At 62.2% G+C, this 55,059-nt stretch carries 60 protein-coding genes and 1 pseudogene (2 of these 61 cut by a window edge); 28 read left to right on the plus strand and 33 right to left on the minus strand.

From position 1 onward, the window contains the following. The 3 genes in view from FJ986_RS05175 to FJ986_RS05185 are tightly spaced (at most 14 nt apart) and all read right to left on the minus strand, a layout consistent with a single transcriptional unit that may run on beyond the window. Positions 1-79: the start of a glycosyltransferase gene (locus tag FJ986_RS05175; protein WP_140497396.1), read on the minus strand. Its footprint begins 1,022 nt before the window's first position; 79 of the gene's 1,101 nt are visible here — the first part of the coding sequence; the start codon lies at positions 77-79; its stop codon lies off the left edge, out of view. A 14-nt stretch (positions 80-93) separates the two neighbouring features. Further along, positions 94-690 carry a histidine phosphatase family protein gene (locus tag FJ986_RS05180; protein WP_140515201.1) on the minus strand — a complete coding sequence of 199 codons (597 nt, stop codon included), beginning with the start codon at positions 688-690 and terminating at the stop codon, positions 94-96. Beyond that, the gene (locus FJ986_RS05185; RefSeq protein WP_140515202.1) at positions 687-1,790 is read right to left on the minus strand and encodes an inositol-3-phosphate synthase; all 1,104 of its coding nucleotides are present in this window, start codon (positions 1,788-1,790) and stop codon (positions 687-689) included. Before FJ986_RS05185 ends, FJ986_RS05180 begins: the two co-directional genes overlap by 4 nt. Positions 1,791-2,257: 467 nt before the next feature. Here FJ986_RS05185 and FJ986_RS05190 point away from each other — a divergent pair, with 467 nt between their 5' ends. Next, positions 2,258-3,697 carry a hypothetical protein gene (locus tag FJ986_RS05190; RefSeq protein ID WP_246681770.1) on the plus strand — a complete coding sequence of 480 codons (1,440 nt, stop codon included), beginning with the start codon at positions 2,258-2,260 and terminating at the stop codon, positions 3,695-3,697. Between the two features lie 3 nt (positions 3,698-3,700). On the opposite strand, the gene FJ986_RS05195 is transcribed toward FJ986_RS05190, so the two are convergent. The 9 genes from FJ986_RS05195 to FJ986_RS05235 all read right to left on the minus strand — a co-directional run bounded on the left by FJ986_RS05195 (position 3,701) and on the right by FJ986_RS05235 (position 12,970). After that, positions 3,701-3,886, minus strand: a complete 186-nt coding sequence (locus FJ986_RS05195) for a hypothetical protein (RefSeq protein ID WP_140497402.1) — start codon at positions 3,884-3,886, stop codon at positions 3,701-3,703. A gap of 139 nt (positions 3,887-4,025) precedes the next feature. Continuing rightward, positions 4,026-5,066 (minus strand): UDP-glucuronic acid decarboxylase family protein, encoded by a 1,041-nt coding sequence (locus FJ986_RS05200; protein WP_140497404.1) that lies wholly within the window; start codon positions 5,064-5,066, stop codon positions 4,026-4,028. A 23-nt stretch (positions 5,067-5,089) separates the two neighbouring features. After that, positions 5,090-6,193: a glycosyltransferase gene (locus FJ986_RS05205; RefSeq protein WP_140497406.1), complete on the minus strand. Its 1,104-nt coding sequence runs from the start codon at positions 6,191-6,193 to the stop codon at positions 5,090-5,092. Next, the gene (locus FJ986_RS05210; RefSeq protein WP_140497408.1) at positions 6,193-7,284 is read right to left on the minus strand and encodes a glycosyltransferase; all 1,092 of its coding nucleotides are present in this window, start codon (positions 7,282-7,284) and stop codon (positions 6,193-6,195) included. The genes FJ986_RS05205 and FJ986_RS05210 overlap by 1 nt, the downstream gene beginning before the upstream one ends. Continuing rightward, on the minus strand, positions 7,281-8,411 hold the full coding sequence (locus FJ986_RS05215; protein WP_140673591.1) for a glycosyltransferase: 1,131 nt from the start codon (positions 8,409-8,411) through the stop codon (positions 7,281-7,283). Before FJ986_RS05215 ends, FJ986_RS05210 begins: the two co-directional genes overlap by 4 nt. Positions 8,412-8,413: 2 nt before the next feature. After that, positions 8,414-9,514 (minus strand): glycosyltransferase family 4 protein, encoded by a 1,101-nt coding sequence (locus FJ986_RS05220; RefSeq protein ID WP_140673593.1) that lies wholly within the window; start codon positions 9,512-9,514, stop codon positions 8,414-8,416. After that, complete coding sequence (locus FJ986_RS05225) at positions 9,499-10,791, minus strand: TIGR04295 family B12-binding domain-containing radical SAM protein (protein ID WP_140497414.1); 1,293 nt, start codon at positions 10,789-10,791, stop codon at positions 9,499-9,501. The genes FJ986_RS05220 and FJ986_RS05225 overlap by 16 nt, the downstream gene beginning before the upstream one ends. After that, entirely contained in the window at positions 10,788-11,867 is a 1,080-nt protein-coding gene (locus FJ986_RS05230) for an NAD-dependent epimerase/dehydratase family protein (RefSeq protein WP_140673595.1), read from the minus strand. Before FJ986_RS05230 ends, FJ986_RS05225 begins: the two co-directional genes overlap by 4 nt. Then, positions 11,864-12,970, minus strand: coding sequence for an SDR family NAD(P)-dependent oxidoreductase (locus FJ986_RS05235; RefSeq protein WP_140663342.1), 1,107 nt, complete (start codon positions 12,968-12,970; stop codon positions 11,864-11,866). Before FJ986_RS05235 ends, FJ986_RS05230 begins: the two co-directional genes overlap by 4 nt. 216 nt (positions 12,971-13,186) lie before the next feature. Here FJ986_RS05235 and FJ986_RS05240 point away from each other — a divergent pair, with 216 nt between their 5' ends. Beyond that, on the plus strand, positions 13,187-13,459 hold the full coding sequence (locus FJ986_RS05240) for a hypothetical protein (RefSeq protein ID WP_140497420.1): 273 nt from the start codon (positions 13,187-13,189) through the stop codon (positions 13,457-13,459). Between the two features lie 40 nt (positions 13,460-13,499). Here the strand turns inward: FJ986_RS05240 and FJ986_RS05245 are convergent, their stop codons facing one another. After that, positions 13,500-14,096, minus strand: coding sequence for a response regulator (locus tag FJ986_RS05245; RefSeq protein WP_140497422.1), 597 nt, complete (start codon positions 14,094-14,096; stop codon positions 13,500-13,502). A 273-nt stretch (positions 14,097-14,369) separates the two neighbouring features. On the opposite strand from FJ986_RS05245, the gene FJ986_RS05250 reads away from it, so the two are divergent. Both FJ986_RS05250 and FJ986_RS05255 read left to right on the plus strand, forming a co-directional pair. Beyond that, the gene (locus FJ986_RS05250; protein ID WP_140561674.1) at positions 14,370-17,477 is read left to right on the plus strand and encodes a CheR family methyltransferase; all 3,108 of its coding nucleotides are present in this window, start codon (positions 14,370-14,372) and stop codon (positions 17,475-17,477) included. After that, positions 17,474-17,845, plus strand: coding sequence for a response regulator (locus FJ986_RS05255; protein WP_140515210.1), 372 nt, complete (start codon positions 17,474-17,476; stop codon positions 17,843-17,845). The genes FJ986_RS05250 and FJ986_RS05255 overlap by 4 nt, the downstream gene beginning before the upstream one ends. A 404-nt stretch (positions 17,846-18,249) precedes the next feature. Here FJ986_RS05255 and FJ986_RS05260 read toward each other — a convergent pair whose 3' ends face one another. From FJ986_RS05260 to FJ986_RS05280, 3 genes are all read right to left on the minus strand, one after another. Then, positions 18,250-19,428 (minus strand): zinc-dependent alcohol dehydrogenase, encoded by a 1,179-nt coding sequence (locus FJ986_RS05260; RefSeq protein WP_140497428.1) that lies wholly within the window; start codon positions 19,426-19,428, stop codon positions 18,250-18,252. An 80-nt stretch (positions 19,429-19,508) separates the two neighbouring features. Further along, a complete protein-coding gene (locus FJ986_RS05265; RefSeq protein ID WP_140497430.1) occupies positions 19,509-20,294 on the minus strand; it encodes an SDR family NAD(P)-dependent oxidoreductase in 786 nt (261 codons plus the stop codon). Between the two features lie 805 nt (positions 20,295-21,099). Beyond that, entirely contained in the window at positions 21,100-23,433 is a 2,334-nt protein-coding gene (locus FJ986_RS05280) for an FdhF/YdeP family oxidoreductase (RefSeq protein WP_140561668.1), read from the minus strand. A gap of 178 nt (positions 23,434-23,611) precedes the next feature. Here FJ986_RS05280 and FJ986_RS05285 point away from each other — a divergent pair, with 178 nt between their 5' ends. The 7 genes from FJ986_RS05285 (at position 23,612) to FJ986_RS05315 (ending at position 27,633) form a co-directional block, all read left to right on the plus strand. Next, positions 23,612-23,830 (plus strand): hypothetical protein, encoded by a 219-nt coding sequence (locus tag FJ986_RS05285; RefSeq protein WP_140497436.1) that lies wholly within the window; start codon positions 23,612-23,614, stop codon positions 23,828-23,830. Positions 23,831-23,864: 34 nt separating this feature from the next. Continuing rightward, the gene (locus FJ986_RS05290; RefSeq protein ID WP_140525123.1) at positions 23,865-24,467 is read left to right on the plus strand and encodes a diguanylate cyclase; all 603 of its coding nucleotides are present in this window, start codon (positions 23,865-23,867) and stop codon (positions 24,465-24,467) included. A gap of 137 nt (positions 24,468-24,604) precedes the next feature. After that, positions 24,605-24,841 (plus strand): hypothetical protein, encoded by a 237-nt coding sequence (locus FJ986_RS05295; RefSeq protein ID WP_140497440.1) that lies wholly within the window; start codon positions 24,605-24,607, stop codon positions 24,839-24,841. Between the two features lie 476 nt (positions 24,842-25,317). After that, positions 25,318-25,704, plus strand: coding sequence for a hypothetical protein (locus tag FJ986_RS05300; RefSeq protein WP_224647132.1), 387 nt, complete (start codon positions 25,318-25,320; stop codon positions 25,702-25,704). Then, positions 25,701-26,921, plus strand: coding sequence for an Nramp family divalent metal transporter (locus FJ986_RS05305; RefSeq protein ID WP_140497442.1), 1,221 nt, complete (start codon positions 25,701-25,703; stop codon positions 26,919-26,921). Before FJ986_RS05300 ends, FJ986_RS05305 begins: the two co-directional genes overlap by 4 nt. Continuing rightward, complete coding sequence (locus FJ986_RS05310; protein WP_140515218.1) at positions 26,921-27,280, plus strand: hypothetical protein; 360 nt, start codon at positions 26,921-26,923, stop codon at positions 27,278-27,280. Before FJ986_RS05305 ends, FJ986_RS05310 begins: the two co-directional genes overlap by 1 nt. Before the next feature lie 2 nt (positions 27,281-27,282). Beyond that, complete coding sequence (locus FJ986_RS05315; RefSeq protein ID WP_140561666.1) at positions 27,283-27,633, plus strand: hypothetical protein; 351 nt, start codon at positions 27,283-27,285, stop codon at positions 27,631-27,633. Between the two features lie 82 nt (positions 27,634-27,715). Here FJ986_RS05315 and FJ986_RS05320 read toward each other — a convergent pair whose 3' ends face one another. Then, positions 27,716-28,045 (minus strand): hypothetical protein, encoded by a 330-nt coding sequence (locus FJ986_RS05320; RefSeq protein ID WP_140515219.1) that lies wholly within the window; start codon positions 28,043-28,045, stop codon positions 27,716-27,718. A 247-nt stretch (positions 28,046-28,292) separates the two neighbouring features. Between FJ986_RS05320 and FJ986_RS05325 the strand changes: the two genes are divergently transcribed. After that, positions 28,293-29,039 carry a DUF4142 domain-containing protein gene (locus tag FJ986_RS05325; RefSeq protein WP_140561664.1) on the plus strand — a complete coding sequence of 249 codons (747 nt, stop codon included), beginning with the start codon at positions 28,293-28,295 and terminating at the stop codon, positions 29,037-29,039. Positions 29,040-29,060: 21 nt separating this feature from the next. Further along, positions 29,061-29,654 carry a general stress protein gene (locus FJ986_RS05330; RefSeq protein ID WP_140497452.1) on the plus strand — a complete coding sequence of 198 codons (594 nt, stop codon included), beginning with the start codon at positions 29,061-29,063 and terminating at the stop codon, positions 29,652-29,654. 137 nt (positions 29,655-29,791) lie between these two features. Here the strand turns inward: FJ986_RS05330 and FJ986_RS05335 are convergent, their stop codons facing one another. Next, complete coding sequence (locus FJ986_RS05335; RefSeq protein WP_140497454.1) at positions 29,792-29,953, minus strand: hypothetical protein; 162 nt, start codon at positions 29,951-29,953, stop codon at positions 29,792-29,794. Positions 29,954-30,037: 84 nt separating this feature from the next. Then, a pseudogene (locus tag FJ986_RS05340) lies at positions 30,038-30,507 on the minus strand (YbhB/YbcL family Raf kinase inhibitor-like protein). A 54-nt stretch (positions 30,508-30,561) separates the two neighbouring features. Here FJ986_RS05340 and FJ986_RS05345 point away from each other — a divergent pair. Next, positions 30,562-30,942: a hypothetical protein gene (locus FJ986_RS05345; protein WP_140673597.1), complete on the plus strand. Its 381-nt coding sequence runs from the start codon at positions 30,562-30,564 to the stop codon at positions 30,940-30,942. Here the strand turns inward: FJ986_RS05345 and FJ986_RS05350 are convergent. The 5 genes from FJ986_RS05350 to FJ986_RS05370 form a co-directional block, all read right to left on the minus strand. Continuing rightward, entirely contained in the window at positions 30,939-31,457 is a 519-nt protein-coding gene (locus FJ986_RS05350) for a ferritin-like domain-containing protein (protein ID WP_140497458.1), read from the minus strand. The two genes, FJ986_RS05345 and FJ986_RS05350, sit on opposite strands and share 4 nt — an antisense overlap. Positions 31,458-31,689: 232 nt before the next feature. Continuing rightward, positions 31,690-32,238, minus strand: a complete 549-nt coding sequence (locus FJ986_RS05355) for a DUF6496 domain-containing protein (RefSeq protein ID WP_140655477.1) — start codon at positions 32,236-32,238, stop codon at positions 31,690-31,692. A 120-nt stretch (positions 32,239-32,358) separates the two neighbouring features. Further along, positions 32,359-32,817, minus strand: coding sequence for a DUF1772 domain-containing protein (locus tag FJ986_RS05360; RefSeq protein WP_140628931.1), 459 nt, complete (start codon positions 32,815-32,817; stop codon positions 32,359-32,361). Between the two features lie 79 nt (positions 32,818-32,896). Then, the gene (locus FJ986_RS05365) at positions 32,897-33,562 is read right to left on the minus strand and encodes a dienelactone hydrolase family protein (RefSeq protein ID WP_140515223.1); all 666 of its coding nucleotides are present in this window, start codon (positions 33,560-33,562) and stop codon (positions 32,897-32,899) included. Between the two features lie 29 nt (positions 33,563-33,591). Next, complete coding sequence (locus FJ986_RS05370; protein WP_224671758.1) at positions 33,592-35,583, minus strand: erythromycin esterase family protein; 1,992 nt, start codon at positions 35,581-35,583, stop codon at positions 33,592-33,594. A 310-nt stretch (positions 35,584-35,893) separates the two neighbouring features. Here FJ986_RS05370 and FJ986_RS05375 point away from each other — a divergent pair, with 310 nt between their 5' ends. Then, positions 35,894-36,085: a DUF2934 domain-containing protein gene (locus FJ986_RS05375; protein WP_140497466.1), complete on the plus strand. Its 192-nt coding sequence runs from the start codon at positions 35,894-35,896 to the stop codon at positions 36,083-36,085. 81 nt (positions 36,086-36,166) lie between these two features. Here FJ986_RS05375 and FJ986_RS05380 read toward each other — a convergent pair whose 3' ends face one another. The 5 genes from FJ986_RS05380 to FJ986_RS05400 form a co-directional block, all read right to left on the minus strand. Further along, complete coding sequence (locus FJ986_RS05380; protein ID WP_140515225.1) at positions 36,167-36,595, minus strand: hypothetical protein; 429 nt, start codon at positions 36,593-36,595, stop codon at positions 36,167-36,169. Between the two features lie 252 nt (positions 36,596-36,847). Beyond that, entirely contained in the window at positions 36,848-37,678 is an 831-nt protein-coding gene (locus tag FJ986_RS05385) for a sensor histidine kinase (RefSeq protein ID WP_140515226.1), read from the minus strand. 3 nt (positions 37,679-37,681) lie between these two features. Beyond that, positions 37,682-37,900 (minus strand): hypothetical protein, encoded by a 219-nt coding sequence (locus tag FJ986_RS05390; RefSeq protein WP_140673599.1) that lies wholly within the window; start codon positions 37,898-37,900, stop codon positions 37,682-37,684. Positions 37,901-38,062: 162 nt separating this feature from the next. Next, positions 38,063-38,836, minus strand: a complete 774-nt coding sequence (locus tag FJ986_RS05395) for a Crp/Fnr family transcriptional regulator (RefSeq protein ID WP_140497473.1) — start codon at positions 38,834-38,836, stop codon at positions 38,063-38,065. Beyond that, positions 38,833-39,222: a response regulator gene (locus FJ986_RS05400; RefSeq protein ID WP_140497475.1), complete on the minus strand. Its 390-nt coding sequence runs from the start codon at positions 39,220-39,222 to the stop codon at positions 38,833-38,835. The genes FJ986_RS05395 and FJ986_RS05400 overlap by 4 nt, the downstream gene beginning before the upstream one ends. A 229-nt stretch (positions 39,223-39,451) precedes the next feature. Between FJ986_RS05400 and FJ986_RS05405 the strand changes: the two genes are divergently transcribed. Then, the gene (locus tag FJ986_RS05405) at positions 39,452-39,673 is read left to right on the plus strand and encodes a hypothetical protein (protein WP_140497477.1); all 222 of its coding nucleotides are present in this window, start codon (positions 39,452-39,454) and stop codon (positions 39,671-39,673) included. 121 nt (positions 39,674-39,794) lie between these two features. On the opposite strand, the gene FJ986_RS05410 is transcribed toward FJ986_RS05405, so the two are convergent. Next, positions 39,795-40,094: a DUF1236 domain-containing protein gene (locus tag FJ986_RS05410; RefSeq protein ID WP_224519082.1), complete on the minus strand. Its 300-nt coding sequence runs from the start codon at positions 40,092-40,094 to the stop codon at positions 39,795-39,797. 377 nt (positions 40,095-40,471) lie between these two features. Here FJ986_RS05410 and FJ986_RS05415 point away from each other — a divergent pair, with 377 nt between their 5' ends. After that, entirely contained in the window at positions 40,472-41,122 is a 651-nt protein-coding gene (locus tag FJ986_RS05415; protein WP_246681771.1) for a DUF1236 domain-containing protein, read from the plus strand. 93 nt (positions 41,123-41,215) lie between these two features. Here FJ986_RS05415 and FJ986_RS05420 read toward each other — a convergent pair whose 3' ends face one another. From FJ986_RS05420 to FJ986_RS05430, 3 genes are read right to left on the minus strand one after another with little or no spacing between them, the layout of a single operon-like run. Next, positions 41,216-42,325 (minus strand): mannonate dehydratase, encoded by a 1,110-nt coding sequence (locus FJ986_RS05420; protein WP_140673601.1) that lies wholly within the window; start codon positions 42,323-42,325, stop codon positions 41,216-41,218. 6 nt (positions 42,326-42,331) lie between these two features. Further along, a complete protein-coding gene (locus tag FJ986_RS05425) occupies positions 42,332-43,117 on the minus strand; it encodes an SDR family oxidoreductase (RefSeq protein WP_140673603.1) in 786 nt (261 codons plus the stop codon). After that, positions 43,110-43,901, minus strand: coding sequence for an FCD domain-containing protein (locus FJ986_RS05430; RefSeq protein WP_246681772.1), 792 nt, complete (start codon positions 43,899-43,901; stop codon positions 43,110-43,112). Before FJ986_RS05430 ends, FJ986_RS05425 begins: the two co-directional genes overlap by 8 nt. Positions 43,902-44,035: 134 nt before the next feature. On the opposite strand from FJ986_RS05430, the gene uxuA reads away from it, so the two are divergent. The 11 genes from uxuA to FJ986_RS05485 form a co-directional block, all read left to right on the plus strand. Continuing rightward, a complete protein-coding gene (gene uxuA, locus FJ986_RS05435; protein ID WP_140673605.1) occupies positions 44,036-45,220 on the plus strand; it encodes a mannonate dehydratase in 1,185 nt (394 codons plus the stop codon). 129 nt (positions 45,221-45,349) lie between these two features. Further along, entirely contained in the window at positions 45,350-46,498 is a 1,149-nt protein-coding gene (locus tag FJ986_RS05440) for an extracellular solute-binding protein (protein WP_140673607.1), read from the plus strand. Next, entirely contained in the window at positions 46,498-47,349 is an 852-nt protein-coding gene (locus FJ986_RS05445; RefSeq protein WP_140515233.1) for an IclR family transcriptional regulator, read from the plus strand. The genes FJ986_RS05440 and FJ986_RS05445 overlap by 1 nt, the downstream gene beginning before the upstream one ends. 27 nt (positions 47,350-47,376) lie before the next feature. Next, entirely contained in the window at positions 47,377-48,408 is a 1,032-nt protein-coding gene (locus tag FJ986_RS05450; RefSeq protein WP_027027652.1) for a sugar ABC transporter substrate-binding protein, read from the plus strand. Positions 48,409-48,540: 132 nt separating this feature from the next. Beyond that, complete coding sequence (locus tag FJ986_RS05455; RefSeq protein WP_140673609.1) at positions 48,541-49,524, plus strand: ABC transporter permease; 984 nt, start codon at positions 48,541-48,543, stop codon at positions 49,522-49,524. Next, positions 49,514-51,046, plus strand: coding sequence for a sugar ABC transporter ATP-binding protein (locus tag FJ986_RS05460; protein ID WP_140515235.1), 1,533 nt, complete (start codon positions 49,514-49,516; stop codon positions 51,044-51,046). The genes FJ986_RS05455 and FJ986_RS05460 overlap by 11 nt, the downstream gene beginning before the upstream one ends. A gap of 3 nt (positions 51,047-51,049) precedes the next feature. Then, positions 51,050-52,045, plus strand: coding sequence for an ABC transporter permease (locus FJ986_RS05465; RefSeq protein WP_140515236.1), 996 nt, complete (start codon positions 51,050-51,052; stop codon positions 52,043-52,045). Between the two features lie 2 nt (positions 52,046-52,047). After that, entirely contained in the window at positions 52,048-52,833 is a 786-nt protein-coding gene (locus FJ986_RS05470; protein WP_140515237.1) for an SDR family oxidoreductase, read from the plus strand. Between the two features lie 22 nt (positions 52,834-52,855). Continuing rightward, a complete protein-coding gene (locus FJ986_RS05475) occupies positions 52,856-54,061 on the plus strand; it encodes a CaiB/BaiF CoA-transferase family protein (protein WP_140515238.1) in 1,206 nt (401 codons plus the stop codon). A gap of 2 nt (positions 54,062-54,063) precedes the next feature. Beyond that, complete coding sequence (locus FJ986_RS05480; protein WP_140497502.1) at positions 54,064-54,852, plus strand: enoyl-CoA hydratase/isomerase family protein; 789 nt, start codon at positions 54,064-54,066, stop codon at positions 54,850-54,852. Next, on the plus strand, positions 54,849-55,059 hold the beginning of the coding sequence (locus tag FJ986_RS05485; protein WP_140515239.1) for a hypothetical protein. Its footprint extends 806 nt past the window's final position; 211 of the gene's 1,017 nt are visible here — the first part of the coding sequence; the start codon lies at positions 54,849-54,851; its stop codon lies beyond the right edge, outside the window. Before FJ986_RS05480 ends, FJ986_RS05485 begins: the two co-directional genes overlap by 4 nt.

The following is a 55,059-nucleotide window of genomic DNA, read 5'->3' on the forward strand; positions in this document are numbered from 1 at the left end:
GGATCAGGCCACGCCACAGGGTGGCGTGGCCGTTTCCCCATGAAGACGTGACGGTGAGACCGAAAATGACCATCTGCATCCGGCAAGTCCTCGTCAGGCAAGTTCGTTCAGACGGATGAGCTTTGCTCCCCAGTCTCCGGACACGATCGTCGTGATTGAGGCGGGGTCGATATCGAAGCGAAAACTGTCGCCGACGGGCAGACCAAGCACATGGCAGATGGCTGCCTTGATCACGTCGGCATGGCTGATCAGCGCGACGCATTGATTCTGATGCCGCTCGCGAGCCTGATCCATCAGCGAGACGATACGCTGTTGGACATCCAGCATGGTTTCGCCGCTTGGGGTGCTTGCTTCCTGCCGCCGGCTGTTCCACGCCTGCCAGCCGGCATCGCCGTTCAGCTCCTCGAACGTCTTTCCCGACCAGATGCCGAAGTCGATCTCGTCGAGTTCGGCGCAGATCGCGATTTCGCCGACATTACAGGCAGTCGCGATCGGCTTGGCGGTTTCCTGCGTGCGCTCGCGTGGGCTGCACCAGATAGCGGCAATCGGCTCGCGGGCCATGCGGCGGCCAAGATGCGCCGCCTGAGCCCTGCCGGATTCGCCAAGGCGAACTCCGCCCATCCGTCCGGCCAGATAGGAGCCGACATTGTCGTGTGCCGCGTGCCGGATCAGGAAGAAGGTCGTCGTCATTCCGCGGCATCGAGCATAGGCTCGTCCCTGCCTGTGATGAATGCGAGCGTGCGCTGCCGAGCTTCGGCATCGGTGAACTGCTCAGGCGGAGACTTCATGAAATAGCTGCACGGACCGGTCAGCGCGCCGGCGATGCCGCGGTCAAGCGCCAGCTTGGCGCAGCGCACGGCGTCGATGACCACGCCGGCCGAATTGGGCGAATCCCAGACTTCCAGCTTGAGTTCGGCGTTGAGCGGCACTCCACCGAAGGTCGTGCCTTCAACCCGGATGTAGGCCCATTTGCGATCGGTGAGCCATGGCACATGGTCACTGGGGCCGACATGAATGTTGCCCGGCTCCAGGGGAACATCGAACTGGCTGGTCACGGACTGCGTCTTCGAGATCTTCTTCGATTCCAGCCGCTCGCGTTCCAGCATGTTGAGGAAATCGGTGTTGCCGCCGAAGTTCAACTGATAAGTGCGGTCGATGCGGACGCCGCGCTCGCGGAAGAGATTGGCCAGCAACCGATGCACGATTGTCGCGCCGACCTGGCTCTTGATATCGTCGCCGACCAGCGGCAGCCCGCGTTCCTCGAAACGCAGGCGCCATTCGGGCCGTGACGCGATGAAAACCGGTATGCAGTTGACGAAGGCGCAGCCGGCCTCGAGGGCGCATTCGGCATAAAAGCGCGTCGCTTCCTCCGACCCCACCGGCAGGTACGAGACGAGCACATCGGCACCGCTGTTCCGCAGGATTTCGCTGACATTGGCAACCGGCTCCGGCGCTTCCTCGATTTCCGTGCGCAGATATTTGCCGATGCCGTCCAACGTGGGGCCACGCTCCACGCGAACCCCGGTTGCAACCGCATCGGCAAAACGGAACGTGTTGTTCGGGGCGCTGTAGATCGCTTCGGCCACGTCGCACCCGACCTTGCCCTTGGCGACGTCGAACGCACAGACGACCTCGATGTCATCGACGTGGTACCCGCCGAGATCGGCGTGCATCAGCCCGGGGATCGGCTCGTTGCCTTTTGCGTCTCGGTAATAGGAAAGGCCTTGCACCAGGGAGGATGCGCAATTGCCTACACCGACGATACCGACACGAACTTTCTTCGATCCCACGAAACTGCCGTCCTGTGCTGTCCAAGGTAAGTTCCTGGGCCCGAACCGTCAGCTTGCCGGAATGTTCCTTGGCATGTGGAAAAATTGCGCGCGGCAGGATGGATCAAAGCCGCGCATGCCGCGTTGGCGCACGGCGAGCTTGGAATCGGTGGATGATCGTCTACGGCGACCACAAACGAACGGAAGACGCGCGACAGCTTCGCGAGGCTGCAAGCGAAATGGCTGAAAGCCTCGATTGCAGGCCCTGCGGCATTCAACGCCACGCTGCGCTGGTAGGGTTGTTCGTCAAGGTCTCGGAACTGGTCCAGGCACTGGCCGACGTCGAGTTCGAGGCCCGCGGCGGGGACACCCCTTCGCCGAGGCAGCGGCAAGGTGCCAAGCTGCTGGTCGGCCTTGCGGCGGAAGTGGCGAGGTCCTGGCGAAGCGGCTTCACAGTGACCGGCGCCGTCGATCCCATGCTGAGGCATATGCTGGCCGCGCTCGACTGCCGGGGAAAGGTTCTTACCGGCACGGCCGAGGGATACGCGCATTATGCGCTCTATCCTGAAAGCTATCTCGGCGCGGCGCGGGCATCAGGCCTCGACGCGAATACATGCGTCATCGGCATCCGCAGCATTGGCCTCGGGCTTGCCGCCCTGGTCGCCGCGGCGATCGACGCGCCGGTACCCATCAGCGTGCGCCCGATCGGCCATCCTTTCCGCAGGTATGTCAACGCCGACCCGGAATTGATCAGCGCCTGGAGGGACAAGCCCTCGGCTTGCTTCGCTGTCGTCGACGAGGGCCCCGGCCTGTCGGGCAGTTCGATGCATGCCGTCGTCGCATGGCTGCGGCGGCTGGGCATCGATAGGGATCGCATTCACCTGTTCCCCAGCCATTCCGGCGGCCCAGGTGCCGAAGCCTCTAAGGAGGTTCGTGAGACATGGTCGGGTTGCCGCAAACATGTGGCGCGGGCCTTCGAACGCACCTTCCCGGGCGGCGCGCAAATGCCGACGCTACGCGATTGGGTGGCGGAGGCTGCCGGCAGCCCGCAATTGGCCCTGACCGAAATATCCGCTGGAGAGTGGCGAAACCTCCACTACGCCGAGGAGAGGCTCTGGCCGCCGAGTCAACGCGGCATCGAGCGGCGAAAATTCCTGGCGTCCGCGGGACGCGATCGGTGGCTCGTCAAATTTGCCGGCCTCGGTCAAACCGGGCAGCGCAAGATGCAAACCGCGGAGATGCTGCACGAAGCCGGCTTCGGACCGCAGATCGTCGGGCTTTGTCACGGTTTTCTGGTTGAACGGTGGGTCGAGGGAAAGACAATGGATCAGGTAAACCTGTCCAGAGACAGGCTTGTCGCGGAGCTCGCACACTATCTCGCTTGGCGTGCGGCCAATCTCAGAACTCCGGAACTGGGTGCTGGATTGCCGGAACTCGCTGAGATGGCCGTCCACAATGGCGCCGAAGCCCTGGGTGAGCGGCGCGCGGCGGAGCTGCGGAACTGGTTCTCGAAGCGTGCCCCTGCGCAAGCGCTGCCACGGGTCGAGATCGACGGAAGGCTTCACCCGTGGGAGTTTCTCGTTTGTGCCGACGGGACGTTGATCAAGACGGATGCCGTCGATCACTGCCGGGGACATGATTTGATCGGCTGCCAGCCCATAGAGTGGGATATTGCCGGCGCTCGCGTCGAATATGGATTTTCCGACAGCGAGCTAGCGACGTTGGTCCACCGCATGGAAGCCGGGGAGCGGCTCAATATCGATACCGGCCTCATTGACTGTCTCGAACCTTGCTACCTGGCGTTTCAACTGGGACTCTGGGACGTTGCTGCCCGATCCGAGCATGGCCCGGAGAAGCCAAGGCTGGTAGCTGCGGCAACGCGGTACAAGAAAGGGCTGCTACGCTTCCTGGAGAGGTCCGGGCCGTGACGATCAGTCCAGTCTCCGCAGCATGTCCGCTTCGCGTTCGAGAATGGTGGCCACTTCCTCGCGCTGCAGATGCGTCATCATTAGGCTGACGCAGCACTCGAGATAGGTGATGGAGGCCCGTCGCAGAAAGGCAGCCGTCTCTCTTTCCGCAATCTGCTCGATATCCTTTGCGGATCGTTTGGGTTGCACAGGTCCGTTCTCCATAGCGGGATCTCATCGTCAAACCCCGAGCTTGCCAGGATGTTCCGCGCAATCCGCAAAAGTGCGGCAGGAGGCATGACCGTGCTTGAGCGGTCATACCGGAACACGTGGCTGCGGCGGCCTGGCCTCAGGCCGGAAGGTTCTGCAACCTGCCCGATCTTGCGTTTGTCGCAATAGCTGTCATCCGGCCGTCGATCCCGCTGGTTTCGAGATTGGAGAAGTATCCGATCGTCTGCATCAGCCCTTGCCTGAGCGGCACTTTCGGCGTCCAGCCGAGCAGCGCCTTCGCACGCGAGATGTCGGGCTGCCTCCGGCGGGGATCGTCTTGCGGCAAGGGCAGGAATTTCAGATCCGATTTGGTTCCGGTCATGTCTCTCACCATGGATGCCAGTCGCATGATGGTGAATTCTCCGGGATTGCCCAGGTTGACAGGTTTTCCGGGATTGGGGTCGAGATCCATCAGGCGCATCATACCTTCGATCAGATCGGAGACGTAGCAGAAGGACCTTGTCTGCAACCCATCACCGAATATCGTCATCGAGCGCTTCTCAAGCGCCTGCATGATCAGGTTCGAGACGATGCGGCCGTCGGCGGGGTCCATCCTGGGACCGTAGGTATTGAAGATGCGAGCCACGCGAATATCGGCTTTTGCTGCTCTCAGATAATCGAAGCAAAGCGTTTCGGCGGTGCGCTTGCCTTCGTCGTAGCAGGCGCGCGGGCCGGTGAAGTTCACATGGCCAACATAGTCTTCCCGTTGCGGATGTTGTTCCGGGTCGCCATAAACTTCACTTGTCGACGCCTGCAGGAATCGCGCATTGTTGCGGGCGGCGAGTTCGAGCAGGTTGAGCGTTCCGATGACGCAGGTGCGTGTCGTGTGTATCGGATCGGCCTGGTAGCGCGGCGGCGAAGCAGCGCATGCCAGGTTGAAAACGCGATCGACCGGCTCGCCGAGGTTCAGCGGCCGGCAGATATCCTGCTCGATCAGCCGGAAGCGCGGCTGGTCCATGATCGAGACGATGTTGTCCATGCGGCCGGTAAGGAAATTGTCGACGCAGATCACACGCCAGCCGTTGCGGAACAACGTTTCGCAAAGATGCGAGCCGAGGAAACCCGCGCCGCCGGCGACAAGCACTGTCTTCGCCCTTCGCGCTTTTCTTGTTTGCCGCATCGCTGTTTTCTCCTGTCTTTCAGTCATGCTGCGGTTCCGATATCGAGATCGATCATCGCCGCTCTCGGTCGTGTCAGCAGCGACACGAATTCGCGGGCCCTGGCCGCACCGGTATGTGCTGCCAGGACGAGTTCGCGCGCCCGGCCGGCCATGGCGAGCCGGGCGCGCTCGGATTCCCTGAGCAGGATATCGACGATGTCATCCGCCTTGTCGGCCGTGCGGATCGCCGAAGCAGGAAAGAAGCTGTCGAGACCCGGCCAGCGATCGCTGATAATCGGCGTGCCGCAAGCGGCAGCCTCGAAAAGCCGTACGCTGGGCGACCATCCGGCGGCGATCATCGATCTGCGCGTGACGTTCAGCGTGTAGCGCTGGCGGCTATAGAATGCGGCATGGTCGGCCGGCGGCAAATGTTCGATTCGTTCGACATTCTCAGGCCAGACGATGTCGGACGGATATTGCGAGCCGGCGACGACGAAACGGCGCTCCGGCATGCGCCGTGCGGGCTCGAGCAACAGCGCGTTGAGCGTTGCCTGCCGGTCGGTGCTGTAGGTGCCGAGATAACCGAGGTCCCAGCCGACTGGGTCGGCGGTTCGGTGATGCCGTTGCGGATCGACCGAACAGTAGAGCGGTTCGGCACGGCGCGCACCGAAATCCTGCGCCAGTCGGCCAAGCGTCGGCCCGCCGGTGAAGGAGAAATAGACATCGAAATACGGAATCTGCCGCCGACTAAGATAGTCGCATTCATCCGTCGAAAGCTTTGCCAGGGTCACCGGCGTGTCGATGTCATAAAAGCAGAGCGCCCCTTTGCAGAGCGCCACGGCAATGTCGATGACCGCGCGCCCCTCCGGAACGAAGGACCCGACGACCACGACATCGGCCTGTTGCAAGCATCGTGCCCAGTCCTGTTGCAACTCCTGCGTCGTTTCGTAGTAGCGCAGAGTGCAGAAATCGGGATCGCGCAAGTCGCGGTGATTGGCATACCACGGCACGTTGCGCTCCAGGAAGGTCACGCGGTGACCGAGTTCATGCAGGCCTTTCAGCAGGCCTCGAAATGTCGTGGCGTGGCCGTTTCCCCAGGACGAGGAGAGGGACAGGCCGAGAAAGACGATGTTGAGCCGCTTGGTCATTACGCCGCCTCCACGGTCCCGCGCTCGAAGTGCCGCCTCAAGACCGTATCGGTCACGGCCGCTCTCATGGCGTAGGTATGTTCACCGCGGACGCGGCGCAGCGCGGACGCGCCGATCGCCTTTGCCCGATTGGGGGTCAAGGTGCGCATGATTTCGGCGACATCGCCGCCGTCGCGTGCGACCAGGATCTCCTCGCCGGGTTTCAGGAACAGTTCGACGCCCAGCCACGCATCCGTGATGAGGCAGGCACCGGCGCCCGCCGCCTCGAAAACGCGGGTGGCGGGCGAAAAGCCGTTTGCGGCCATGCTGTCGCGGCTGATGTTCAACACGGCCTTCGGGGTGACGTTGAAGGCGTTGTGGTCACGGGTGCCGACGTGGCCGAGCCAACCGACATTGGCGGGAAGCGGCTTGTCGCCCCAGCCCGATCCGCCAAGCAGGAAACGCTGCTCCTGCAAACGGCTGGCCGGATCGAGAAAAAACGCCTCGACGCGCGCCTCACGGTCCGGCAGCCGGTTTCCGAGGAAAGCGAGGTCGCAAGCAAAACGCGCCTGACTGGCGACTGGATAATGCGTTTCAGGATCGAGCGCATTGTAGATCGGCACGCATTCCTTCGCTCCCATGGCGCGATAGGCCCAGACCACGGGGTCGCCGCCGCCATAGGTCAACACAAGATCGATTTGCCGCAGCGCGGCATGCAGCGGATGGTCCGGTTCATCGCGCAATTGGCCGAGCGTCGCTGGAGCATCCACGTCCCAGAACACGACGAGCGCGTCAGGACGCGCGTGATCGAGCACGGCGCGCAGCAGCGCCTCATCCTCGAAACCGACGCCGCTCGCCTTGACGACGATATCCGCCTCGGCGGCGCACGCCGCCACCTGCATCAGCGCGTGCTGGGTCGCCTCGTACACGACGACGGCGCACCAATCCGGCGCCTCGATGTCGCGGTTGTTCCGGCGGTCATAGACGTCAGGTTCATAGAAGGTGATTTCGTAGCCGAGTTGGGAAAGCGCCTTGAGCAACCCACGGTAATAGGTAGCGGCGCCGTTCCAGTAGGACGACAACAGGCTCGATCCATAAAAAGCGATCTTCATTCAGCAGCTTCCTTTGCGGCGGTCGGATTGGTGATGTGTTGAGGTCCGCATTCGGCGAGCACGCCGAACAACTCGTCCACGCGGTGCCGGCATGTGTGCCGCAGGCGGATGGTCTCGAGACCAGACGCCGCCAGGGAGGCAGCGAAATCCGCGTCGCCGAGTACGGCCCGGAGGTGTCGCCGCATCTGGGAGCCATTGTCCGCGAACAGGAAATCGACGCCTGGCCTGAACAGTTGCTCGGTGTCGGACCACGGGGCCGAAATCAGCGGAATGCCGCAGGCGAGCGCCTCGAACACGCGGATGGTCGGAATGCCGGGCAGGCCTTCCCGATAGGGGCGGCGCGGAACATGCACCGTGACACGATGCGCTGCGAACGCCTTCGGCACGTCGGCATTGGCGATCCAGCCTTCATGGCGCAGGCCGGCGGCTGCGAGATCGGCGAGCGCCTGCCTGGGGTAGCGCACGCCATGAACGGTGGCATCGAGGCCGAGTTCGTGCACCGGCTCGATCAGAAATTCCTTGAGCTCCGCGGTACGCTCGTCGTCGCCCCAGTTTCCAATCCAGATCAGATCGGAGGTCGGGCGGATCTCAGGATGCGGTCTGAACAGGCGGTCGTCAGCCGCCTCGTGCCAGGTGAAGACGCGTTTGCCCCACCCGGCGCGCAGGTAGCTCTCGCGCAACGCTTCGCCAAAGGCGAGAACGCCGTCGTAATGCTCCAGCTGGAGCGCCGAGATCGCCTCGGTCGCCGACACGGCGCGGTGGTGGGTGTCGTGAAACAGGAGGATGAAATTGCCGCCGCTGGCCCTGGCGCGACCAATGCGCGCGACGAGGTCCGGCTCGGTCCATTCATGGACGACCACCACGTCCGCATCGGCGATCCAGGCCTCGTGGTCAAAGCCGGCATCGTAGGTCACCGGCATCAGCTCGGGGAAATCATTCCTGAAGCGCTCGATGGCGAAGGAGCCCTTCTCGGCCAGCAGATTCGAGCGGCTCCAGCCGTCCGCCGGCTCCAGCGCGATCGCCTGATGCTGGCGCGCGACCAGCTCCCGCATGACGCCGCGCAGGAAATGTGCGTTGCCGTGGTTCCAGTCGGAAACGACCGAATGGGTATAAAACAGAAAGCGCATGATCAGCGCTCCGCCATCGCTAGGGCCGCTTTGTCGTAGACGTCGCGCATGGCCGCTGCCTGCCTCGCCAACGAAAACCTGCGGCTCCGGCGCAGGGCTGCCCGTCCGAGCTCCCGCCTGTGCTGCGCATCCGCGGAGAGACGGTTGATGCAGGTGGCGAGATCATGCGGATCGCGCGCGTCGTAGAATAGCGCGGCCCCGTCCCATAACTCGCGGTAGGTGGCGATGTCGGATAGAACCAGCGGCGTCGCCGACATGGCCGCTTCCAGCGTCGCCAGGCCGAACGGCTCGTAGAGCGATGGCGACACGAAGATTCCGGCGCGTGCCATCAGGGAGCGCATCTCGTCATGCGGTAGCGCTCCGAGAGCGACGGCATGGCTGAAGCCGGCGTGCTGGCCGTCCGGACCTAGCGTGGAACCGGCTGCAAAGACGGGCCATTGCGTTATCGACGCGGCCTGGTCGATCACCGTGGCGTTCTTGGCTTCGTCCCACCAGCGGGCGGCGGCGAAGACGAGCGGTTGACGTTTTTCGGCTTTCGCAACCGGGCGGGCGCCGTTGGCGACGACATTGAGACGCGCGATTTGTCCATAGCAGGTTTCGAGCATGCCGGCGTGGCTGTGGCTCGGCGCGATGACGGCGTCGGCCCTGTCGAAGCCGCGCCTGTTGCGCTGCTTCTGCCAGTCCCATGCACTGTCCACCGCCTGTCCCTTGACGGCATGGAACCATGTGACCACGCAGGAATGCGAGACCACCACGACAGGGCAGGGCGCATCGAGCCCCACTGCCTGCGTCGGCGCATTGAGATGAACGAGGTCGATGGCGTGGTCACGAATGGGCGCATGCAGCTCCCCCGGCAACGCATCGAGGTCGCTGGCATTGCGGGTCATCCAATCCGGCGGCGTGTTCAGCCAGGTCAGTGTCGCCAAGGACCGTGCTTCTTCGGCCTGTCGCGTGGATGGTTCCGGACCGAGACCGGCGAGCAAAACGCTGTCCCCGCCGTCCACGAATTCCCGCGCCAGATCAAGCGCGTACCGCCACACGCCGCCCACGGCATCGACCGTCATCAGGATGCGCCGCGAACGCGGGGTCAGTGTCCGCAACATGTCGCCTCCAGTTCCGCCAGCGGACGCGGGCGCTTCTCCTGGATGTCGCTGAATTTTTGGAACGAGGCGAGATAGTGTTCATGCGCGCGCTCCCACGCGATGTCATCGGGCTCGCCCCAAAGCTCGCGATAGCTGGGCGAACTCGGGTAGGGATAGAGAGGTACCGGCTCATTGGCCCATACGCCGTTGTCGATCAGGTGGTTTCGCCAGTAGTCGACCAGGGCAGGGTCATCTTCGACCACGCCGATCAGATTGGCCTGGACGAACGGAACATGGCGTCTTGCATCTACGAGCAGCGCGGCGAGTTCCTCCGTGCCCAGGCGGCAGCGCTTGGCCAGCATGGCCCGGCCCTCCACTGTCAGGCTTTCGAGGCCCGCTTCGATTGACACGCAACCGGCCGCGCCAAGCAATTCCAGCAGTTCGGGCTTCCACAGGTCGATGCGGGTCTGTACGCCGAATTTCACATCACGGTCGACCAGTGCCTCCAGCAAGGCTTTCTGCGGCAGGAAAATCTCGTCGATGAAGTAGATATAGCCGACACCTTGGGCGATCAGCCGGTCTATTTCCGTCACGACCGCCTCGTGATTTCGGCGGCGATAGGCATCGCGGAAATCCATCTTGGCGCAGAAGCTGCAATTGTAAGGGCAGCCGCGCGACGCCTCGACTTCCGCGCCGAACCCCACCTGGTGGTCGTCGAACCTGTGATGGTGGTGCGCGTGCGCGGCGATCCAGTCCGATGGCCATTCGAGCGGCGGATGGTCGATGAACGAACTGGCGTGGACGCCGCCGTTCGAGATCAGCCTTGCTTCGCTAAAGTAGGCGGTTGACGACACCGCACTCCAATCATCGCGCCGTGCAAGGTCGGCCACGACCTCCTCGCATTCGCCGCGCACGATGATGTCGACGCCGAGCTTGCGCAGCGTTGGCGCCGGTGTCGCCGAGCCATGCGGCCCGACCGCGACGGTGCGCCCGCCCCGCCCGGCAAGGCGGTTGAGAAAATCGGCCGGCACGCGCAATTCCGGCGGCGCGCAGCGCCAGAACAGATAGGTCGGCGCGGTGGTGACGACCGTCATTGCCGGCGCGAACTCGGCCACCCGTTCGGAAAGGCTGGAATTGTCAAGCTTCTGAAGCTGTCCGTCCAGCATCAGCACCTCATGGCCAGCCCGTTCGAGCAAGGCTTTCGAGTAGCCGAGTTCCAAGGGTAGATGCGGTTGGCGGCAGCCGAAATAGATGCTGTCGTCGTAGGTCCAGAATGGGTTGACCAACGCGATTTTCATGCGACGTACCTCTCGGCTTCGGCGTGGGGTTCGAGCCGGTGACGCTGCAACCATTCGGCGAGGTCACGGATGCCTTCTCGCCACGAAACATGCGCCGTCCAGCCAAGCGTGGTTTGCATCTTTCTCGTATCGGCGACGAAGAAGGGCTGGTCGCCCGTCCGCTCTGCCTCATAGCGGATCGACAGTGCTCGATCCGTCAGGCTGCCGATCTCGCTCAACAGCATGCGCAGGCTGAGCGCATTTTTCGGTCCGCCGCCGAGATTGAACGCCTGGCCCGTGATCGTCTCGATCCGGTCGAGCACGGCCCTGTAGGCTGCAACTGCATCGGAGACGTGCAGGATGTCGCGCACCTGCCTGCCGTCGCCGTAAATGGTTATCGGCCGCCCCGAAAGCGCGCAAAGCAGGAAGTGCGCAACCCAGCCCTGGTCCTCCGTTCCGAACTGGCGCGGGCCGTAGATGCAGCTCATCCGCAGGACCGCCGTCGGCAAGCCATAGGACTTGGCGTAGTCGAGCACGTACTGGTCGGCCGCGCCTTTGGAGCAGCCATAGGGTGTGCAAAAGTCCAGGCTGCGGCCCTCGCCGATGCCCTCGGTGCGGATCGCAGGGTCGCAGGGCACATAGCGCTCGCCCTCCGGGCGAACCGCAATGTCGGGGAGGCTGCCGTACACCTTGTTGGTGCTGGCGAAGATCACCGGGATTCGTTCGCCGCTCTGTCGCGCCGCCTCCAGGACGTTGAAAGTTCCTCTAAGGTTAATGTCGAAATCCTCGCCCGGCCGAACCAGGCTGGTGGTAACGGCGGTCTGCGCGGCCAGGTGGAATATGGCTTTCGACCCCGTGAGGGCCGAAGCCAAGGCGTTGGCGTCGCGCACATCGACGGTTTCCACGGTGAGGCGGCTTCCATGCTTGTGCGACAACCATTCAAGGTTCTGTTCGACACCAGCGCGACTGAGATTGTCGATCACCAGCACCGGCTCGCCGTCCGACAACAGGCTGTCGGCAAGATTGGACCCGATGAAGCCGCTGCCGCCGACGATGGCGACAGGTGCTTCGCGACGGTTGGGCCTACCCGGCTTCATGACACCAGCCCGCGTTCTTCGAGTTCGCGTTTCATGTCGGCGCCGCGATCGATGGCAATCGTGTTGCGCACCCAGGAAACGAAGTCGCCGAGGGAATTCTCCAACTGCCGCCCTGGTTCGAAACCCAGCAGTTCGCGCGCCTTGGAAATGTCGGCGAAGCAGTTGCGAATGTCACCGGAACGCGCTTTGCCGAGCAGCTCGGGCGAGCGGTCCGGCGTTCCCATGGCCTCGGCCAGCAGGCGCGCGACATCGCGGATCGCATAAGCCCGGCCGCTTCCGATGTTGATGACGTGGCCTTTTGCCTGGCGTTGCTCCAGTGCCAGGCGAAAGGCGCGGGCGACGTCACGTACATGAACGAAATCGCGCTTCTGCTGGCCATCTTCGAAGATCATCGGCCGCTTGCCGTTGGCCAGACGCGAGGCGAAGTTGGCCAGCACGCCGGTATAGGGGTTTGAAAGCGCCTGTCCGGCGCCGAAAACGTTGAACAGGCGCAGCGCCACCGCATCGACGCCATAGGCTTCGCCGAAGATCAGCACGGCGCGTTCCTGGGCATATTTCGTCAATGCATAGATGGAGGCGAGATCGATCGGCTTTTCTTCGTCTGTCGGCAATGGCGAGAGAGGTTCACCGTCCGCAGACAAGGGATTCCATTGTCCGCCTTTGAGGTCGTTGGCCTTGCGCCGGGCGTTGCCGACGCGCCGGCCGTCGGGCGTGGCGTACAGACCTTCGCCGTAGACGCTCATCGAGGACGCGACGACGATCCGCTCGACCGGGTGCTTGATCAACACCTCGAGCAGTGTTGCAGTGCCGAGATCGTTGGCGCCGACATAGCGGGCGATCTCGTACATGGATTGGCCGACGCCGACTTCCGCAGCCAGGTGAACCACCCCGTCGACGCCCTTCAGCGCCTTGGTGACGGCTTCGCGATCGCGCACGTCGCCCTTGATCAGTTCGGCTCCAGCGGGAAGGTTGACCGCTTCGCCGGCATGCACCTGATCCAGCAATGCATCTAGGATGCAAACCGAATAACCGTGATCGGCGAATTCTTGTGCGACGTGGCGACCAATGAAACCACAGCCCCCTGTGACCAGTATACGTTTCACGACAACTCCTCGGACTGGTGACCTCGGCGCCCCCAACTTCTCGGCAAAAGCTTTGTTCCCTGCGCATCAACAAAGTTCTCCTGGCGGTTTCATTCGACAGCAGGCGCATCGCACCACGCGACGGGTGCTGGAACATTGCCTGCCGTGTGCTGTTAGGACGCTCAACAGTTGCCGCGGTGCGTGCGCGGCGAGAGAGCTGGCTGAAAGGAGATTTCAATGTCGCAATCGCAGACGACCACCAATCACGAGGAGATTCGCAAATGGGCCGAGGAGCGGAACGGCCGGCCGGCAGTGGTGCGAACCAAGGGCGAGGGCGGCATCCTGCGGATCGATTTCGGCGAGCCCGAGGAGGCATTCGAACCAGTCGAATGGGATGAGTTCTTTCGGATATTCGATGAGAACCGTCTGGCTTTTCTTTACCAGGCCAACACCGGCGGCGGGCAAACCAGCCGTTTCAACAAGTTCGTCGAGCGTGACCAAAAGGGCTGACCGAGGGCCGGCTGGCGATCAATCGGAAACCTGGTTCGGCTCAGTTCAGAAGCCTTGCGCCGCCGGACTTTGCCAAATCGCGCATGATGGCGTTAAGCCAGTCTTCGGTGGACTGGCCGATCCGCCTTTGGTCGATGTCACGGATCGCTCGCTCGAGCGTCCTTTCGACAAGCCGGTCGGAGGCTTCCACATCCCCCAGCAACAGACGTGCCGCAAGCCTGAGCTTGGGCAGGAGCGAAAACACGTCATCCGGCGAACTTGGCACAAAGCCGCTCGCCTCAGCCGGGCCTTGCGGCGGGAAAAGGGCGTTGAATACAGCCCCGCTGCCCGAGGATTTTCGCAGGTTGCTGGCATGCCGGAGATGTTCGGGAATGGCGATATCGCTGTCACCGCTGAAAAACACGAACGGGACGCCGCGGCGCATCAGTTCGTCCGCGATCGGAAAGACACGTCGCCCGTTGAGGTTGACGTCGAGGATGGCAGCCTCGGCCGATTCAGTGTGCAATGATGCTTGTTCGACCGTCGCTGCCGGTCCCAGGATGATCGCACCCATATTGCTGAAATAGCGGGCGAGATCTCCGGCTACCATCCATTCGTCTTCCACGATCAGAAGATGCACCCCTTGCAGATCGCGCACCCGGTCATCCTTTCTCGAGCAGTATCTGGTGGAAACAGTGTCCCTCGCCGAGCCTGCTGGCGTTTCGGCACGAGCCCGGCAATTCCACGCCGCTGACTCCATGTGCGTCGGGAGCTTTGTTTCAGATGGACGTTTGGTCATTGAACACGTGAACTCCAAATTCAACGCCATCCGTCGCGACTTGTTCCGTATCTCCGCCGCGCCTATGCTTACCTGCTGTCCAGCCTGCTTCATAAGTGATTTCGCACACAGGTGCCGAAAGGGGAACTTCCAGTGACAGCCCAGGCGAAAAGATTTCCCATCGTGGGCGTCGGCGCGTCCGCCGGCGGGATTCCGGCGATGGAAGGGCTGTTCAAGGGGATGACCGATCAGCCCGGCATGGCGTTCGTCGTCATTACTCATCTCAGCCCTAAGCGAGAGAGCCTGTTGCACGAGGTCGTCGGCCGCTACACCGAAATGGCGGTCGAAATCGCGGCGGACGGCATGGTCGTTCAACCGAACCACGTCTATGTCATGCCGCAGAACGTGACCATGACCATCGACAAGGGAATGCTGCGCCTGCGCCGGCCCAATGGGTTCAGCCAGGAGCGCAAACCCATAGACATCTTCTTCAGCGCACTGGCCGAAGACCAGGGCGAACATGCCGTCGGCGTCATCCTGTCGGGCGGAGATTCCGATGGAACCTTGGGCGCCAAGGCGATCAAGGAGCATGGCGGGCTCACCGTTGCGCAGATCTCCGACGGCTACGGCCCGCGCAACCCCGATATGCCGCAGAGCGCCATCACCAGCGGACTTATCGATATAGCCGCGCCCGCCGAGGAGATCGGCACGAAACTGGAAGCCTTCACGCGCGGCTTCGACGCGTTGAATGGGTTGGCGGAGGAGGATAGCGTCCGCACGGCGGGTATGGAAAAGGTCCTGTCTCAGATCTACGGCATCCTGCGCAGCCACTCAGGCCATGATTTCTCGGGCTACAAGACCAAGACGTTCCTGCGACGCATCAAGCGGCGCATGCAGATCGCGCAGATGCAATCCATTGGCGCATACGTGGAATGGCTGCAGAAGGACCCTCGCGAGGTGATGAACCTTTTTCGCGACCTGCTGATCAACGTCACCAACTTCTTTCGCGATCCCGAGGCCTTCGAACTGCTCGAGCGAAAGATCGTACCGCAACTCTTCGAAGGCAAGACCGCCAACGACATCATCAGGGTGTGGATTCCCGGCTGCGCCACAGGCGAAGAGGTGTTCTCCATCGGCATCCTGCTACGCGAACATGTGGAAAAGCTCCCGGTCGTTCCGCGAATCCAGATATTCGCGACCGATATCGACGAACCGGCGCTGGCGGTGGCGCGGGCAGGGCGCTATCCCGAAGCCTTGCTGCAGGGACTTTCCCCCGAACGCCGCCAACGGTTTTTCAATGGCGACGGCGACACCTATGTCATCAGCAACGAGATACGGGAGCTGTGCATCTTCTCGCCGCACAGCGTCGTTCGCGACCCGCCTTTCTCACGCATGGACCTGGTGTCGTGCCGTAACCTGCTGATCTATTTCGGCCCCGCCATTCAGAACCGGGTCATTCCTATTTTCCATTACGCCCTGAAGCCCGGCGGTTATCTTTTCCTCGGCACCTCGGAGAGCGTCGGACAGAACGACGATCTGTTCGCTACCGTCGACAAGAAACATCGCATCTTCCAGGCGCGGGAGCATGCCTCGCCGCATGTCAGGCTGCCGGCCCTGATCGGCGATGGCCGTTCAGGCGCATTCCCGTCCGAGAGCACTGGCTTGAGGAAGGGAGCCGCCGGTTATCCCCTACGCCAGGCGGTCGAGGCGCAGGTGCTGGAGCGCTTCGCCCCCCCGCATGTGCTGGTCAACGCCGAGGGCGATGTCGTCTACTACTCAGCTCGCACCGGCAAATATCTCGAAGCGCCGCAAGGCATTCCCAGCCGGCAACTGTTGACAATGGCGCGCCGTGGGCTGCGACTCGACCTGCGCGCCGCGCTGCGGGAAGCGACGTCGACGCGCCGGACCGTCATACGGGAAAATCTCACGGTCGAGGAGGATGATGAGCGGATCCAGCCGATCAAGCTCACCATTGAGCCGCTGGCGGAACGCGACAATGGCGAGCCGCTCTATCTCGTCCTGTTCGAACCGTCGGGACCTACGCAGATCCGCACAGACGAAGGCGGCAGCCATGACACCGACAGCACCGCCGATCTGGAGCGAGAACTGCGCGATGCGAGGGAGCGCCTGCAATCGACGATCGAGGAATATGAGACCGCACTGGAAGAGGTGAAATCGTCCAACGAGGAACTCGTCTCTGTCAACGAGGAGGCCCAGTCGACCAATGAGGAACTTGAGGCCTCGAAGGAGGAAATGCAGTCGCTCAATGAGGAACTGAACACTATCAATGCCGAGTTGACGAACAAGATCGAGGAACTCGATCACGCCAACAGCGATCTGCGCAACCTGTTCGAAAGCACGGAGATCGCGACCATTTTCCTCGATCGCAATCTAGTGGTGCGGACCTTCACGCCCGCGGCTTCGTCGTTCTTCAGTCTGCGACCCTCCGACGTCGGCCGGCCGCTGACGGACCTGTCGAGCCAGTTGGAGTATCCCGAGTTGAAGCAGCATATCGCCGAGGTGTTCGAGACAGGCGAGACCCTGAACCACCACCTTGCGCGCGACAGCGCCGGGCGGTTTCACATGGTCCATATCAATCCCTATCGGGACAAGAGCAACCGCGTTCAGGGTGTGGTCGTGACACTGGTCGACGTCACCACTCTGGCTCAGGCGGAAGAACATCAGCAGGTTCTCATCTCTGAGCTCAACCACCGGGTCAAGAACATGTTGGCGGTGATCGTCAGCATTGCGAGCCGCACGCGGGAGAAATCCGTGTCGAAGGATGAATTCGCGGAAGCCTTGATCGGACGCTTGCATGCGATGTCGCGGGCCTATGGATTGTTGAGCCGGAAAAGCTGGAAGGAAGCTTCGGTCAGCGAGCTGCTTCACCAGGAGCTCGAGCCGTTTGGCATTGAACGGTTCGAACTGAACGGCCAGGAGATAGAACTTGGACCGCAACAGGGTCTTTCCCTTAGCATGGCCGTCCACGAACTGGCCACCAACGCGGCCAAATATGGCGCTCTTTCCAAACCTCGTGGCAAGGTGGTGGTGATGTGGTCGATCGCTGACGACATGTTTACGCTTACCTGGCGCGAGAAGGACGGTCCCCCTGTCAATGAACCCGTCGGCAGCGGCTTCGGCCTCACGCTGCTGCAGGGAGAGATCGGCTACAGGCTTGGCGGCCATGTCGAAACCGTTTTTCGCAAGGAAGGCCTCAACGTTCAGATCGCATTTCCCGTTAACCGGAAGGAGGGGTCGTGAACGACGGACCGCGCGTCCTGGTTGTCGAGGATGAATGGCTAATCGCGGAAGACACCGCGTTAGTCCTGCGTAGCGCCGGTTACCAGGTGGTCGGTCCCGCGCCTTCGGTAGCCGCGGCGCTTCGTCTCGTCGGCTCGGACAAGATCGACATGGCGTTGCTGGACATTCAGTTGAACGGTGAAACGAGCCTGCCCCTCGCGGAGACATTGCAGGCGCAGGGTGTTCCCTTCGCCCTCATGACGGGATTTGGCGCGCGCGACCTACCGGCATCCTTTCGCGACTGCAAATTCGTGCCCAAGCCGGCGACTGAAGCAGCTATCCTGGCTGCGCTGGCCGACCTGGGGTCGCTGCGCGACGTTTCGCGTTGACGGGCACTCGAAGGGCGCCACAGGATCAGTCCAAGGGCTTGTCCGTCGGTCGCGGAGTCGTGCTGGGCTGCCGGGGACGACCGGCATTTCGATTGGCTGTGGGATTGTCCAGGGGAGGGGCTGAAGGGTGAGATCCTCCGGCAGTCTTCGGCGTCGGCGATTTCGCCCCTGCGTCCGTATCACCGGCGTCTCGCCTCGGGTGTGGCAAACCATCGGTGTTCGGAGACCGAATAACGGGTTTCGAGCGAGAATTCTCGTTGGCCATGGCGGCACCCTTCTTCCGAACCGAACTCAGCGGGTCAATCGCCGACACAACAGAAAGTTCCGAACTGCCAATGCCGATCGGGCGGGCGTCCAACGGATGCCGGGAATGAGACAGCTCTTGCCTCTGGAATTGCGACATCTCAGCCATGCGGCCGCATAACCACCTTGATGCAACCATCCTGCTTGTCTCGGAAGGTCTTGTAGAGGTCCGGCCCGGCTTCGAGCTCGGCTCTGTGGGTGATGACGAAAGACGGGTCGATCTCGCCATTCTGGACCTTGGCCAGAAGTGGTTCGAGATAGCGCTGGGTATGGGTTTGGCCCATTCGGAAGGTCAGCCCCTTGTTCATCGCGGCGCCGAACGGGATGTGATCGACCAGGCCGATATAGACGCCGGGAACCGAGATGGTGCCGCCCTTGCGGCAGCAATAGATCGCCTCTCGCAGCACATGCGGCCGATCGGTGCCGAGATAGACGGCGGCCTTCACCTTGTCGAGCATGGCGTCGGCGCTGGCGCCGGGGTCGGATTCAGTGCCGACGCAGTCGATGCAGCGATCCGGGCCGCGGCCGTCGGTCATCGCCATCAGTGCGTCGTAGATATTGGAATTGCTGAAGTCGAGCGTCTCTGCTTTGCCGTGTTCACGCGCCATGGCCAGCCGCTCCGGCACCTTGTCGATGGCGATGACGCGGCCGGCGCCGAGCATCCACGCGCTCTGGATGGCGAATTGGCCAACCGGGCCGCAACCCCATATCGCGACCGTATCGCCCGGCTCGATGCCGGCGTTCTCTGCCGCCATGTAGCCGGTCGGGAAGATGTCGGAGAGAAACAGCACCTGTTCATCTTCCATTCCCTCCGGCACCTTGATCGGACCGACATCGGCGAACGGAACCCGCAGATATTCCGCTTGTCCGCCCCAATAGCCGCCGACAAGATGCGAATATCCGAAAAGGCCGGCCGGCGATTGACCCATCGCTTCGGCGGCCTGTTTTGCGTTGGGATTCGAGCGGTCGCAAAGCGAAAACAGCCCGTTCTGGCAAAACCAGCACTCGCCGCAGGAAATGTTGAACGGCACCACCACCCGGTCACCCTTCTTGAATTTCGAATGGCCCTGACCAACCTCCACCACTTCGCCCATCGTCTCGTGGCCAAGCACGTCGCCCGATTTCATCGTCGGCATGTAACCGTTCATCAGGTGGAGGTCGGAGCCGCATATGGCGCAGCAGGTAACCTTGATGATCACGTCGCGGTCATCCTCGATGACGGGATCGGCCACTTGGTCGCAGCGTATGTCGCCTTTGCCGTGCCATGTAAGGGCTTTCACGATGTTGCTCCTGAGTTTCGAGGGTGCGTTTCATTGGTGAGACGCGCGTTTCTCGTGCGTGGCGCCGGAGATGCCGCCGGTCAGTCCTGGGACGCCGAGCCCGGCGCAGCCATCTCGCGGTGCTGTTCGGCCAGCGTACCCGCTGGCGTGACATGCGCAGCGGCGACCTGCAGCTTGTTCTTCCAGCCGCTGACCACCTGTTCTTCGCCAGTCATCATCGCTTCGTAGCCGGCCTTGGCAACGTCGGCCGGATTGTCCTTCTCGTCGGTGCCGACCTTGGTGTCCATCATCTCGGCGCGTTCGAAGAAGCGTGTCTGCGTGGCGCCGGGCATCAACACGGTCACCGTGACGCCGGTGTCCTGCAATTCGTGACGCAAGGCGATCGCGAAGGAATCGATGAATGCCTTGGTGCCGTTGTAGACGGCTTGGAAAGTCCCGGGCATGAAACCGGCGATCGACCCGGTGAAAAGAATGCGCCCGCGCCCGCGGCGAGCCATCTTGGCGCCGAGTTCATGCGCGAGATACACCGTTCCGGTGATATTGGTGTCGATGATGCGCCGGATCTTCCCCCAGTCCTGGTCGACGAAGCCATTGCCGAGCCCGCGTCCAGCGTTGAGAAACAGCAGGTCGATGTCACGCTCGCCAATTCGGGAGATCAGCCGATCCACGCCTTCGACGGTCGCGAGATCGGCCTCGACGGCTTCGACTGCGATATTATGTGAGCCGAGTGCCTCGGCGGCCTGCTGGATTGCCGGTTCATCAGCCGCAACGACGAGATTGTAGCCATCCTTCGCGCAGAGTTTCGCAAGTTCCTTGCCTATGCCGCTCGAGGCGCCGGTGACCACTGCGAGTTTTGCATCCGTCATGATTTCCTCCGTCGTGCCGGCCGAACCAGCAGAGGAGATGATTGTTCCGTGGATCGGTATCGTCCGGTCGGCGCCTGTCGGGAGTCTGACTTCTGCTCTTGGCCGGGCGATGGATTTTCGGAATTCGGGCGGGAACAACCGGATGGTCCCGCAGTTCGGCGCGTGCAGGAGGAACATGATGCAACATGCTGATAAGATCGCGCTCCGGCGTGTGAAAATGCTGGTCGAGCAATATGTGCTGACCAGGAGCAGGCGATATGATTTCGTGTCGACGGAGTTGGCTTGCAGGGCCATTCGTGAGGTGATGCGCAGCCCGATCGAAGATGCCGAACTGGATCGCATGTTGGCCAGAAGCGCGGCCAGGCAGGGGCTTTCGGTGCGATTCGACCGGATGGAAGCTTGGCAGGCTGCTTCGCCATCTCCCACCGAAGGAGTATCGATATGAGAGCCGTGTTGCTGATGCTGGCACTGGTCTGTCTGGCCGGGTGCAACAATCCCGATCCCGACAAATCCAAAGCGGATACGAACAGTCAGCCGGTCGACAAAAACCCCACAACCGACACGAACCCCACCCCACAAACCACCACCGGCGGAGATCAGCAAGGCACCCAACCGGCCCAGCCGGCATCCCCTAAGCCGGCTGGCGGCTAGCTACGGCCTGGCCCACCAGACTGGGACCGCCATAGAGCAGTTCATCGTCTGCGGAAACGGCTAACCACTCTGTGTTGTTGTTTTTGCGCAATTCCTAAGGGAAAGCGCACCGCGCTTTTCCCTGGAAAGCCGTACACACTTTTCCTGGATTGCTTTAGTGGCGCGCCGAGCTTCTCGTTTTGGGTTCCCTGGCAACAATTCTGACGGGAACCGACTTTACGGCGGGGACGTGAGCCTTCTTGGCCCGGTGCCACAGAGGAACCAGGGGATTGAGTTCCGGATAATAACCGGCGCAGTTGCCTTCGGGCACGGAGTAGGGGGTGATGCGCAAACCTCGAACCCGCCGCTCCACGCCATCGTCGGCATGGGTTTCCAGATCGATTTCCTGCCCGGCGCTCAATCCGAACCGCTGAATGTCGGCCTCGTTCATCAACAGGACCATGCGTGTGCCGTGTATGCCGCGCAGTCTGTCATTGTACCCATAGACGGTGGTATTGAACTGGTCATTGGAGCGCACCGTTATGAGCGTCAGCACATTGTGACCCGAAACATCGATGTCCGGGTCTGTTTCAAGCGTCGTCGGCAGCTTGAAATTGGCTTTCTTGTTCGGCGTCTCCCAGACCCGTTTCGAGGCCTTGATATCGCGGTGAAAGCCTCCCGGCGTCAGGAACCGCTTGTTGAACTCACGAAAATGCTGCGGGTAACAACGCTCGATCTCATCGCGGATAAGGGAATAATCGGCGACCCATTTATCCCACGGGATCGAACTCACCCCCGATACGGTGGCCTTGGCCAGTTCCGCCACGATCTTCGGTTCGGAAAGCAGATGCGGTGAAGCCGGCGGACGCGAACCGAAGGAGCCGTGGATACAGGCGGTGGAGTCCTCCATCGAAACGGTCTGGTCGCCGCTCGCCTGATGGTCCCTTTCCAGCCGCGACAGGCAGGGCAGCAGATAGGTCACCGCCCCCGGCAGGAGATGACTGCGGTTGAGCTTGGTGGCGACTTCGACATGCAGCCCAAGCCGACGCCATGCTTTCTCGATCAGGCCGGTTTCGGGCACGGCGCGAACGAAATTGCCGCCGAGTCCGATGAAGCCTTTCACCGAGCCGGCGATGACGCCCTCGCAGGCCTCGACCGTGTCGAGACCCTTCTCGCGTGGCGGCTCGAAATCATAGAACCGGGCGAACTTGTCGAGCGGAACGAGCTCGGGTTTTTCGGATATGCCGACAGTGCGCTGGCCCTGTACATTGGAATGGCCGCGCAGCGGTGAAATGCCGGCGCCGGGCTTTCCCATGTTGCCGCGCATGAGCAGCAGATTGCATAGCATCTGGACGTTCTCGGTACCGTGCCGGTGCTGTGTCAAACCCATGCCGTAATTGCCGATCACCGCGTTGGAGCGGCTGTAGACCTCGGCAACATGTTCGAGATCCGCCTGCGCAATTCCCGAGCGCCTGACGATGTCCTCCCACCTGGCGGCCCGCAGGTAAGCCTCGAATTCGGCAAAACCATCCGTGTGCTCGGCAATGAAATCGCCGTCGAGGACACGCGGATCCCCGTGTTCCCGTGCCGCGTCGTCGAGCGCCAGCACCGCCTTGGCGATGCCGGTCATGGCGGCGATATCGCCGCCGCTGCGGACCTGGAAGAAGTCGCTGGACATCTTCGTGCCGGGGCCCGGCGACAGCATCTCAAGGGGATCTTGCGGATTCTTGAAGCGCTTCAGCCCCCTTTCCGGCAAGGGATTGAAGGTGAATACCGGCACCCCACGTTGACGAGCCTCTTGCAGCGGATGCAGCAGCCGCGGCGCCGTCACCCCGGTGTTGTGGCCAAAAAAGAACATCATGTCGCACTGGGAGAAGTCCTCGAGCTGCACGGTTCCAACCGGCGAGCCGATCGATTCGGGCAGCCCGACCGATGTCGATTCGTGGCACATGTTGGAAGAATCGGGCAGGTTCGATGAGCCATAGATACGCGCAAAGAGCTGATACATGAACGAAGCCTCCAGCGAGGCCCGGCCGGATGTGTAGAAGACGACCGATTTCGGATCGAGCCGGCGCAGCTCCATGCCGATCTCGAGGAATGCGTCATCCCAGGAAGCCGGTTCATAGCGGTCGGTGACGGCATTGTAGCGCAGGGGATCCGTAAGCCTGCCCTGTTTTTCGAGGTCACGATCCGGCCAGTCGAGCAGTTCGGTGACCGTATGTCGTGCGAAGAAATCCGGGCCGCAACGCAGCTTTGTCTGATCCCACATGGTCGCCTTCGCGCCATTTTCGCAGAACTCGAAGGGCCGCGGATCGGCCGGCTTGGCCCATGAACAGGAAACGCACATGTAGCCATCGGCCTTGTTCTGCTTGAGCAGCGTGCTCCATATGCCCGACATCAGCAGGCCTTCGCCGTATGCCTTGCGGACCAATGACCTCAGGGATCCCCATCCGCCGGTGGGATGGTTGTATTTTTTTGTTTCGATACGGTCGGTTACGGCAGGTTTCATCGAGATCGTCCTTGAAGAACCGATACCGAACCTCGCCCGTCACCGATTGTTCCCGCGGCTCCGTGCAGTGTTGGGGTCGAATCTTGCGGGTCGAAGCCGACGCGACCGAGGAGTGATCGCGGCCGGTCGTGGAACTATTTTCGTGATCGGCTGTTCGGCTTGGGAAGGGAGCCTGGCAATGGTGCGACGCAATGCAGTGCTTTCGCTCGTGATAGCCGCCATCATCATCATCGGCTTCCTCATAGGATTTCTCTATGCCGACATGGGCTGGCATACCTCGCCACTGAAGCGGGCGCCTGAACAGAACCGGGGCGGTAACGCGCCGACGGATACTTCGCCAGCCGCGGGTGTCCGGAAAAATCCCCAGGAAAACACCGAAATGCCGGGGCAGCAGTAGCGACCTCGAACGGGATCCCGCGCGAAAGGATGTCATGCTGTCAGATCCTACCGTGCTGATCTTGATGTATTTCCTGCTGCCGGTCTGGTTGGCCGCCGGATTTGCCGACTGGATCTGCCATCGCGCCTCTCACATCGAATCGACGACAGGCGCCAAGGAGTCGTTGATCCACCTTCTGATGTTCGCCGAGGTCGGAATACCTTTGCTGGCCGCCATGTTTCTTGACGTGAATGCTCTCATCATTCTCATCATGATCGTCACCTTCTTCGTCCACGAGGCGACAGCGATGTGGGACGTCAGCTACGCCACCACCGCCCGCACCGTCACGCCGATCGAGCAGCACGTTCACAGCTTCCTGGAGATGATCCCGCTGATGGGGCTGGTCAGCGTCATTTCCCTCCACTGGGGACAGTTCCTCGCCTTGTTCGGGGCGGGGACGGAAACCGCGCGCTTCGAACTTGTCTGGAAATCGGAGCAGCTGCCGGTGACCTACATTGCCTGCGTGATGGCCGTGATCCTGATTTTCGAACTGCTTCCCTATCTGGAAGAGCTCGTCAGGGGATTGCGGGCCAATGCCGGGAAACTGATCCCGTCGAAGGCCAGGCGAGGGGATCCGGGCCAGACGACATTGCGTTGACGTGATCGCGCAGCGACACTCCTCCGGCCACTGGCATCGGAATCCAGCCGGTCTGCAATGCCAGGATCGTTGTGCGGAACATTTCTGTCGGGCGAGCCATTGAGAGAGCGGGCATGGCAGCGATGGGGAGTGCGACGATGGGATTTCTATCCGACCTCGACAAGAAATTGACGGACAATGTCTACGAACATGGCAGCCAGCTCACCGATTCCGCCGCGGATCTCCCGCAGACGGTCGGCGAAATTGTCGAACGGCTGATGCCTTTCGTCCAACCTGAGGCGCGCGAGACGGTCAAGGCTCAGATTCTGGGCCTGATCCACGAGTACAAAGCCGAGCGCACCCGGAGCGCCGCCGAGCAGGATCATCCAGACTGAACTACCCGTTCTGGTCTATCGCGTGAGGCGCCGGCTGGCTGCCGCCCCCGCTGCCCGATGTATCGCGCCCGAACCATATCCAAGCCGCGACAAGCACAATCACCACGATGGCTATCCAGGCAATGAGACGGGGCATCGAGGGGTCCTTCCCTGCCAGTCGATCGTTCGGGCGGCGCGGCGACCAGGATGGAAGTCGAACCGCCCGACTCCTCGTTAATCCGATTGCCGATCCTTTGTTCCGCTCGAGCTGGTCCCCGTCGCTGCCGCTTGGCACCTGCCGCGGCCGACAGACTTGCACTCCGTGCTGGGCTCGATCGTGGCCTCGGTTGACGGGGAGGGCGGGCGCGCTAGATCAAAACTTACGCCGAACATGGTTTTCGTTGGTGGGGGAGGTCATTCGTGTGGCGGGTCCAACGCCGGATCTAATTCTTAGCGGTCGTCGCCTTGGCCGCAACAGCGCATGCCTGCTGTTGCTCATGGCCATGTCGACCGCGTGCTCGTCCTCGGACCAGATCGAACAGCAATCCCGAACTGCCGCCTCGACGGCGCAGACCGTATCAATGACGCTTGATGCCTGGGCGGCGGGAGCTGCCCCTTCCAAATATGCTTCGGGCACGCTGCAATCGGCCGGCACGACACTGGCCGATATCGACGCGAAGATCCGATCGGCCACTACGGCTGAACCTGCCGAGCAGGCTGCGTTGGCGGAGGCGGTCAAGGACCTGTCGATCGCGGTGAACCGCGCCCAGGCGGGAGTGCAAGCGGACCGCCGCCCGCAAGTGCAGGAGGCTCAGGAAGATATTCGGACGGCCACGCGCTCCCTGGCCGCCGCTTACTTCAGATATTTCGCGCCGAAGCCATGAAGAAGCTCCTGGAAATATCGCTGGGCATCGTCACCAGTGTTGGCGGCTTCCTGGAAGTCGGATCGATGGCGACGGCAGCCCAGGCAGGTGCGACCTTCGGGTTTCAGCTGATCTGGGCGGTGGTTCTCGGCACCATCTGCATCATTTTTCTGGTCGAGATGGCCGGCCGGTTTGCCGCCGTGAGCCATCACACGATCTCTGACGGGATCCGGGAACGATTTGGCTTCAACGTTTCGCTATGGCCATTGCTTGCCGCCCTGCTGGTCAATTTCATGGTGCTGTCCGCCGAGATCGGTGGTGTTGCCATCGCGCTCGAACTTGCCACCGGCATTGGCTTCCAATGGTGGGCTTTACCCGTGGCTTTGATGGCATGGCTGTTGCTGTGGAAAGGCACGTTCGGACTGATCGAGAAAGGCGTGTCGATACTCGGCCTCGTGACGCTGTGCTTCGTGGTCGCAGCGGTGATGCTGAAGCCCGATTGGACAGCTGTCGCGTCCGGCGCGGTGCCTACACTGCCGGCCCACGACGCGGCGAATTACTGGTACATGGCGGTCAGCATTCTTGGCGCTTCGATATCGCCTTACCTGTTCATGTTCTATTCCTCGGGGGCGATCGAGGACCAGTGGGACAGAAGCTATCTCGGAACCAATCGGGCCATCGCCGGACTGGGCATGGCTTTTGGCGGCACCATTTCGATCGGTGTCTTGATGGTGGCCGCGCTCGTGCTTGCAACGCACGGCATCGATCAGGTCGACGACTATCATCAATTACCATTGATGCTGATCCCGATATTCGGCTTCTGGGGCTTCGTCCTGTTCGTTGCCTCGCTCGCCATCGCTTGCTTCGGCGCCGCACTCGAGGTTGGGCTGCAACAGGCTTATCTCGTGGCGCAAGGGTTTGGATGGAACTGGGGCGAAAACCTCAAGCCACGCGACGATCCTGGCTTCAGTGCCGTCTACACGGTATCATTGTTTCTGGCCGCCATCCCCATCATGCTTGGCCTGGATCCGCTGAAGCTCACCATTTTTTCCATGGCGCTGACCGCCGCCAGCCTGCCGCTGACGGTAATTCCTTTCCTTTTTCTGCTGAACGACAAGCGCTATGTCGGCGAGCACCGCAACGGCATTGTCTCGAATGCCGCGGTGATCTTCATCATCGGGCTTGGTTTCGTGCTCGCCGTGGTGACCATTCCCCTGCAGATATTCGGAGGCACGTGATGGATTTGCTGCGCGACATCCTCGACAAGCAGATCGTCGACCGCGAGCAGGTCAAGATCGGCAAGATCGACGGGCTGGTGGCGGAGTTGCGGCCGGGCAAGCCGCCGAGGATCATCGCGGTCGAGCTCGGCTCCGTCACCTTGGCGCGTCGCCTGGGCGTACGGCCAGGGCGTTGGATGACGCAACTCGCGGCAGCGTGGGGCGGCAAACGCCATCGCAAGCCGCACCGGATCGCCTGGAAGAAGGTCCAGGACATAGGCGTCGACATCCAGTTCGATATCGATGTGCGCGAAACCTCGATCTTCGCCTGGCAGGACTGGCTGCGCGACCATGTCATCGGACGCATTCCGGGAGCTTGATGATGTCCACCGTCAACCTCGAGCATCTGGCCGGACGACGCGTTCTCTCGCGGCAAGGCGAAAGCATCGGCTATATCGAGGAGATACGAGCCGAACCGGCCGGCGACGACTTCGTCGTTATCGAATTCCATGTCGGTATCTACGCCGCTTTCGAGCGTCTCTCGGCCTCGACCATCGGTACGGCGGTGCTGGATTTCTTCCGGCTGCGCCGTCGCGACGGCCTGTACCGTATTCCCTGGGACAAGCTCGACATCTCCGATCCTGCACGGCCGCGGCTGCTGTGTTCGACAACGGAACTTTCCGGCATGAAGGGCGCCCCCGAATTTCATCCACGAGGGAGGCAGGATCGATGACGACCCAGGCGGACGGCCGCGCGAAAGTGCTCGAACTCAGCCAAGGGTTGTCTGATGCTGTCTGCACTCAGGATGATGCGCCTTACCGCAGCAGGCTGGCTGCCAGGAACACCGCGGCCGCTATCAGCACGACGGCCGCAATCATCATTAGCGGCCAGTTGCTGCGGGGCTGCAGTTCGGGCTCGTTCTCCACCGGCCGCATCGCGTTGGCGAAGCTGGCATCGTTTTCGAATTTTGGCCGGAGAGAACGCTGCGGACCTGCTTCAGTGACCGGGTTCTGCGTGTCCGCCGCCTCGGCGTCGGTCTCGAACGGGGCAACTGCAGGATCGAATCCGGGCGTTTTGTCCCGTGTGGCTCCGGCCTGAACTTCTCCCCTGGCTGCGGCAGGTGTGGAATTTGAAATCTTGGCCATGAACTCTCCTCGGAACCCAATTCGGCAAGTTCGCTCGGTCGACAGATTCACGCTCATGGGTCGCATTTAAAATCAAATCTCGCAGCCGCCGATTTGTTCCGCGCCGCGGTCCCGATGTTGAAGGTCTCCTGGCCGGCTGTGGGGCCTGTCCGAAGGCGCTTGCAGCGCATCGCACGGCGCCGGAACAAAGCCCATCCTGGCTTGTTAGGGCGCATCGTAAGTTCGCGCATCGACAAGGACAAAGCCAATGAAAACGCGACACCTTCTTGCCTCGCTCGCCGCTGCTTCCATGCTTATCGCAATGCCTGCTTTGGCTGCTGCCGACAGCGCCCAGGATTTCGTCGACAAGGCCACCGTCGGCGGCAAGTTCGAAGTCGACTCAAGCAAGATTGCCCAGGACAAGGCCCAGGATCAAAGCATCAAGAATTTCGCGCAGACGATGATCCGGGACCACGGCGCGGCCAACGCCAAGCTGGAAACGATTGCCGGCGAACAGAAGTTGAAGATGCCGACGGCGCTCGATGCGCAGCATCAGGCCGATCTGGATAAGCTCCAGAACGCACAGCCGCCAATCGATCCGGCCTATGTGGACATGCAGCGCAAGGCGCACGCCGATGCCGTCAATCTGTTTGAAAGCTACGCCCGCGACGGCGACAATGCGGCCCTCAAGACGTTCGCCCAGCAGACGGTCGATACGTTGAAGATGCATCGGCAGATGATCGAAAAGATCGCCGCCGGCCAGGACTCCATCACGGGAGCGACAACGCCCGCTGTGAAAACCACGAACACGCCCAATGCCGCGGCCCTGGTGCCCGGCGCAAACAGTTTCACCGAGACCCAGGCAAAGAGCCGCATCGAGGATGCCGGCTATTCCAATGTGTCGAAGCTTGCCAAGGACGATCAAGGCATCTGGCGCGGCCAGGCGACCAAGTCAGGCCAAAGTGTCGCCGTCGGGCTCGACTATCAGGGCAACGTCGTCGCCGACAGCAAATGAGCCCGATCAGGAGATATCAAAATGAAAACCGTAACTGCACTGTTCGACAACTATGACGACGCAGCCGACGCGGTCGGCGAACTGGAAGCGTCCGGAGTGCCACATTCCGATATCAGCATCATCGCCAACAACTCGGATGGCTGGTACGAGAGAGATCGTTCCGAAGCCGCTGAAGATGCCGCGAGCGGTGCAGGGATAGGGGCCGTGGTCGGTGGCGCCGGCGGTTTGCTGACAGGGTTGGGCGTCATGGCCGTTCCGGGCGTCGGACCTGTGGTTGCGGCCGGATGGCTTGCCGCTACCGCCACCGGGGCGGTTGCCGGCGCGGTGGCTGGTGGTGCGGCGGGCGGTATCATTGGCGCTCTGACGGATTCGGGCGTTTCCGAAAACGATGCAAATGTCTATGCAGAGGGCGTACGTCGTGGCGGTACGCTGGTGACGGCCAAGGTGGACGATGGGCTTGTTCCGGAAGCCGAGGACATTCTGGGTCAGTCCAGCTCGGTTGACGTAATGGAACGCCGCAGGGCTTACGAGGCGGATGGCTGGACCGGCTTTGACGTCAACGCGGGCGACTATGTCCCTGAGCGCGACGGCGGCAGGGCAATAAACCGGCCCTGAAGAACAAGCCTGCCAGGGCGGCGGGGCACTTTGCAGCCAGGCCGGCGTGGGTGCCTCGCCCGAAATTGATCTTCGGGACATGTGCGAGGGATGTTTGGACCGCTGATTAAGTTTGCTGTGGGCCACGGTAGCTACAATCAATCCTTGTCCTGATGATAGAGCCGATCGGTGGCTCGATCGCTTTCTCTGCGTTCTGCGGGACCGCGGCGACGTCGGGTGACAATGACGTAGGCCAGCAACACGAGCAGCAACAATGGCCCGCCGGCGACGACGATCAACCACATGACGCTTTCAAACATGGGACGTCTCCTTTCCCTCACAACCGGCAAGGAGAAGAACCGTTCCGCACGTGGACGACGGCGCCCGGATCAATCTGCCTTCAATTACCGGCCACGTTCGTAGGTTCCGACGAGTTCTGCCTGCTCCAGCAAATGTTTTTGCGCCTCCTGCCAGATACGCTCCACGCCCGTGCTTGCGGGGTAGCAAGGTTCGGCGTGTCGAGCGCCGCCAGCCGGAAGTGGTAGTGATGGACACCGTGGCCCACAGGCGGTTCAGGGCCGTCGTAATAGGCGTTACCGAAATCGTTCCGCGCTTGCCTGAGGGCCTGTGGACCCGGTCTGCCGCTTTCCGCTTCGGGCAACTCCTGCACCTCCGGCGATATGTTGAACACCGCCCAATGGCCGAACATTCCGCTCGGCGCGTCGGGATCCTGGACGACAAGGACGAGGCTCTTTGTGCCGTCCGGTACCCCGGCCCACTTCAGAGGCGGAGATACGTTCTTGCCGTCACGAGTATAGGCTTCGGGGATCTCTCCGCCGTCGGCAAAGGCGGGGCTGCTGAGCGTCAGGGGCATGGTTCGCACTCCTTTGGGGGAACATTCGATCGCATCACCGCCGCGTCGCAAAGCATGCCGGAACTGTTTGCGGTCATCGAATTGCTTGCGAGCATGTTCCGGCGCGGCTCAAGCGCGCTGCGGCTCGAAAGGATCCTAAGATCCCGTCATAAGCGGCTTGAGGACGAATATGGCCAAGAGGCCAATAAAAAACACGGCGGCGATCACGACACTCCAGGTGATGAGCTTTCCGGTACCGCGTTGCTCTTCCTCGCGAGACAGGTCTTCCGGCATTTCGCGGATCCTCCTGTAAGGTTCGATGATTTGACAACCTGTTTTGTCGAGGCAGGTTCCCGGCAGCCAAATCCAGAGCAGGACCCGCAGTTCAACTCGAACGCACCCCGCTCTGGACAGGAAGGCTGCCGGGCGCTTAGCGCCGGGCTGCCCCGCGGCTAAGCGGCTTTCTCAAGAGCCCGCTCATTGACCCCGCCTTCGCCTAAGCCTGTAAGCGCTTCATCGGTTGCCACTTCCTCTTTGAGCGTCTCGTTGAGGAGCTTGACCGCGTCGCTCTTGCCAAGCTGTTCAGCCCACGCGATCAACGTGCCGTAGCGTGCGATTTCATAGTGCTCGACCGCCTGTGCCGCTCCGACCAGTCCTGCATCCAATGCTGGGTCGCCCTTATAGTCGTCGAGAATCTCCGAACCCTCTTCGAGAATGCCGTCGATTGCCGGACAGGTCTTGCCGCGGGCTGGCTTGTCCATCAGGTCGAACACCTGTTCGAGGCGGTCGACCTGGCCTTCGGTTTCCACGCGATGTTTCTCGAACGCCGCCGCGACCTCCTCGGACTCGGCACCCTTGGCCATCTTGGGCAGCGCCTTTAGTATTTTCTTTTCGGCGTAATAAATATCCTTCAGCCCGTCGAGGAACAGGGCTTCCAGCCCTTTCGTCGCCGCCTTCTTCGCAGTCGCCATGTCTTCGTCTCCCTAAGGTTGTCATGAAAGCTCCACCACCGGTGTAGCTTTCCATAACCTTGAACACGGGCCGTTGTTCCCGCCGGATCGAGACAAAGACAAGGACGGCCGTATCTCACACGATCGCACTGTCCCAGCTGACATAGTGCGCATCGCTTGACGCTGGCTGCGGTCCAGCTACCTCTCACCAGCCGGCTGGAGAGAGTGCGTAGCGGGTTTTCGACCTTCTAGTCTAGGTTCGGCCCGCACGCGTGCTGGCGGCCTTCTGCGCTGCTTTCTTTCTTCCAGCAGCACCCTTGGTGCGGACCGCCTTGCGTGCGGCGGCGGACCGGCCTGCAGTGCCCTTCGTCTCCGAGGCTTTCTTGGCTGCGGCCGAGCGCTCCTCGGCCGTCCGGCGCGACGCCGCCTGCTTGGTCTGTCTTGAAAGCGCCTCATGGGATGCCGTGTTCTTCGGCTCGTGCTCGAGAACCTCGGAAACGGCCTTCGAGACCTTGGGGCTGCGTTTTGGCTTACGTTCGCCCTGGCCAACTTCATAGGCGTATTCGGCGCTCTTGCGGGTGCTCTCCTTGACGCTTCGTTTCTTGGGCGGAGGCAGGTCGACGCCTGCGCGGCGCGCCTCCGAAAGACCGATGGCGATCGCCTGCTTGGTCGAGCGCGCGCCGTGCTTGCCGCGACGGACCTTCTCGATCTCGTCATGCACGAATTCGCCGGCCTGCGTGGTGGGCGATTTACCTTCGCGCTTGTCTTTTTTCGCTTTCTCGATGGTTTTCTTATCCGGCATCGCTTTCTCCTCGTTGGATACAGCGGGACAGATGGCGGTGCGACGTCGCGACCTCCAGAAAACCTAACGCATCGATGGCGCGAATGATCCGGAGGAAAAGAGACTTTCTCCGGCGACAATCTACAGATCGGCCGGACGCCACGAGAGCGCCGACAGCGTCGCGAGACAGAGCGCGGCAAATACAATCGCGGTATTTACCGCATGAGAATATTCCCATTGCTGCCTGAGCGCTTCCCAGTTTGCGGGAACTGTCGTCCAGTTCTGCGTCGCCTGGTTGGCAGGGAGCGTCCAGACAACGAAGATCGCGAGCATGATCGCGAAACACAGCGCCGCAAGCAGGGCGAGCCAAAAGGGCCAAGCCTGTGAGCGCACGGAGATCGCCAACAATGCGTTCACGATCAGCGCGGCAGGCCAGAGCAATCCAAGGATCGCCCATCCGTAATAGATGCCTTGGACGGTGAAATATTCCGGCTGCGGCAGAGATATCTTGTTGGGAAGAGCGGCGAGATGGGCCCCTGCCGGGATGAGCGCGAGGGCCGAAATGACAATGGCGAGAAATTGCAGAACCCTGACTGTCATGGAACTCCTCCGCGGAATGATTTTTGACGCGCCGACGACCCAATCGATCTGGCTCTCTGATGAGGCGTTGGCGCCGGCGTCACGCGGGCAGTTGGCGCAGGAACCATTGGATCGCGAGGTCCGCCACTTCTTCCATCGCGCCGGGCTCCTCGAACAGGTGCGTCGCAGCCGGAACGATGGCCAGCTCCTTTTCACACCGCAGCGCCGCGAACGCCGAACGGTTGAGCGCAATCACCTGCGTGTCTGCGCCGCCGACCACGAGCAGCGTTGGTGCCCGGACGCGGGGCAGGGCAGGTGCCGCAAGATCCGGACGCCCGCCGCGCGAGACGACGGCGGCCGCTCGATCCGGGCGCTCTGCCGCAGCCATCAGCGCCGCGGCAGCCCCTGTGCTCGCGCCGAAATAACCGACGCGCAGCGCCGACGTTTCCTCGGACATGTGCAGCCAGTCGGTAACCTGAACCAGTCGATCGGCGAGCAAGCGGATGTCGAACCGCAACTCGGCGGTAATCTGGTCGATACGCTCCTCTTCGGTCGTCAACAGGTCGATGAGTAACGTGGCGAGTTCCGCCTCGTTCAACCGTCCGGCCACATAGCGGTTGCGCGGGCTGTGCCGGCTGCTGCCGCTGCCGTGAGCGAAGAGGACGAGCCCACGGGCTTCCTGCGGCAGCGACAGGTTGCCCGCGAGCATTGCGCCGCCGGCGGGAACCTGCACGGCCTTCTCGTTTGTCTTCAGGACTGAGACCATGGCGATCTCCATCTCAACTGGATCGGTCCCTAAACCCCGAACGGATAGGTCTCCGCGAGCTCGCCGGCGTCCCATTGCGAGCTGCGCTCCAGCGGCTCAACCGCCCGCGTCTCGTCGAAATGCAGCAGCATGTCGAATTGCGCGGCAAGGTTGGCATGGAAGTAGTGGCTGGCCCGTTCGGTCTCAGGCCGGTAGATGACGCCGATCGCGCGCTCCAGGAGCCGTCGCGGCAGGGCTTCGCCGTCGCCGCGCAGATCCAGCTGGAAGCGATCGGACGGGACAGCATGCAGCAGCGCCTCATAGCTGCGCGCCAGGGCAGGCCGGACAGCCTTGCGCTCCGCCGGACCGTCCCAGTTCGACGCGGCCGTCACCGTTCCTTGATACGTCGTGAAGCCGACGAGGAAGGCCTCGCGCTCATGCTTTTCGCGGATAAGCTGTCCGAGGTTGATTTCGCCATGCAGGCTCCTGTCTGTCGCCCTGGCGTCGCCAAGATGGGAGTTATGCGCCCAAACCACGATCTTCGGCGATCGCCCGAGCCGGCCGAGATGAGCGGTGAGAGCTTCGAACGTCTCGGCCATGTGCCGGTCACGCAGGTTCCAGGTCGATTCAGGCGCCAGGAACATGGCCCGATAATAGGCCTCCGCATTTTTTACGAGGCGGGCGTTTTGCTGCGCCGCGAAGAGTTCGTCCGCGACGGCGCCTTCGCGCGGCTCGGCCTTCGCCGGGCGCCGCTTCAGCATCTCGACCAGCTGTGCGACCACAGCCTCCTGGCAGGATTTGTCGACCTCATTGCCGGCTATGAAGCCATAAGCCTGCGGGTCAGGGCCGAAATGGTCGAAACAGGCATAGCGGCGACGCGCGATCTCCGCCGCGGCCGGGTCGGCCTTTTCGAGATAGCGTAGCACCGCCTTCATCGCGCCATGCAAGGCATAGAGGTCGAGCCCGTAGAACCCGGCTTTCGGATTGCCCTTGCCGGGCGCTTCATTGTGCCGGCGCAGCCATTCGACAAAATCGACGACGACCCTGTTCCGCCACATCCAGGTGGGGAAGCGTCGGAAATCGGCGAGCGCCTCTTCCGCGTCGATATCCTCGCCTGTTCCCTGAACATAGCGGTTGACCCGGTATGTGTCGGGCCAGTCGGCTTCGACAGCAACGGCGGCAAAATCCTGCTCCTCGATTAGCCGCCGCGTGATCCGCGCGCGCTCCTCATAGAACTCGTGTGTGCCGTGCGAAGCTTCACCGAGCAACACGAAGCGCGCCTCGCCGATCGCCGCCAAGAGCTCGTCGTAGTCTCGCGCGTCTCCGGAGAGCCGAACGACGTGCTTGTGCAATCGGTTTGCCGTATTCTGCGGCGCATCGCGGCCGGACGGTGCGGTTGGTCGCCCCGCCTTGGCGAGAAGGGCGCGGACCTCGTCGTCGCTGGTTTGGGAGAAATCTTCATACCAGCGCCCGACGCCGATGAGCGGCTGCGGCGTCGTCGCACAGACGACCTCGTCGGCCTCGCTCTCCATCGCCTCGCAGGTGTCGGGACTGCCGACCGGAACGGCCGCAACGATACGGGCAGGCCGCTTTCCGCGCAGCGCCCTGACCGCCGCGCGCATGGTCGACCCAGTGGCGAGCCCATCGTCCACGAGAATGACGATTCGATCCTCCACAAGGAGCGGTACCCGCTCGCCGCGATAGAGGTGCTCGCGGCGTAAAAGCTCCCTCTCCTCGCTGGCAGTGACCGCATCGATGACGTGGGCCGGCACAGCGAGGCCTTCCACGATCTCGTCGTTCAGGACGCGTACGCCGGAGGTCGCGATTGCGCCCATGGCCAACTCTTCGTAACCGGGAACGCCGAGCTTGCGTACGACGAAAACGTCGAGCGGTGCCTTCAATGCCTGTGCGACTTCGTAGGCGACAGGCACGCCGCCGCGCGGCAGCGCCAGCACGGTGACATCATCGCGCGCTGCGAAGTGGCCGAGCTTATCAGCGAGAACGCGTCCTGCCTCGCGACGATCCGAAAAGACAATAGTCATGATCTCAAGCCCAATATTTGCGTCGCGCCCACCCTTTGGAGTCCCGCTGCAAGGCTTTGATTGGCCGAGGCCACACGGGGCGGCAAGGCGTGGCGCAGGCACATCATTGGCCTGTTCGTCGCCAAGAGTTCGAGCGGCGGGCATTCCCAAGCCATCCCCCACTGCGCCGATGCTCGGAAACGGCCTAATCCCCCAAGGGTTCCGTGTCGCTCCGGTGCGGCTAGTCCGGATCGCTCCAAAAGCGTTGCCTTTGTTTCCGGAGGGAACAAAGCGGCCTGCCGGAGATTGGGGCACGCAGGAGGAGTTTCCAATGGACAAGGAAGAACTCATAAAGCGACGAGCCTACGAGATCTGGGAGCGCGAAGGCCGCCCGCCGGGCCGAGAGCAGGAGCATTGGGACCAGGCCGTGCAGGAAATAGAGGCGGAAGGATCGGAAGCCGAGCGCGGTCCGGTGGTGCCCGATCCGACCATCGGCAGCGGGTCGGAGCCTCGAAGCTCCTGAAGCGACGTCACTTGCCGCCAAGGAGGAAAAATGCGTCGACCGACTGTTCATTCCGTCGACGCATTCGAGATGGCGTCTCGGTCAACGTCCGAGCAGCGCCCTGAGCCTGGCGAAGATATTGAAACCTTCGCCCATGGCGGCGCGCACGCGAACGGCGACCCACCCGGCTTTCATGGTCGCACCGACGTGGCAATCGCAGACGATGTTGTGCAACTGCCAGTTGGACAGTTCGAAAAAGCGCTTTGCCTCGCCATAGGTGTCGCCTTCCAGACCCTGCGCCCGCAGTATCGGATCTTCGAACGCGACGCTGATGGGGGATTGCACGCAGTAGGCGTTTTCGCGCATGTCGGGGCTCATATATTCGGTGCCCGGAAGCGCTCCGAGGCGCCGTTCAGGATGACGCTCAAGAAGACTTGCCCAGCGCTCCAGGCGTTGGTTCCGCGTCATTGTCGGGCACACCGTATCAACTTCCGCGATTGCGTGTAGTTGTTCGAGTGTATGGGACTTCATGGTCAGCTCCTGTTGATCCAGGTTCCTCCCGCTTCAAGGTGAGTCGCGAGATCACGACAGCGCGCTCGCCGTCGCCGCGCTCCGAACTCTTTGTTGTCGCTGAAGTTCCATCATTTTGAGAATTTGAAGGCTGGTGCGGCGGCAACTCGGCAAACCCCAGGGCCGTTGCGCCACCTCGGTCGGTGCTGGGTCAGCCCCTTCCAACTCCACGCTCCTGGCCCCGGCCGCCTTTCGGCGCAGGAGTGTCGGTGTTCAATGCTGGAGATCGTCGGGCGGGTCCTCCAGGCTCCTGCTGGGGTGAATTTCGTTCGAGAGGGGGATATCCATCGTGCAGATCACCTCGGCATCGGTGAAGCGCAGCGAGCCAGCTCCGCCGATCTCATAGGGCACCACCTTTTCGATCAGCTCGGATCCGAAGCCGCGTCGCGCAGGTATTGCTGCCGGACCATGCAGGTCCTCGATCCAGCGGATCTTCAGCTCCTGTCTGGCGGGCGTGCCACCCACTTTCCAGCTTACGCTGATTGATTTGTCGGCTGCCGACAGCGCGCCATATTTCATCGAGTTGGTGGCGAGTTCGTGGAACGCCAGGCCCAAGGTCTCCGCCGTCTTTCCGGACAAGGAAATATCCGGGCCATCTATGGTGAACTGATCTTCCGTCCGGCCGCCTTGGGACGCAAGCTCGTCAAGGACAAGCATGTCAAGCTGCACGGTGGCCGAGGCCGATCGCATCAGCACATTGTGCGTGCGTGCAAGCGCATTGATGCGGCCCTCGAGGTGAAAGGCATAGTCCTCGACATTGTTGCTGTTTTCAACCGACCGGCGAGCGATCGAACGGACAATGCTCAACGTGTTGCGAACGCGGTGCTGCAATTCGGCGGCAAATGCCTTCGTCGCCTGGAGGCGGTCGCGTGTGACCTGGAGTTCGGCTTCGAGCCGGGCGATATGATCGTCACGTTCGTCCATCTGTTCATCGACATGGCTGAGCCGCATCGACGCGGAAGCATCGCGTTCTTCGGCGGACACACCTTGCGGACGGGAGAATGTACCCGTGACGTCTTTCTTGGGAGGTCTTTTTCCAGCCACCTGTCAGTCTTTCAACCGTTCCTCGATCATGCGCGGTGCCAAGCGCATCGTCTCGTCGGCCTTTGGCTCGCGTTCACGCGCCCAGGATTGGCTTTCGTGCCGCCGCGCGCGGTTTTCAGCCGGCGAAAATGATACCGTCGAGCCGGCAGGAGCATTAATGCCGCCGCTGTCGGCGGAAATATGGAGGGCGATCGCAGCGGGCCAATCCCCCAGCAATATCATTGAGGATGACCCCCAGCGGATCGATCGTACCTGCCGATCCGCCGATCAAATCGCGCTTGGCCATCGCTCGCTACCGCCTCCGGTCACGCCGAACCGGCAGAAGCAGGCCAGGTTCCCTATGATGTTTCATTTTTGCGCTCCACTCGATGAGGCCGTGCCTGATCATGCAAAAGGCTCCCTGACGTCCAACAGATGAAGGTAATCAGGATTGAAAAAGGCCGCCGCCTCCAGTTTCGCCAGGTTCTTGATCGTTACAGTGCCGTTGTTGAACGAAATGAGGCCGTCGCGCCTGAGATCCTGAAGCGTACGGTTGATGTGCACGTTCGAAAGACCGAGCGTATCGCCCAGGGTCGCTTGGGTTACCGGTAGGGGATAGCTCTTGCCGGCCGTTTCACCAATTGCGTGAAGCCTGTGGAACAGCTCGCAAAAAAGGTGAGCCATCCGCTCATAAGCAGTCCGCTGGCCGATGTTGACGACCCATTCGCGGGTGATCGCCTCGTCGAGCAGCGTGGTCCACCAGAGCGCACGCGTAAGATTGGGATAGCTGTTGGTGAAGCCGAGGATGGCGCTCTGCGGGATCGCCGCAACCTTGGAGCGGCTGAGAGCACCGATCGAGTGGTCCATGCGCCGCAGCAGGAACACGTGAAGATCGCAAAGGTCGCCCGGCACCAAATAGGCAAGGATCTGTCGCCGACCGTCTTCGAGAATCTTGTAGCGGCAGGCAAATCCTTCGAGCAGCAGGTTGACCCCGCCTGTCCGGTCGCCCCTTTGGATGACGTCATCGCCGGCGGCGAATTCGGCGACCTTTGTTGTCGCGCTCTCGATGGCGTCGCATTCTTCCACGGACAGGACCGTGAAATTGGACAGCTTGCGGATAAGCGGGTGCCGCGCGGTCTTCGCTCTCAGGCCAACCGCCGGCTCGCTTCTCTCGTTCATCGCGTATCGTGTGCCGTCGCGGCAACGAACTCGACAATGCTGCCGAATTCCAGAGGCTTTTCAAATCGCCTGATCCCGCCGAGCTCTGCTGGAATGGCCGTCTGATCATAGCCGGTGGCGAAGGCGATCGGAACGCCTTTCGCCAACGACTCGCGGGCAATCTCGAATGTCTGCTCGCCGCGCAAGTTGATATCGAGAATCGCAAAATCGCATTGACCGCTGTTCAGCAATTCGATTGCGGGCTCGACCGTGGCGACCGGGCCGAGCACTATCGCCCCTTGTGTGACCAGAGCCTTACGCAGGTCATCGGCGAGAAAATATTCGTCTTCCACGATCAAAACGCGAATCCCGCCCAGAAAGGCTGATTTCGCCGCTTCCCCGTCCATGGTGCAAGCACTCTCCCTTTGCAGCGGCCATCACTTGGGACACTACACCGCAACCCGCTGCACTCCCAGTTATATTTCCACCGATGCAGCGGAGGTGAACTCCAAAGCCACCGCCAGCCCCTATTCCTGAATCGACATCTTTTTCGTCTGCCGTTTTAACAATTGTGATGGCAGGTTTCGGTGTCCGTCAACACAGTGAGAAAAACGGGGAAATAAGGAAGAGGAACCGATGCCCGTGATCGATATGACCTCGAAGGAACTGATCCGGGCCATCGATCACTACATCAATTCCCGCAGAAATCTCGAATGGCCAATTTCCACGGCGCAGGCGGTGTCAGCCATCCGTTACGAACTGCCAGAATGCACTCTCTCCGACAAAGAACTGGCGGACATTGTTGCCAGCTCAGCAATTCAAAAGCATCGCAACATCGCATTTGACCTGCAGTCGTAGCCATGCTCATGCATGTCGCCCAAAACGCCTCGGTTTGGAACAAAGACATGCATGAAAACAGAAACCTGACACACGTCGCCCGCCTCGACGCATGCCGGGGCGGGCGCTTTGGAACATGCGGTCATTGAAGGACCTGGACGATTTTCCGGGTTTCCGGGTCGACCAGAACTGTTCGATTGTCGACCACGACGTAGCGGTATTTCACATCGGGAACTTCATGAAGTTCGACCGTATCAGGCACGGTGGATCCGACATTGAGTTCCACACCGGGCAGCTGGACCGAGGCCAGCGGCTGCTTCTTCACATACTCCTTGATAACGGTTTCTTGCTCCGGCTGGATGACCACATCTTGCGCCGCGGCCGCTCCGGCCCCCGCAAGAAACAGGATGCCCACTGCCGTTCCCAGTAGATATTTTTCCACTTCTGTCTCCATCAGATGTTGCGCAGGGCGCCGAGCCGACGACGCCACCGGCATTTCGGCAGGTGCGCCCCATGCGCCGAACTTCGCAAAATGCCGGCAGTTCCATCCGCTCCGGAATATATTGGCCTTCGGTGGAACAATCGCGGGGTGGCAAAGTTTTGCCGCGAAGGGACTGCCATCCTAGGAGACTTCCCATGAGAACCACTTTGATCACCAGCATGTTAGCGCTTACCCTCGGATGTGGGGCGGCAATCGCGCAGACCCAGCAGCAGTCGGGCGAAGCGGCCCAATCGGGTGGGGCAGACACTTGCGCAGCCGGCTCGGCCGATTGCCAGAAGGGCGGCAGCACCGAGCAGCAGACGCAAGGCAAGGCCGGCATGAAGACCGACGAGCAGGCGCAAGGCAAGGCCGGAGCGAAGACCGATGAGCAGGCGCAAGGCAAGGCGGGCGTAAAGACCGACGAGCAAGCGCAGGGCAAGCCCCGCATGAAGACCGACGAGCAGGCGCAGGGCAAGGCGGGCGTAAAGACCGACCAGCAGGCGCAAGGCAAGCCCCGCATGAAGACCGACGAGCAGGCGCAGGGCAAAGCCGGCGCGACTACCGATCAGCAAGCGCAGGGCAAGGCCGGTATGACGACCGACCAGCAGGCGCAGGGCAAGGCCGGTACGACTACCGATCAGCAAGCGCAGGGCAAAGCCGGTACGACGACTGATCAGCAAGCGCAGGGCAAGGCCGGTACGACTACCGACCAGAGTTCAACCGCTTCAATCAACAATATATCCGTCGAGCAGAAGACCGAAATCACCAACGTCATCCGCGAGACGAAGGTGGAACCGGTCTCGAACCTCGACGTGGACATTTCGGTCGGCGTGAAAGTGCCGAAGCAGAAGGTGCGGCTGCATCGACTTCCGCACCGGATCGTCGAAATCGTTCCTGCCTATGAGAGCTATGAATATTTCCTCCTGGCCGATGGCAGGATTGTTATTGTCGATCCGAACTCATATGAGATCGTCGCTATCCTGAGTTAGGAACCGAGCCGACTAACAAAAGCCCGCTCTCCATCGAAAGCGGGCTTTTGCGGCGCCTTCGGGCTCGAAAAATGCCAGTCGTGCGTCCCCTATTCACTCCGCTGCCATGTCGGGTGCCCGGCTTCGTACCGGGCCTAGCGCGTCGGCGTTCTGCACCAGTGCGCGCATGTAGCCCAATGCGAAGGCCTTGCCGGCGTGCCATGGCGCGTCGCAGGCCATCTCAGGCGTGTGATCGGGTATCATGACGCCTTGATAATTCTCGTCGCGCAGAATGCGGACGATCTCGGCCATGTCGATGTCGCCGTCGTCGACGAAGGTTTCGTGATATTTCGGCACTTTGCCCCGCACATTGCGGAAATGGATATAGCCGATGCGGCCACGCCGCGCGAAACGGCGCACATGACTGTAGATCTCCTCGGCCTGCGGCATCTCCTGCAGCGAGCCGAGGCAGAGCTCCAGCCCGTTGGCGGGCGAGTCGACGATATCCATCAGCCGGTCATATTTCTGCGGCCGGTTGACGAGGCGCGCCGTGCCGCGCAGCGCCTCGGCGGGTGGATCGTCGGGATGCGCAGCCATCACGACACCGGCCTCTTCGGCCACCGGTACGATTTCGCGCAGGAAGACACCAAGCCGTTCCCACAGTTCTTCTTGCGAGACCCTGACAGGCGCGGCGCCGGCTCGGCCCGGCCGGTAGCGCATATTCCAGACCACTCCGTCGGGCAGCGGCAGGTCTGGATCGATGTCGGACAAATCGAGCCCCACGGACATGGCGTCGCCGCGCGCGAATGGCCCGCGCTGCCAGCCCCACACGCCCGCGATCGAGAAGTTGTAGCCTATGCAGGGAATGCCGGCCCGGCCGGCGTCACGCACCAGGCGCTTGAGGCCGTCGAGCTGCCTCGACCGATCGGGGCCGCCGAGCAGCACGTCGGACCAGAAGCGCGGCGACAGGTTTTCGATGCCGGCGATCTCCAGGCCGTTGTCGCGTACGGTTTTCACCAGTCCGGTGAAATCCTCGTAGCTCCACAATCCATCCGTCGAACAATCGCCCCAGCCATCCGTTTCGGTGCCGGCCGACAGCGAGGGATCGCGGCCGCGAAAATAGTTGGTGAGATGCGCAACGACATGCGTTGCGCCGGCCTGCCGGGCAAAACGGAAATTCTCCGGCGTCAGCGAATCGCGATAGAGGCCAAGTCCGATCTTCATGTCGCCCTACTTGACGCCGATGCCAGCGGTGAGGCCGCCATCGATCTTGTAATCAGCGCCGGTGCAGAAGCCGGCTTTCGATGAACACAGGAAAGCGATGAGCTCCGCCACTTCCTCCGGCTCGCCGATACGGCCGAGCGGATGGGCGGCGCCGAAGCGCCTGTAGGCTTCTTCGACATCGGCGTCGCTGCCATTGTGGCCGCGCGCTGCCTTCTCGAGGATTGGCGTGCGGATCGAGCCCGGGCTGACCGAATTGACCCGGATGCCGGCCGCGGCATAGTCGAGCGCCAGCGAACGCGTCAACGTGTGGATGGCGCCCTTGGTCGTGGCATAGGCTGCGACGTTCTGCTGGCAGGCGAACCCCTGCACCGAGGCGACATTGACGATGGCACCGCCGCCTCGGCGGATCATTTCGGGAATGCCGAAATGCGCGGTCAGGTAGATCGACCCGACATTGACCGTCATCGCCCGGTTCCAGGTTTCCCAGTCGGTGGTGGTCGCCGTGCCGTAGGGGTGGACCGCCGCCGAATTGACGATGATGTCGATGCCGCCGAACCTCGCGACGCCCGCTGCGACCGCGTCGCGCACCTGGTCGGAAACGGAGACATCCACCGTTTGCACCAGCGCATTCGCTCCGGCCTTGGCGAGGCTCTCCTGCATGGCGGCATTGGCCGCCCGGTCGATGCCGCAGGCGATGATCGCAGCGCCGCCTTGCGCCAGGCGACTCGCAGTGGCGAGCGCGATGCCGGTAGTGCCGGTGATCAGCGCCACCTTGTTCTCAAAATCAGGCATGATGCAAATCCTTGGAAGATGCCGGACCCGGATGCACCGGGTTTGCCGCCGACATACGGGCGTTTTCGAGGTCGTCGGGAACGAAGCGCAAGCCGAAATCGAGATGCCGGCTCATCAGGTAGCAGTAGGCAATGCGGTCGCGCGCGCGCAGCGCCGCGATGATCTCGCCATGCGCGTGGCGTGTTTCGCTCAGCACCGGCCGGATGGATTTGCCGACGGTCATGATGTGCAGGATGACCGGCGACAGGAACTGATAAGTCTGCACCAGCATGCGGTTGCCGGCGAGCTTCATCAGCGCCAGATGGAAATCGAAATCGCGTTGCGCGGCTTCCTGGACATCCTTGCTGGTCTCGATCAGGCCATTGACCTCGTCCAGGGCTTCAAGTTCGACGGCGCTGGCATTGAGGATGATGTGGTCGCCGACGCTCACTTCGATGATGCGGCGAAATCCTTGTATGTCGTGAAAGGACGTTTTCGATATGTCCATTTGCGCGGCGAAAAAATTCTGGATCGCGACATTCTGGCGATCGGCGAGCACCGCGCCGACGCGCGGCTTGGGATCGATCAGCCCATAGGTTCGGATGGTGCGCAGCGCCTCGCGTATCGTGTTGCGGCTGGCGCCGAACAGTTCGCCAAGCTCCCGTTCGGTGGGCAGCACATCGCCGATGGACATGGCGCGATTGCGGATGAGGTCGAGGATCTGCCGCACGGTCTGGTCGACGGCGGAACTGCTGATCCCGGCTTCGTCTGCCGCCTCCATCGAATCGTGGCTCGCCTGTTCCACCGCAGAACTCCTTGCTATTTGTTGGACCACCCTAGGGCTCGACCCACAGGAAATCAACTGTATGGCGACGGAAAGGTTCTGTTGACAGGCTTGTGGTCCGACAATATGGTCGCCGCCAACCCTGAGGAGGCTTCATGGAACAGTGCTGGCGCTGGTATGGTCCCGATGATCCGGTGACGCTTGAACATGTCAGGCAGGCCGGCGCCACCGGCGTTGTCTCCGCGTTGCACCAGATCTATGACGGCCGCGCCTGGCCTGAGGCCGATGTGCTCGAGCGCAAGCGGATCATCGAGGCGGCTGGCCTGAAATGGTCGGTCGTCGAGAGCATTCCGGTGCACAATTCCTTCAAGATCGGCGCGCCCGAGCGCGAGCGCTATGCCGGCTACTACCGCGACAGCATCCGGGCGCTCGCCAGGGCCGGCATCGAGACGATCTGCTACAATTTCATGCCGGTGGTGGACTGGACCCGCACCGACCTGATGTATCGCCTGCCGACAACCGGCTATGCGCTGCGCTTCGATGCGATCGATTTCGCGGCCTACGATCTTTTCGTGCTGCAGCGCAAGAACGGTGCGGCAAGCTATACGCCGGCGCGTATCGCCGAGGCCGAGAAGCGGCTGAAGATGCTGACGCCAGAGCAGATCGACCGGATCGAGCGCAACCTCATTGCCGGCCTGCCGGCGACCGAACGCAGCTATAACAGGGACAGTTTTCGCGAAGCCCTGGCTGAATACGATTCGATCGGGCCGAAGGAGTTGCGCGACAACCTCGCCTGGTTCCTGCGCGAGATCATTCCGGCGGCCGAAGAGGAGGGGGTGCGCATGTGCATCCATCCCGACGACCCGCCATTCTCGCTCTACGGCCTGCCGCGCGTGGTTTCGACGGCACAGGACGCGCGTTTCATCCTCAACGCCGTCGACAGTCCCGCCAATGGACTGACCTTCTGCACCGGCTCCTACGGCACGCGCGCCGACAACGACATCGTCGCCATGGTCAAGGAATTCGCCGACCGCATCCATTTCGTCCACCTGCGCAACATCTCCATCGAGGAGGACGGCTCGTTCTATGAAGCCGAGCATCTCGAAGGCGGCACCGACATGGCGCACGTCATCCTCGCTCTGATGCAGGAAGAAAAGCGCCGTCGCGAGCAGGGCCGGGCCGACTGGCAAATCCCGATGCGGCCGGACCATGGGCATCTGCTTGCCGACGACATCGGCAAGAAAAAGATCAACCCCGGCTATTCGCTTATCGGACGGCTCAAGGGTTTGGCTGAACTGCGCGGCATCATGCGCGCCGTGGAGCGTTTCGATCTGGCTTGAACCCTGCATCGGCCAGTCGGGAGGATGTGTGTGCTTTTTGCGCAAATGAAAACAAGTTGCGCATATGAAAAATGGTGCTAGTGTCGATGGCGAGCCGGCTATTGCCGGTGCCGGGAGGATTTGAGTGGCATGACGAAGCTGCGCGGACTGGCGTGGGATCATAGACGATGCTGGGGTCCGCTGGACGCCAGCATCGAGTCCTATTGCGCCGCGCATCCCGGCCTGGAGATCCAATGGGACCGCCGCAGCCTCTATGAATTCGGTGAGGGCGCCCTCGGTCCGGTGCTCGGCACTTACGATCTGGTCGTGTTCGACCATCCCTTCATCGGCGATATCGCCCAGGATGAACTGATGGTCCCGTTCGACGCTTATCTGTCGGCCGAACAGATCCATTTCTTCGAACGTGACTCAGTCGGGGCGTCCTGGCGCTCCTACCAGAAGAACAGCCGTCAGTGGGCGCTGCCGATCGATGCCGCCTGCCAGGTCGCCTCCTATCGGCCGGATTTGCTGGAGCGCTACGGGCCGGTGCCCAGCACGCACCAGGAAGTGCTGGAGCTTGGCCGGCGCGCGCGCAGCGACGGCAAGTGGCTCGGCCTGCCCTTCGTGCCGACCGACGCCATGTGTCTGCTTCTGACGCTTGGCCGTCCCCAGGAAGATGGCGAGCAATTCATCGCGAAGGAAATGGTCGAGCAGGCGATTGCGCAATTGCGCGAGCTTGCCGCGCTTTCGCATCCGGACTCGTCGAAATGGAATCCGATCCGCTGCTACGACCACATGATCGCGCATGACGACGTTGTCTACGTGCCGTTCGCCTTCGGCTATGTGAATTACGCCTCGAAACCCGACAGGCCCCATTTGCGCTTCGCCGACGTGCCCACCCCGCAAGCCGCCGGCGCCTTGCTCGGCGGTGCCGGCATCGGCGTCAGCGCCCACTCGAAGCACAAGCAGGCCGCGATCGACTACGCACTGTTCCTGTGCTCGCCCGAATACCAGCGCGGCGACTATGTGAAGTCTGGCGGACAACCGGGTTCGCTGGCTGCCTGGAAGGATGCCGGGGTCAATGGTCTTTCCGGCGATTTCTTCGGCTCGACGCTGCGGACGATCGCCTCGTCCTATCTGCGTCCGACCCATCCGGGCTTCATCGCCTTCTTCCGCGAATGCGCGCCGCATGCCGCCGCAGCCATAGCCGGTGACATGTCGGCGACCGAACTCGCAGGCCACGTCAACAGCCTCTACCGCGAAACCAGGCAAGTCCAGCCGGAACGGAGCGTCGCCTGATGGCCGCCAGCGTTGCCGAGACGCTCGACGAGGGCGAAAGCGGCCGCAACGGCTATCGCGTGCCGGCGGTGGAGAAGGCGCTCGACGTTCTGGAATTCATGGCCTCCAGCGCCGAAACGCTGACCCAGACCGAGATCGCGACCGGCCTCGGCCGCTCCATTCACGAGATCTACCGCATCCTGCTTCTGCTGGAGAAACGGGGCTATATCTTTCGCACGCAATCGGACCGTTTCCGGCTGTCGCTGAAGCTGTTCGAACTGGCGCACATGCATCCGCCGGTAAACCGGCTGGTGGAATGCGCTCTGCCGGTGATGCGCGAATTGACCGCCAATGCCGACCAGAGCTGCCATCTCGTGGTGCGCGAGGGCCAGAACGCACTGGTGGTTTTGCAGATCGATTCGCCGCTGCCGATGCGCTACTCGGTAGCACTCGGGTCGCATTTCCCGATCCTCGAAACAAGTTCGGGTGCCGTGCTGCTCGCCCATTCGAACCGGGCCGAGCGCGACCGCATCGTCGAGCGCATCGTGGCCGCCGGTGAGGGCCAGGGCACGCGGGCCGAAATCGAGGCGCGGCTGAACGAGGTCGCCAGGCTCGGCTACGAGATGCGCGCTTCCTTGGCCGTTGCGGCCTGCACCAACATCTCCATGCCTGTGCACGATCACACCGGTGCCGTCATCGCCGCGCTAACCGTGCCGCTGCTGCCGCAGAAGGCGGCGCGGTTCGACAGCGAAACCGTCTTCGAACGCACCCGCGCCGCCGCCGAGAAGATATCGGCGGCACTCGGCTGGGGCGAAGCCACCAACTCCTTACGTGCCGACCCGGAACGGCGGGACTATCCGTTCAGCGACTAACAAAAGCGATAAATCTGGGAGAAGAAAATGCTCTGGTCCAAGTCAATCCTGTTTGCGTCCGCCGCCGTGCTGGCGCTCGGCGCCGCCGCCGCGCATGCCGAGAACATGCCCAAGCGCATCGGCTACGTCACCAACTACGCCACCCATGAGTGGTATCAGAACGTCATCAAGGGCATGAAGGCTCACGGTAAGGAACTCGGCATCGAGGTCGAGGTGCAGGATGCCAATCTCGACATAGCCAAGCAGGTCGCCGCGGCCGAAGACTTCATCGCCAAGGGCGTCGACGTGCTGATCATCACCCCGGTGAACGAAGAAGGCGTGGTGCCGCTGCTGCGCCAGGCCAAGGCCGCCAACGTGCCGGTCGTGCTGGAAGGCAATCCGGTCAAGGGCATGACCACCATGGTCGCCATCTGCGACTACGACACCGGCTATTTCTCCGGCGTCGAGGCCGGCAAATACGCGAAGGAAAAGCTCGGCGGCGTTGCCAAGGTGATGAATGTAGGCCTGCCGCTGCTTTCCGCCACCGTGCTGCGCTCGCACGGCTTCATGGACGGGCTGAAGACCATCATCCCCGATGCGGTCATGGTCCACGATCTCGACGGCGGCGGCAATCCGGACCGCGCTCTCGAAGTGTCCTCCGCGGCACTGGCCAAGAACGCCGATATCAACATCATCTACGGCATCAATGATTCGTCTTCGTTGGGTGGCCTGCAGGCCTGGAAAGCGGCGGGCAAGTCGCAGGATGGCCTGTTGACGGTCGGCACGGGCGGCGAAGGGCTTGCCTTCATCAACGCGATGCAGAACGAGCCTTCCTACCGCATCGAAGCCGCGATGTTCCCCGAGAAGGAAGGCTTTACCGCCATCGATGCCGCGGTGAAGCTTTTCAACAATGAGGAAGTGCCGGAGCACATCGTCAGCCCGACCGCGCCGATGAACGGCGACGATTGGAAGAAGTTCTATGACTATGACGGCACCACCCGCACCATCAAATGGGATGCCGTCAACGCGCTGCAGCCGCCGGCAAAGTGCATGAAGACCTCCGCCGACCTGAAGAAATAAGGCCGGCGGATATCGCCCTTCCCGTGTTGCGGGAAGGGCAGGCGGCCAGGACCTTTCGGTGGCCAAGACAAATGCCGGGTTCGACACGACAGGTTCCAGAGGGACCAGGCAAACGGCCGGGAATGGACTGAAATGAGCGAGCTTACACAGGCCTCCGCGTCGAAGCGTTTCATCGGCGGCAACCTTCTGGGCAGCAGCCAGCTCGTGCTGGGCGCAATCCTGGCCGTGCTGTGCATCGCCATCTCGATCGCGGCGCCGCAATTCTATTCGGAGGCCAACATCATCGCCATCCTGCGCCAATGCGCTCTGGTGCTGATCGTCGCCTCGGGCATGACCATGCTCATCATCACCGCCGAGGTCGACTTGTCGGTCGGCGCGTCGCTCGCCTTCGTCGGCTGCATCGGCATGGCAGTGCTCAATTCCACCCATAGTCTTACGCTCGGCATGCTGGCGGCGCTCGCCTTTGCCGGCGGGGTCGGCCTGTTCAACGGGCTGGTCGTCACCAGGCTCAGGGTGAATTCGCTGATCGCCACCATCGGCACGATGATGATGCTGCAGGGCGGCGTCTATCTGTTCACGCGCGAGGCGGTGCAGAACCACAACCAATTGGCAAGCTTCACCGATCTCGGCGCCGGTTATGTCGGCCCCGTGCCGGTTCCCGTCATCCTGGCGGCGCTGATCTTCGTGGTTGCCTATGTGACGCTGCGCTTCACCACGCTCGGCCGCTACCTCTACGCGGTCGGCGCCAATGAAAAGGCGGTGCGCCTGTCAGGCATTCGCTCGGAACGGCTCAAGCTGTTGGCCTTCGTCGTCACCGGCCTGTGCGTCGGTGTTGCCGGCATGATCCTGTCGTCGCTGATGAATGCCGGCCAGCCGACCGCCGGCCGTGGCTTCGAGCTGACGGTGATTGCCGCCGTCATCGTCGGCGGCACCAGCCTGCTTGGTGGCCGTGGTTCGCTGTTCGGTACCTTGCTTGGCGTTCTGGTGCTGAAGGTGATCGACAACGGCATCATCATCCTCGGCTGGAACCAGGATTTGCAGATGGTGGTGCCGGGCATCGTCATCATCCTGGCAACCTATCTCGACATCATCCGGAACAGAGCCAATGTCCGTTGATTTCCTGCATCCTGGCGAAGGCGCGGCCATCGATACCGATGTGCCGGCGCTGGAATTGCGCGGCATCGGCAAGCGCTTTCCCGGCGTCGTGGCGCTCGACAATGTCGACTTCACCCTGGAGCCCGGCAAGATCCATGCGCTGATGGGCGAGAACGGCGCCGGCAAGTCGACGCTGATCAAGATCATGGCCGGCGTCTACGGCAAGGATGCCGGCTCCATCCGCATGCACGGACGCGAGGTCGACATCAAGTCGCCGCGCGACAGCTTGAAGCAAGGCATCAAGGTCGTGTTCCAGGAGATCGCGCTGATCTCCGAATTCACCGTTGCCGAGAACATCTTCCTGGAAGGCTATCCGACCGGCAGAAGCGGCTCCATCGACTGGAAGAAGATCCGCGCCGATTCAGCCGCGCTCTTCGACCGCATCGGCTTCAACGTCGATCCGGCGGCGCGAACCGGCTCGTTGCCGGTCAGCCAGCAGCAAATGGTCGAGATCGCCCGCGCGCTCGCTCATGAAGCCCGCGTGGTGGTGATGGACGAGCCGACATCCTCGCTGACGCCGAACGAGGTTTCGCTGCTGTTCACCGTCATCCGCCGGCTTGCCGACCTCGGCATCGCGGTGGTCTATGTCAGCCATAAGCTCGACGAAGTGTTCGAGATCGCCGACACGGTGACGGTGCTGCGCGACGGGCGCCACATCTCGACCAAGCCGATCCGCGAGCACACCAACGACACGCTGATCCAGGACATGATCGGCCGGCGCATCGAAAATCTGTTTCCCCGCAAGCGTGGCGCACCGGCTAGCAAGGTAGCCCTGTCAGTGGACAAGCTCAGCACGGCGAAGAAGCTCAACGGCGTGTCCTTCGAGGCGCGCGCCGGCGAGGTGCTCGGCTTCTTCGGGCTGATGGGCGCCGGTCGCACCGAACTCGCCAAGGCGATCGTCGGTTACGATCCGATCACTTCGGGCACGATCACCGTCGACGGCCAGCGCCTCTCGCCGCACGATACGCGCACCGGCGTCAGGTTAGGTATCGGTCTGCTCACCGAGGATCGCAAGAGCGAAGGGCTGATGGGCGAGCTGCCTGTCTACCAGAATGCCAGCCTCGCCTCGCTCGGCGCCTTCGCCCGCATGGGCTTCGTCGATAAGGCCAGGGAACACAAAGCGGTGCAGGATTACGTCGACCGCTTCCGCATCAAGACGCCCAGCCTGTTCCAAGAGGTGAAGAACCTGTCTGGCGGCAACCAGCAGAAGGTGCTGATCTCGCGCTGGCTGATGCGCGGCCTCAAGGTCATCGTCGTCGACGAGCCGACCCGCGGCATCGATGTCGGCGCCAAGTCGGAGATATTCGCCCTGATCGACCGGCTCGCCGGCGAAGGCTTGGCTGTCGTCATGATGACGTCGGAGATGCCGGAACTGCTCGGTCTTGCCGACCGGGTCGCGGTGATGTGCGAAGGCCGCCTGACCGCGATCATGCCGCGCGACGAAGCCACGCAGGAGAAGATCCTCAATGCGGCGATCGGATAAGACATGAGCGTTGTGAATACAGTCTCCGCGAAAGCCCGGCCGTCCATGCTGGCGCGGCTCTTTGCCCGGCAGGAATTGGCGCTGCTGGTCTGCCTCGTGCTGGTGCTGGCTTTCTTCTCCGTTACCGTCGAGAATTTCTTCTCCGTGCGCAACATGACCAATGTGCTCGGCCAGGCCTCGCTCGCGCTCACCGCCGGCATTGGCTGCGCCATCGTCTTCATTTCCGGCGAGGTCGATATTTCGATCGGATCGCTGCTGGCGACCATTGCACTGCCGCTGATCATCATCATGAACGACACCAATTCGCTGCTGCTCGGCGTCGGCGGCGCGCTGTTGTTCGGGCTGATCATCGGTGTCGTCAACGGCTATCTCACCGCCTATGCCGGCATCAACTCGCTGATCGTGACGCTGGGCACGATGTTCATCATGCGCGGCGGCGTCTATCTCTACACTGGTCAGCGGGCGATCCCTGACGATGCCAGCCTCGACAGCTTCATCGCGCTGTCGGATGGCCGCCTGTTCAACGTCATCCCCTATTCGGCCGTCATCGCCATCGTCCTGCTCGCCGCCTTCGCCTACATGATGCAGCACCGGCCGTTCGGACGGCAAATCTATGCCGTCGGCGGCAATCAGGAAGTGGCCCGTCTTGCAGGCTACGACGTGCGGCGGGTCAAGTTCATCTGCTTCATCATCAGCGCGCTGCTGGCGACGGTCGCCGGCATCATCCTGGCCGCGCGGGTCGGCTCGGCACAGCATACGGCGGGGCTCAATTTCGAATTCCAGGTGGTTGCCGCCACCGTGCTCGGCGGGGTCAGTCTTGCCGGCGGCATCGGCAGCCTGACCGGCATGGCGCTGGGCGTGCTGATCCTGCAATTCCTGTCCAACGGCCTGCGCGGGCTTGGCCTGCCGACCGAGTGGCAGCTGGTCATCACCGGCATGATCATCATTGCCGCGGTCGCCCTTGATGAAGCGAAACGCCGGCGTGCGAATGGAGGCTGAAGATGGCTCGTCTTGAAGCAAAAATCGCCGTCATCACTGGTGCGGCCGACGGGATCGGCCACGCGATCACGCAAGCGATGGCGCGCGAAGGGGCGCATGTCTTCCTGGGCGACATCGCCGACAGCGCTGGTGAGGATTTCGCGGCCGCACTTCGCGCCGCCGGCCACCGCGCCGACTATCTGCATTGCGACGTTTCGCAGGAGGCCGACATTTCAGGCCTCATCGACAGTGCCGTCAAAAAGACGGGACGCCTCGACATCCTCGTCAACAACGCGGCCATTGCCATTGGCGGCATGCCGGTGCACGAGATGACCGACGAGCAGTGGCACCGGCTGATAGCAGTCAACCTGACCAGCGTGTTTCGCGCCTGTAAATACGCGCTGCCGCACATGATCGCGCAGAAATCGGGCTCGATCATCAACATGGCCTCCGCGCAAGGCCACATCGGGCTTGATGGCTGGACCGCCTATGCCGGCGCCAAGGGCGCGGTCATGGCGATGACACGCCAGATGGCGGTTGAATTCGGGCCGCTGAACATCCGCGTCAATTCGATCTCGCCGGGCACCATCAACACGCCGATGAACGACAAACTCATCAAGGAGATCGGCGGCAATCTTGCCAAGGCCTGGGTCAAGATGCATCCGCTCGGCCGTATCGGCGAGCCTTCGGAAGTGGCCGAGGCCGCCGTCTATCTTGCCTCCGATGCCGCCGGCTTCACCACCGGCACCGACCTGCGCGTCGATGGCGGGCTGACGGCGGCGCCGCGCTACGTTCCCGAACTGCTTTGAAAATTTTGAAACGAGACATGACATGAACAAGGCCCTCGAAGGCGTCCGCATCCTCGATTTCAGCCATCTGCTGCAGGGGCCGTTCGCTACCCAGCTGCTCGGCGACATGGGCGCCGATGTCATCAAGATCGAGCGCGCCGGCGCCGGCGACATGTTCCGTGGCATGACCTTTTTCGCCAAGTGGGTCGGCGGTTCGGAGAGCCCGAACTTCCTCGCCTGGAACCGCAACAAGCGTTCGATCGCGCTCAACCTGAAGAGCCGCAAGGTGCATGCCATCATCATGGAGATGGCGAAAAGCGCCGACGTGGTGGTGCAGAACTTCCGCCCAGGCGTGCTGGCCAAGCTCGGCTATGGTTATGAGGATTTCAAGACCGTCAATCCGCGCATCATCTATTGCTCGGGCTCGGGCTATGGCGAGGAAGGGCCTTATGTCGAGCGCCCCGGCCAGGACATGCTGATCCAGGGGCTCGCAGGGCTGATCGCCAACACCGGCCGCGGCGATCAAGCCCCGGTTCCCGCCGGCGCCGGCCTCGCCGACCAGATCGGCGCCATGAACATGGTCTACGGCATCCTGTCGGCGCTCTATTATCGCGAGAAGACCGGCAAGGGCCAGAAGATCGAGGTCAACCTGCTGGCCGGCCTCTTGGCGCACCTCAACCAGGAATATGTCGCGGTGCTCAACCTTGGTGAGGACTTCGTGCGGCCGAATTCCGGGATCGGCCATCCCGGCATGCAGGCGCCGTTTGGCATCTACGAGACCAGCGACGGCGGCTACGTGTCGATCGCCATGAGCCCGTTCAAGACGCTCTACGAGGTGCTGGAGGCGCCGCAGCTTGCCGTCTACGACGATCTCAAGACTTTGTTCGACAAGCGCGATGAAGTCTTCGAGAAGGTGAATGCCGAGACCAGGAAATTCGCCACGCAGGATTTGTTGGCGCGGCTGCTGGCAGCCGATATCTGGTGCGCCGAGGTGAAGGATATCCGCCGCGCCGCTGAGGACCCGCAGGTCAAGCACATGGGCATGATCACCAGCTACGACCATCCGCGCGGCGGCAAGGTGCAGGTGGTCGCCCCGGCGGTCAAGATGAGCGAGACGCCCGCGACCATAGAACGGCCGGCGCCGCTGGTCGGCCAGCACGGCCGCGAGATCCTGGCCGAGTTCGGCCTCTCCAAGGACGAGATCGCCGCATTGGAGGCGTCCGGTGACATGACCGTGGACGCCGCCTGACGATGCGCGCCTACCAGACACTCACGGTCGAAACCGCGGGCCGGGTCGCGATCGTCACCTTCCGCCGCGCCGATCAGCTCAACGCCATGAACCGGCTGATGCAAGGCGAGATCACTGAAACCTTCGAGTCGCTATCCGGCGATGCAAGCATCGGGGCGATCGTGGTGACAGGGGAAGGGCGCGGCTTCATGGCCGGCGCCGACATCAAGGAATACGCCGCCCAGACCGGACCGGAATTCGACATTTTCCAGGCTGCCGGCATGCGCATGTACGCGGCCATCGAGAACAACCGCAAACCGGTGATCGCGGCGGTCAACGGCTTCGCGCTGGGCGGCGGCATGGAGCTGGTGCTGTGCTGCGACCTCGTCATCGCCAACCAATTCGCCAAGCTCGGCCTGCCGGAAATCAAGCTCGGGCTGATCCCCGGCGGCGGCGGCACGCAACGCAGCGTGGCCAAGCTCGGCCGCAACCGCGCCAATTTCCTGCTGATGACCGGCGCCATCGTCCCGGCCTCGGAATTCGTCGCTGCCGGTCTGGTCAACGAGATCGTCGAGGTCGACCGGCTGATGCCGCGCGCGCTGGAACTGGCCGAAATGATCGCCGCCGAGCCTGCTGCCGCAATCGAGGGACTGAAGGCGCTGACGGCGCATGCCGTGTCCGGCGATCTGGACGATGGGCTCACCATGGAGCGCGACATATTGGGTGAGCTCTATCGCAGCGAGATCGGCCAGCAGCGCGTCAAGGAGTTCGCCGAGCGGAGCACGACAAAGGCAAAGAAGGGCGGGCCGTGAACGCGGGCGACGATTATCGCGGATTGGGCTGGGCGCATGGCGCGCTGACTGTCCAGCGGCTTGGCGCGATGCTGGCGCCGGTTACGTTCATTCTGGAGGACGGTCGGCAGGTTTCGCCGATGAACATTGCGCCGTGGTCGAACGAGCCGCAGGCGCAAGCGCTGCCAGGCATCCTGCGCAAGCTGCGCGGCGAATGGCCCTGCGTGC

This window comes from Mesorhizobium sp. B1-1-1 (assembly GCF_006442955.1).
GTDB lineage: Bacteria > Pseudomonadota > Alphaproteobacteria > Rhizobiales > Rhizobiaceae > Mesorhizobium.

Excerpts from the sequence above, each read along its gene's own strand:
- FJ986_RS05180 (WP_140515201.1), bottom strand. The coding sequence starts at position 690 with ATGACGACGACCTTCTTCCTGATCCGGCACGCGGCACACGACAATGTC.
- FJ986_RS05190 (WP_246681770.1), top strand. The coding sequence starts at position 2,258 with ATGCTGGCCGCGCTCGACTGCCGGGGAAAGGTTCTTACCGGCACGGCC.
- FJ986_RS05200 (WP_140497404.1), bottom strand. The coding sequence starts at position 5,066 with ATGCGGCAAACAAGAAAAGCGCGAAGGGCGAAGACAGTGCTTGTCGCC.
- FJ986_RS05205 (WP_140497406.1), bottom strand. The coding sequence starts at position 6,193 with ATGACCAAGCGGCTCAACATCGTCTTTCTCGGCCTGTCCCTCTCCTCG.
- FJ986_RS05210 (WP_140497408.1), bottom strand. The coding sequence starts at position 7,284 with ATGAAGATCGCTTTTTATGGATCGAGCCTGTTGTCGTCCTACTGGAAC.
- FJ986_RS05215 (WP_140673591.1), bottom strand. The coding sequence starts at position 8,411 with ATGCGCTTTCTGTTTTATACCCATTCGGTCGTTTCCGACTGGAACCAC.
- FJ986_RS05220 (WP_140673593.1), bottom strand. The coding sequence starts at position 9,514 with ATGTTGCGGACACTGACCCCGCGTTCGCGGCGCATCCTGATGACGGTC.
- FJ986_RS05225 (WP_140497414.1), bottom strand. The coding sequence starts at position 10,791 with ATGAAAATCGCGTTGGTCAACCCATTCTGGACCTACGACGACAGCATC.
- FJ986_RS05230 (WP_140673595.1), bottom strand. The coding sequence starts at position 11,867 with ATGAAGCCGGGTAGGCCCAACCGTCGCGAAGCACCTGTCGCCATCGTC.
- FJ986_RS05240 (WP_140497420.1), top strand. The coding sequence starts at position 13,187 with ATGTCGCAATCGCAGACGACCACCAATCACGAGGAGATTCGCAAATGG.
- FJ986_RS05265 (WP_140497430.1), bottom strand. The coding sequence starts at position 20,294 with ATGACGGATGCAAAACTCGCAGTGGTCACCGGCGCCTCGAGCGGCATA.
- FJ986_RS05280 (WP_140561668.1), bottom strand. The coding sequence starts at position 23,433 with ATGAAACCTGCCGTAACCGACCGTATCGAAACAAAAAAATACAACCAT.
- FJ986_RS05285 (WP_140497436.1), top strand. The coding sequence starts at position 23,612 with ATGGTGCGACGCAATGCAGTGCTTTCGCTCGTGATAGCCGCCATCATC.
- FJ986_RS05290 (WP_140525123.1), top strand. The coding sequence starts at position 23,865 with ATGCTGTCAGATCCTACCGTGCTGATCTTGATGTATTTCCTGCTGCCG.
- FJ986_RS05295 (WP_140497440.1), top strand. The coding sequence starts at position 24,605 with ATGGGATTTCTATCCGACCTCGACAAGAAATTGACGGACAATGTCTAC.
- FJ986_RS05300 (WP_224647132.1), top strand. The coding sequence starts at position 25,318 with ATGGCCATGTCGACCGCGTGCTCGTCCTCGGACCAGATCGAACAGCAA.
- FJ986_RS05305 (WP_140497442.1), top strand. The coding sequence starts at position 25,701 with ATGAAGAAGCTCCTGGAAATATCGCTGGGCATCGTCACCAGTGTTGGC.
- FJ986_RS05310 (WP_140515218.1), top strand. The coding sequence starts at position 26,921 with ATGGATTTGCTGCGCGACATCCTCGACAAGCAGATCGTCGACCGCGAG.
- FJ986_RS05315 (WP_140561666.1), top strand. The coding sequence starts at position 27,283 with ATGTCCACCGTCAACCTCGAGCATCTGGCCGGACGACGCGTTCTCTCG.
- FJ986_RS05320 (WP_140515219.1), bottom strand. The coding sequence starts at position 28,045 with ATGGCCAAGATTTCAAATTCCACACCTGCCGCAGCCAGGGGAGAAGTT.
- FJ986_RS05325 (WP_140561664.1), top strand. The coding sequence starts at position 28,293 with ATGAAAACGCGACACCTTCTTGCCTCGCTCGCCGCTGCTTCCATGCTT.
- FJ986_RS05330 (WP_140497452.1), top strand. The coding sequence starts at position 29,061 with ATGAAAACCGTAACTGCACTGTTCGACAACTATGACGACGCAGCCGAC.
- FJ986_RS05335 (WP_140497454.1), bottom strand. The coding sequence starts at position 29,953 with ATGTTTGAAAGCGTCATGTGGTTGATCGTCGTCGCCGGCGGGCCATTG.
- FJ986_RS05345 (WP_140673597.1), top strand. The coding sequence starts at position 30,562 with ATGCCGGAACTGTTTGCGGTCATCGAATTGCTTGCGAGCATGTTCCGG.
- FJ986_RS05350 (WP_140497458.1), bottom strand. The coding sequence starts at position 31,457 with ATGGCGACTGCGAAGAAGGCGGCGACGAAAGGGCTGGAAGCCCTGTTC.
- FJ986_RS05355 (WP_140655477.1), bottom strand. The coding sequence starts at position 32,238 with ATGCCGGATAAGAAAACCATCGAGAAAGCGAAAAAAGACAAGCGCGAA.
- FJ986_RS05360 (WP_140628931.1), bottom strand. The coding sequence starts at position 32,817 with ATGACAGTCAGGGTTCTGCAATTTCTCGCCATTGTCATTTCGGCCCTC.
- FJ986_RS05365 (WP_140515223.1), bottom strand. The coding sequence starts at position 33,562 with ATGGTCTCAGTCCTGAAGACAAACGAGAAGGCCGTGCAGGTTCCCGCC.
- FJ986_RS05370 (WP_224671758.1), bottom strand. The coding sequence starts at position 35,583 with ATGACTATTGTCTTTTCGGATCGTCGCGAGGCAGGACGCGTTCTCGCT.
- FJ986_RS05375 (WP_140497466.1), top strand. The coding sequence starts at position 35,894 with ATGGACAAGGAAGAACTCATAAAGCGACGAGCCTACGAGATCTGGGAG.
- FJ986_RS05380 (WP_140515225.1), bottom strand. The coding sequence starts at position 36,595 with ATGAAGTCCCATACACTCGAACAACTACACGCAATCGCGGAAGTTGAT.
- FJ986_RS05390 (WP_140673599.1), bottom strand. The coding sequence starts at position 37,900 with ATGATATTGCTGGGGGATTGGCCCGCTGCGATCGCCCTCCATATTTCC.
- FJ986_RS05395 (WP_140497473.1), bottom strand. The coding sequence starts at position 38,836 with ATGAACGAGAGAAGCGAGCCGGCGGTTGGCCTGAGAGCGAAGACCGCG.
- FJ986_RS05400 (WP_140497475.1), bottom strand. The coding sequence starts at position 39,222 with ATGGACGGGGAAGCGGCGAAATCAGCCTTTCTGGGCGGGATTCGCGTT.
- FJ986_RS05405 (WP_140497477.1), top strand. The coding sequence starts at position 39,452 with ATGCCCGTGATCGATATGACCTCGAAGGAACTGATCCGGGCCATCGAT.
- FJ986_RS05415 (WP_246681771.1), top strand. The coding sequence starts at position 40,472 with ATGAAGACCGACGAGCAGGCGCAAGGCAAGGCCGGAGCGAAGACCGAT.
- FJ986_RS05420 (WP_140673601.1), bottom strand. The coding sequence starts at position 42,325 with ATGAAGATCGGACTTGGCCTCTATCGCGATTCGCTGACGCCGGAGAAT.
- FJ986_RS05425 (WP_140673603.1), bottom strand. The coding sequence starts at position 43,117 with ATGCCTGATTTTGAGAACAAGGTGGCGCTGATCACCGGCACTACCGGC.
- uxuA (WP_140673605.1), top strand. The coding sequence starts at position 44,036 with ATGGAACAGTGCTGGCGCTGGTATGGTCCCGATGATCCGGTGACGCTT.
- FJ986_RS05440 (WP_140673607.1), top strand. The coding sequence starts at position 45,350 with ATGACGAAGCTGCGCGGACTGGCGTGGGATCATAGACGATGCTGGGGT.
- FJ986_RS05445 (WP_140515233.1), top strand. The coding sequence starts at position 46,498 with ATGGCCGCCAGCGTTGCCGAGACGCTCGACGAGGGCGAAAGCGGCCGC.
- FJ986_RS05450 (WP_027027652.1), top strand. The coding sequence starts at position 47,377 with ATGCTCTGGTCCAAGTCAATCCTGTTTGCGTCCGCCGCCGTGCTGGCG.
- FJ986_RS05455 (WP_140673609.1), top strand. The coding sequence starts at position 48,541 with ATGAGCGAGCTTACACAGGCCTCCGCGTCGAAGCGTTTCATCGGCGGC.
- FJ986_RS05460 (WP_140515235.1), top strand. The coding sequence starts at position 49,514 with ATGTCCGTTGATTTCCTGCATCCTGGCGAAGGCGCGGCCATCGATACC.
- FJ986_RS05465 (WP_140515236.1), top strand. The coding sequence starts at position 51,050 with ATGAGCGTTGTGAATACAGTCTCCGCGAAAGCCCGGCCGTCCATGCTG.
- FJ986_RS05470 (WP_140515237.1), top strand. The coding sequence starts at position 52,048 with ATGGCTCGTCTTGAAGCAAAAATCGCCGTCATCACTGGTGCGGCCGAC.
- FJ986_RS05475 (WP_140515238.1), top strand. The coding sequence starts at position 52,856 with ATGAACAAGGCCCTCGAAGGCGTCCGCATCCTCGATTTCAGCCATCTG.
- FJ986_RS05480 (WP_140497502.1), top strand. The coding sequence starts at position 54,064 with ATGCGCGCCTACCAGACACTCACGGTCGAAACCGCGGGCCGGGTCGCG.